At 64.1% G+C, this 57,671-nt stretch carries 52 protein-coding genes and 2 pseudogenes (2 of these 54 cut by a window edge); 28 read left to right on the top strand and 26 right to left on the bottom strand.

The genetic code is table 11. The annotated features are described in order from the left end of the window. Positions 1-196: the 5' portion of a recombinase family protein gene (locus CFB35_RS04245; protein ID WP_059574163.1), read on the bottom strand. The gene continues 389 nt to the left of window position 1, outside the view; 196 of the gene's 585 nt are visible here — the first part of the coding sequence; it begins with the start codon at positions 194-196; its stop codon lies off the left edge, out of view. Between the two features lie 183 nt (positions 197-379). Between CFB35_RS04245 and CFB35_RS35260 the strand changes: the two are divergent. Together CFB35_RS35260 and CFB35_RS34125 are read left to right on the top strand one after the other, a co-directional pair. Further along, positions 380-670, top strand: a pseudogene (locus CFB35_RS35260) (phage late control D family protein); the annotation flags it as partial. A gap of 39 nt (positions 671-709) precedes the next feature. Beyond that, positions 710-1,189, top strand: coding sequence for an MltR family transcriptional regulator (locus CFB35_RS34125; protein ID WP_143328695.1), 480 nt, complete (start codon positions 710-712; stop codon positions 1,187-1,189). A gap of 68 nt (positions 1,190-1,257) precedes the next feature. Here CFB35_RS34125 and CFB35_RS34120 read toward each other — a convergent pair whose 3' ends face one another. The 4 genes from CFB35_RS34120 to CFB35_RS04220 form a co-directional block, all read right to left on the bottom strand. After that, a complete protein-coding gene (locus tag CFB35_RS34120; RefSeq protein WP_143328694.1) occupies positions 1,258-2,001 on the bottom strand; it encodes a hypothetical protein in 744 nt (247 codons plus the stop codon). A 947-nt stretch (positions 2,002-2,948) separates the two neighbouring features. Next, the gene (locus CFB35_RS04230) at positions 2,949-4,310 is read right to left on the bottom strand and encodes a P-loop NTPase fold protein (RefSeq protein ID WP_081066594.1); all 1,362 of its coding nucleotides are present in this window, start codon (positions 4,308-4,310) and stop codon (positions 2,949-2,951) included. Positions 4,311-4,686: 376 nt separating this feature from the next. Then, the gene (locus CFB35_RS04225) at positions 4,687-5,019 is read right to left on the bottom strand and encodes a hypothetical protein (protein WP_059574328.1); all 333 of its coding nucleotides are present in this window, start codon (positions 5,017-5,019) and stop codon (positions 4,687-4,689) included. A gap of 105 nt (positions 5,020-5,124) precedes the next feature. Further along, positions 5,125-5,316: a hypothetical protein gene (locus tag CFB35_RS04220; RefSeq protein WP_059574165.1), complete on the bottom strand. Its 192-nt coding sequence runs from the start codon at positions 5,314-5,316 to the stop codon at positions 5,125-5,127. A 190-nt stretch (positions 5,317-5,506) separates the two neighbouring features. Between CFB35_RS04220 and trmB the strand changes: the two genes are divergently transcribed. Further along, positions 5,507-6,283, top strand: coding sequence for a tRNA (guanosine(46)-N7)-methyltransferase TrmB (gene trmB / locus CFB35_RS04215; protein ID WP_059574166.1), 777 nt, complete (start codon positions 5,507-5,509; stop codon positions 6,281-6,283). A 92-nt stretch (positions 6,284-6,375) separates the two neighbouring features. Here trmB and CFB35_RS04210 read toward each other — a convergent pair whose 3' ends face one another. From CFB35_RS04210 to CFB35_RS04200, 3 genes are all read right to left on the bottom strand, one after another. Next, on the bottom strand, positions 6,376-7,206 hold the full coding sequence (locus tag CFB35_RS04210; protein ID WP_059574167.1) for an undecaprenyl-diphosphate phosphatase: 831 nt from the start codon (positions 7,204-7,206) through the stop codon (positions 6,376-6,378). A 79-nt stretch (positions 7,207-7,285) separates the two neighbouring features. Further along, the gene (locus tag CFB35_RS04205) at positions 7,286-7,867 is read right to left on the bottom strand and encodes a DUF1439 domain-containing protein (RefSeq protein WP_059574168.1); all 582 of its coding nucleotides are present in this window, start codon (positions 7,865-7,867) and stop codon (positions 7,286-7,288) included. Further along, complete coding sequence (locus tag CFB35_RS04200; RefSeq protein WP_059574330.1) at positions 7,864-8,181, bottom strand: YkgJ family cysteine cluster protein; 318 nt, start codon at positions 8,179-8,181, stop codon at positions 7,864-7,866. The genes CFB35_RS04205 and CFB35_RS04200 overlap by 4 nt, the downstream gene beginning before the upstream one ends. Positions 8,182-8,367: 186 nt before the next feature. Here CFB35_RS04200 and hemN point away from each other — a divergent pair, with 186 nt between their 5' ends. The 16 genes from hemN (at position 8,368) to ureG (ending at position 22,915) form a co-directional block, all read left to right on the top strand. Further along, the gene (gene hemN / locus CFB35_RS04195) at positions 8,368-9,759 is read left to right on the top strand and encodes an oxygen-independent coproporphyrinogen III oxidase (RefSeq protein WP_059574329.1); all 1,392 of its coding nucleotides are present in this window, start codon (positions 8,368-8,370) and stop codon (positions 9,757-9,759) included. Between the two features lie 95 nt (positions 9,760-9,854). Continuing rightward, a complete protein-coding gene (locus CFB35_RS04190) occupies positions 9,855-10,112 on the top strand; it encodes a hypothetical protein (RefSeq protein WP_059574169.1) in 258 nt (85 codons plus the stop codon). Between the two features lie 104 nt (positions 10,113-10,216). Next, the gene (locus tag CFB35_RS04185) at positions 10,217-10,873 is read left to right on the top strand and encodes a protein-L-isoaspartate O-methyltransferase (RefSeq protein ID WP_059574170.1); all 657 of its coding nucleotides are present in this window, start codon (positions 10,217-10,219) and stop codon (positions 10,871-10,873) included. A gap of 14 nt (positions 10,874-10,887) precedes the next feature. Beyond that, positions 10,888-11,211 carry a rhodanese-like domain-containing protein gene (locus tag CFB35_RS04180; protein WP_006488544.1) on the top strand — a complete coding sequence of 108 codons (324 nt, stop codon included), beginning with the start codon at positions 10,888-10,890 and terminating at the stop codon, positions 11,209-11,211. 354 nt (positions 11,212-11,565) lie between these two features. Beyond that, positions 11,566-12,873, top strand: a complete 1,308-nt coding sequence (gene urtA, locus CFB35_RS04175) for an urea ABC transporter substrate-binding protein (protein ID WP_059574171.1) — start codon at positions 11,566-11,568, stop codon at positions 12,871-12,873. Between the two features lie 139 nt (positions 12,874-13,012). Further along, positions 13,013-14,632 carry an urea ABC transporter permease subunit UrtB gene (urtB, locus tag CFB35_RS04170; protein ID WP_059574172.1) on the top strand — a complete coding sequence of 540 codons (1,620 nt, stop codon included), beginning with the start codon at positions 13,013-13,015 and terminating at the stop codon, positions 14,630-14,632. A 1-nt stretch (position 14,633) separates the two neighbouring features. Continuing rightward, positions 14,634-15,818 carry an urea ABC transporter permease subunit UrtC gene (urtC, locus tag CFB35_RS04165; RefSeq protein ID WP_059574173.1) on the top strand — a complete coding sequence of 395 codons (1,185 nt, stop codon included), beginning with the start codon at positions 14,634-14,636 and terminating at the stop codon, positions 15,816-15,818. After that, positions 15,815-16,672: an urea ABC transporter ATP-binding protein UrtD gene (gene urtD / locus CFB35_RS04160; protein ID WP_059574174.1), complete on the top strand. Its 858-nt coding sequence runs from the start codon at positions 15,815-15,817 to the stop codon at positions 16,670-16,672. Before urtC ends, urtD begins: the two co-directional genes overlap by 4 nt. A 4-nt stretch (positions 16,673-16,676) precedes the next feature. Beyond that, positions 16,677-17,369 (top strand): urea ABC transporter ATP-binding subunit UrtE, encoded by a 693-nt coding sequence (gene urtE, locus CFB35_RS04155; protein WP_059574175.1) that lies wholly within the window; start codon positions 16,677-16,679, stop codon positions 17,367-17,369. 114 nt (positions 17,370-17,483) lie between these two features. Beyond that, positions 17,484-18,359 carry an urease accessory protein UreD gene (locus CFB35_RS04150; RefSeq protein WP_059574176.1) on the top strand — a complete coding sequence of 292 codons (876 nt, stop codon included), beginning with the start codon at positions 17,484-17,486 and terminating at the stop codon, positions 18,357-18,359. 236 nt (positions 18,360-18,595) lie between these two features. After that, complete coding sequence (gene ureA, locus CFB35_RS04145) at positions 18,596-18,898, top strand: urease subunit gamma (protein ID WP_006406310.1); 303 nt, start codon at positions 18,596-18,598, stop codon at positions 18,896-18,898. A 17-nt stretch (positions 18,899-18,915) separates the two neighbouring features. Further along, a complete protein-coding gene (locus CFB35_RS04140; protein ID WP_059574177.1) occupies positions 18,916-19,221 on the top strand; it encodes an urease subunit beta in 306 nt (101 codons plus the stop codon). A 29-nt stretch (positions 19,222-19,250) separates the two neighbouring features. Then, positions 19,251-20,957: an urease subunit alpha gene (gene ureC, locus CFB35_RS04135; RefSeq protein ID WP_059574178.1), complete on the top strand. Its 1,707-nt coding sequence runs from the start codon at positions 19,251-19,253 to the stop codon at positions 20,955-20,957. Between the two features lie 18 nt (positions 20,958-20,975). Further along, a complete protein-coding gene (gene ureE, locus CFB35_RS04130; protein WP_089464597.1) occupies positions 20,976-21,584 on the top strand; it encodes an urease accessory protein UreE in 609 nt (202 codons plus the stop codon). Beyond that, positions 21,571-22,251, top strand: coding sequence for an urease accessory protein UreF (locus CFB35_RS04125; protein ID WP_059574180.1), 681 nt, complete (start codon positions 21,571-21,573; stop codon positions 22,249-22,251). The genes ureE and CFB35_RS04125 overlap by 14 nt, the downstream gene beginning before the upstream one ends. Before the next feature lie 16 nt (positions 22,252-22,267). Then, entirely contained in the window at positions 22,268-22,915 is a 648-nt protein-coding gene (ureG, locus tag CFB35_RS04120) for an urease accessory protein UreG (protein ID WP_059574181.1), read from the top strand. 63 nt (positions 22,916-22,978) lie between these two features. On the opposite strand, the gene waaA is transcribed toward ureG, so the two are convergent. The 4 genes from waaA to CFB35_RS04100 all read right to left on the bottom strand — a co-directional run bounded on the left by waaA (position 22,979) and on the right by CFB35_RS04100 (position 27,838). Next, complete coding sequence (gene waaA, locus CFB35_RS04115) at positions 22,979-24,331, bottom strand: lipid IV(A) 3-deoxy-D-manno-octulosonic acid transferase (protein WP_059574182.1); 1,353 nt, start codon at positions 24,329-24,331, stop codon at positions 22,979-22,981. A 37-nt stretch (positions 24,332-24,368) separates the two neighbouring features. Next, positions 24,369-25,253 carry a Kdo hydroxylase family protein gene (locus CFB35_RS04110; RefSeq protein ID WP_059574331.1) on the bottom strand — a complete coding sequence of 295 codons (885 nt, stop codon included), beginning with the start codon at positions 25,251-25,253 and terminating at the stop codon, positions 24,369-24,371. Between the two features lie 23 nt (positions 25,254-25,276). Further along, positions 25,277-26,272, bottom strand: coding sequence for a lipopolysaccharide heptosyltransferase I (waaC, locus tag CFB35_RS04105; protein WP_059574183.1), 996 nt, complete (start codon positions 26,270-26,272; stop codon positions 25,277-25,279). A 171-nt stretch (positions 26,273-26,443) separates the two neighbouring features. Then, a complete protein-coding gene (locus CFB35_RS04100) occupies positions 26,444-27,838 on the bottom strand; it encodes a phosphomannomutase/phosphoglucomutase (protein ID WP_059574184.1) in 1,395 nt (464 codons plus the stop codon). 246 nt (positions 27,839-28,084) lie between these two features. Between CFB35_RS04100 and CFB35_RS04090 the strand changes: the two genes are divergently transcribed. The 6 genes from CFB35_RS04090 to CFB35_RS34115 all read left to right on the top strand — a co-directional run bounded on the left by CFB35_RS04090 (position 28,085) and on the right by CFB35_RS34115 (position 35,113). After that, complete coding sequence (locus CFB35_RS04090; RefSeq protein WP_059574185.1) at positions 28,085-29,341, top strand: lipopolysaccharide biosynthesis protein; 1,257 nt, start codon at positions 28,085-28,087, stop codon at positions 29,339-29,341. Beyond that, the gene (locus tag CFB35_RS04085) at positions 29,338-30,162 is read left to right on the top strand and encodes a glycosyltransferase (protein ID WP_059574186.1); all 825 of its coding nucleotides are present in this window, start codon (positions 29,338-29,340) and stop codon (positions 30,160-30,162) included. Before CFB35_RS04090 ends, CFB35_RS04085 begins: the two co-directional genes overlap by 4 nt. A 51-nt stretch (positions 30,163-30,213) precedes the next feature. Further along, entirely contained in the window at positions 30,214-31,350 is a 1,137-nt protein-coding gene (locus CFB35_RS04080) for a glycosyltransferase family 4 protein (RefSeq protein WP_059574187.1), read from the top strand. A 15-nt stretch (positions 31,351-31,365) separates the two neighbouring features. After that, positions 31,366-32,388: a UDP-glucose 4-epimerase GalE gene (gene galE / locus CFB35_RS04075; protein ID WP_059574188.1), complete on the top strand. Its 1,023-nt coding sequence runs from the start codon at positions 31,366-31,368 to the stop codon at positions 32,386-32,388. A 27-nt stretch (positions 32,389-32,415) separates the two neighbouring features. Further along, entirely contained in the window at positions 32,416-33,522 is a 1,107-nt protein-coding gene (locus CFB35_RS04070) for a glycosyltransferase (protein WP_059574189.1), read from the top strand. Positions 33,523-34,210: 688 nt separating this feature from the next. After that, the gene (locus CFB35_RS34115) at positions 34,211-35,113 is read left to right on the top strand and encodes a sulfotransferase family 2 domain-containing protein (protein WP_143328693.1); all 903 of its coding nucleotides are present in this window, start codon (positions 34,211-34,213) and stop codon (positions 35,111-35,113) included. Positions 35,114-35,215: 102 nt separating this feature from the next. Here CFB35_RS34115 and CFB35_RS04055 read toward each other — a convergent pair. From CFB35_RS04055 to rfbB, 14 genes and pseudogenes are all read right to left on the bottom strand, one after another. Then, a pseudogene (locus CFB35_RS04055) lies at positions 35,216-37,109 on the bottom strand (polysaccharide biosynthesis protein). A 12-nt stretch (positions 37,110-37,121) separates the two neighbouring features. Further along, positions 37,122-38,132, bottom strand: coding sequence for a glycosyltransferase family 4 protein (locus tag CFB35_RS04050; protein ID WP_059574192.1), 1,011 nt, complete (start codon positions 38,130-38,132; stop codon positions 37,122-37,124). Between the two features lie 5 nt (positions 38,133-38,137). Continuing rightward, complete coding sequence (locus CFB35_RS04045) at positions 38,138-39,103, bottom strand: SDR family oxidoreductase (RefSeq protein ID WP_059574193.1); 966 nt, start codon at positions 39,101-39,103, stop codon at positions 38,138-38,140. A gap of 525 nt (positions 39,104-39,628) precedes the next feature. Next, positions 39,629-40,765, bottom strand: coding sequence for a glycosyltransferase family 4 protein (locus tag CFB35_RS04040; RefSeq protein ID WP_226093715.1), 1,137 nt, complete (start codon positions 40,763-40,765; stop codon positions 39,629-39,631). 50 nt (positions 40,766-40,815) lie between these two features. Further along, positions 40,816-41,892: a glycosyltransferase family 1 protein gene (locus tag CFB35_RS04035; RefSeq protein WP_059574332.1), complete on the bottom strand. Its 1,077-nt coding sequence runs from the start codon at positions 41,890-41,892 to the stop codon at positions 40,816-40,818. Positions 41,893-42,082: 190 nt separating this feature from the next. Then, positions 42,083-43,000 carry an NAD-dependent epimerase/dehydratase family protein gene (locus CFB35_RS04030; protein ID WP_059574195.1) on the bottom strand — a complete coding sequence of 306 codons (918 nt, stop codon included), beginning with the start codon at positions 42,998-43,000 and terminating at the stop codon, positions 42,083-42,085. Further along, entirely contained in the window at positions 42,978-44,018 is a 1,041-nt protein-coding gene (gmd, locus tag CFB35_RS04025) for a GDP-mannose 4,6-dehydratase (RefSeq protein ID WP_059574196.1), read from the bottom strand. Before gmd ends, CFB35_RS04030 begins: the two co-directional genes overlap by 23 nt. Positions 44,019-44,030: 12 nt before the next feature. After that, a complete protein-coding gene (locus tag CFB35_RS04020; protein ID WP_089464595.1) occupies positions 44,031-47,750 on the bottom strand; it encodes a glycosyltransferase in 3,720 nt (1,239 codons plus the stop codon). Beyond that, positions 47,750-49,258: a methyltransferase domain-containing protein gene (locus tag CFB35_RS04015; protein WP_226093713.1), complete on the bottom strand. Its 1,509-nt coding sequence runs from the start codon at positions 49,256-49,258 to the stop codon at positions 47,750-47,752. The genes CFB35_RS04020 and CFB35_RS04015 overlap by 1 nt, the downstream gene beginning before the upstream one ends. Before the next feature lie 209 nt (positions 49,259-49,467). Beyond that, positions 49,468-50,913 (bottom strand): mannose-1-phosphate guanylyltransferase/mannose-6-phosphate isomerase, encoded by a 1,446-nt coding sequence (locus CFB35_RS04010; RefSeq protein WP_059574198.1) that lies wholly within the window; start codon positions 50,911-50,913, stop codon positions 49,468-49,470. A 241-nt stretch (positions 50,914-51,154) separates the two neighbouring features. Further along, positions 51,155-52,039, bottom strand: coding sequence for a dTDP-4-dehydrorhamnose reductase (gene rfbD, locus CFB35_RS04005; protein ID WP_089464594.1), 885 nt, complete (start codon positions 52,037-52,039; stop codon positions 51,155-51,157). A gap of 8 nt (positions 52,040-52,047) precedes the next feature. Next, on the bottom strand, positions 52,048-52,599 hold the full coding sequence (gene rfbC / locus CFB35_RS04000; protein ID WP_059574200.1) for a dTDP-4-dehydrorhamnose 3,5-epimerase: 552 nt from the start codon (positions 52,597-52,599) through the stop codon (positions 52,048-52,050). Continuing rightward, entirely contained in the window at positions 52,584-53,477 is an 894-nt protein-coding gene (gene rfbA / locus CFB35_RS03995; protein WP_059574201.1) for a glucose-1-phosphate thymidylyltransferase RfbA, read from the bottom strand. Before rfbA ends, rfbC begins: the two co-directional genes overlap by 16 nt. An 11-nt stretch (positions 53,478-53,488) precedes the next feature. Further along, on the bottom strand, positions 53,489-54,550 hold the full coding sequence (gene rfbB / locus CFB35_RS03990; protein WP_089464593.1) for a dTDP-glucose 4,6-dehydratase: 1,062 nt from the start codon (positions 54,548-54,550) through the stop codon (positions 53,489-53,491). A gap of 699 nt (positions 54,551-55,249) precedes the next feature. Here rfbB and CFB35_RS03985 point away from each other — a divergent pair. The 3 genes in view from CFB35_RS03985 to CFB35_RS03975 are tightly spaced (at most 13 nt apart) and all read left to right on the top strand, a layout consistent with a single transcriptional unit that may run on beyond the window. After that, positions 55,250-56,806 (top strand): FkbM family methyltransferase, encoded by a 1,557-nt coding sequence (locus CFB35_RS03985; RefSeq protein ID WP_179231714.1) that lies wholly within the window; start codon positions 55,250-55,252, stop codon positions 56,804-56,806. Further along, positions 56,803-57,426 carry an acetyltransferase gene (locus CFB35_RS03980; RefSeq protein WP_089464591.1) on the top strand — a complete coding sequence of 208 codons (624 nt, stop codon included), beginning with the start codon at positions 56,803-56,805 and terminating at the stop codon, positions 57,424-57,426. Before CFB35_RS03985 ends, CFB35_RS03980 begins: the two co-directional genes overlap by 4 nt. Before the next feature lie 13 nt (positions 57,427-57,439). Then, a protein-coding gene (locus CFB35_RS03975; RefSeq protein WP_089464590.1) for a DegT/DnrJ/EryC1/StrS aminotransferase family protein crosses the window boundary here: on the top strand, positions 57,440-57,671 show its 5' end (the start). 872 nt of this gene lie beyond the right edge of the window; 232 of the gene's 1,104 nt are visible here — the first part of the coding sequence; the start codon lies at positions 57,440-57,442; its stop codon lies beyond the right edge, outside the window.

The following is a 57,671-nucleotide window of genomic DNA, read 5'->3' as shown; positions in this document are numbered from 1 at the left end:
GCGTTTCGCCCCTGCGTATCTGCCCGAGTAGGCGCTTGAACGCGGGACGCTGCTCCGCACAGACTTTCCCGCTGACGCCCTCATCGGCGAACCAAAACTCCGGTTCGATCTCGTAACCCGCCTGCGTGATCTCAACGAACTGGTTATCTGCCGTCTGCTGTCCAGTCGAGACCCTACCGTATCCAAACGTCGCCATCGCTGCTCCCCCAATGACATGCGCCAGAAATTGGTGCCAGAGTAGGACGCCGTGCCTGGAAAGCCAAGGGCTAATTTTCTGGCGGCGCGGAAGCGACGTTCGGATACTGCCGGAATCCGGCCGTTTGCTGGCAAACGAAGTCACAATGTCCGTGACTTGGATCGATTGGCGATTTCATGCTATGGATACGCTACCGAGGCGGAAGCGCGGGCCGCTGCGCACGGAGAATTCACACGCACGCAGCGCAGCTAGGCAACGCTCGATTACTCGCTGGCACGCGGCAAGACTGACTTGTTTCCGGAAGCGCCTGTCAGGGTGAGCGGCCTCAAACCGGAAATCCACGAAACGGCATGGTTGGCGAAGAAGGCAACGCATCGGATCGCGAACGACGGATTCGTGACCGATTTGGAGCTAGAAATGCTCGATGACCCGACGACGGATAGGCATCGGCCGCACTTTCGGAAGGCGAGGTAGAGGTGAGGGTAAGATATCGTAAGTCTAAAGGAGGACTACGTGGGGCTCCCTCAAAATATCGACTTTCACCAAATCAACGACCTGATTGGAGCTTTCAATAAGGAATCAGATCGTGGCGCGGCAATATTCGCTGGTAGCTTTCTGGAACACTATTTGGGCGCTTACCTTCAGTCCAAGACAGTTGATGCAAAGGTTGCAGAAAAATTATTTGGCGCAATGGGGCCGCTTGCAACGTCCTCCCAACGTATCGCTGTGGCCTATGCCTTCGGGTTCATTGACAAGGAGCTATACAGGAATATCGAACTGATTCGGAAGATTCGCAACCACTTCGCTCATCATCCGTTCGAGGGATCGTCCGAATCGGATGAGGTAAAAGGAAAGGTTCTCTCACTATCCACATACGGAGGCTCACCTGCAAACTATAGCGCAGCGCATGCGCGACAGGTTTACGTATTCGCATGCAGCGTAATTTGCGGATATTTTTGGAAACTCATGCAATCTGCACAAGAGAAAATATAGAGACTCGCGACGACGCGCCTCATAGCGCCAACATTGATTAGCGCGAGCACGTATTCAATCCGAGGGTGCTACTTCTTCGAATTCTTCTTCGATGGCTTGACGCTCTCAAGAAACTCCTCGCAAAACGAACCTGTAAACTGTGCATCTTCTAATTTTTTTATCTCTAGCCGAGCATCTGCGTTCGGACTCTGCGATGACGTGTTCGGGGTGTTCGGTTGTGGATCATAGTCAGATCTTTTTCCGAGACGGAATCTGCTTGGAAATAAGCCCGGAGCTTGGTCGGCCACATTAAAGTCGAGCAGGCCGGCTGCTCGATTAACATGCACTTTTGCCTCAGCGAATGTGCGTCGTTCACCGGCTATGCAATCCCAGAAAACAACGTGTCCGACGTTACGAGAAATACTTCCCTCGACGAAAACATCTGTGTGAAGGTTGTATTTGCATACACGCTTGCTTACCGCTGATCCGGAAATCTGACCATCCCGCACGGTGACGTCCAGAAAAACTGCGTCATCGTCACTGACAGCCCATGCCGGGGGTTCAATGTCGCCCTCGCTAGTGTTAGTCGACCGGCCACTCACATTTTGGTCCATGCGATACCACTCAACGAAGTCTTTCCCGTTCTTCAGGAGAGTCGGGCCGTTCACCGCCAGTGTGATTATTAATCCCGTCGCCGAAACGAAGAGGCCACTCAATGAAACGAGAAACGGTCCTTTTTTAAGAACGTTGTCCCAACGAGCTGGCGTTGACGGTGTCTCTGACTTCGCTTGTTGTGCCAATGTTCTTGGCGATCGTGGAATCTTGCGCCGCATGGTTTCCCCGTTTCTGTGGCGTGTTAGAAGGGCGCGAGCGTATCACAACGTCCTGGCCCGGAATCGCCGCCAGCGCTATGCATTGCAACCCGGGACCGATACCGAGCCCGACATCGCGACCTAACGTCTGGCGAACGTGCGTGAAAAAATCACACAACAAAATTCACTCCGAACGAGCGAAAGACAACCATCGCTCACTACTGGTTGACAAAAAAACGAAATGTATTTCACACCCCACTGCCGGTTGTGCTAAATTATCGCTCGCACACCCAAGAGACCGGGTTTGCGCTTCCTTGCTTTTCGGCGATAGAACGGTCGAGCAAGGTCGTAAAGCTGCGAGAGAAATGCAGCGGAGCATAGATGGGATCGTCGTAATGCTCACCGGTAGAGTTGCCTCGAAAGAGGAAGACGCAGCCGGGACGATGGGGAGAGGTTCGATTGGCTCAGCTTTGGATCCAGCCTCTCCTGACATAATGCGTCACGACCAAAGCGAGGGATTACCCATAGGGAAGAATATGGGAGCGTCGATGCCTCCAACTAGGTTTCTCCTTTGCGAGAAGCCTAGGGAGAGTATTGGCTCTCCCACGGGAAGGGTCTAACAACGAATACAAAACGATGGGAATAACTAGGAACAAGTTGCTCCCCAATTGATCCTATCCCCTACTACTTGAATCGCTGACACATAAGCTTGTGTCAATCCCGCGTCCACCTGCAGAACGCAGAGCAACGCACGAGCAGCCGTCATCGGCGGTTGGACCTCCTAGGATTGCCGCGACCGCCCCAAGGTATCGCGTCCTTCAATCCAGCCCCAGATCGTCGATCCTTATACGCGGCGACGAATACGAACCGGCACCCAAGATGCGTGACGCGCGAGGCGGAGCATTTCCCCCCGTATGCTCACGCAAATCGGCGTGGCGGGCCGCAATGATTACGGCACAGTTCGCGGCTCACACCTCAAGCGACAAATCGATACGGGCCAAAACAACCGGAAATGCCCTTTCAACATCAAGCATGGTGTCGCCTAAGATCCAACTCGCGATTTGCCCCGTCAAGTGCTTGCGCTCCGTCCTATCGGGTGCGAGCCAAACGAAGTGCAATTCTCGAAGAGCAGCCAGATACATTCCCTCTGTCGTGTCCGACCCAAATTCGGATCCTGCGACGCACCCGTTAATCCACTCTGTAGCGGCCTTATGCGCGTCGCGATCCCCCCTAAGCACGCCATCGAAAATCGATGGCTCACGCAATTTCAAGGTGATCAGATATGCGAGAAGTCCCGATGGCCCCATTGGCCCAGATAAAGCAAACAGAGCGCATATTTTCTCCATATCGCGCAACGACAACCGAGCGGTATGCACCCAAATCAAAGCAGCAGCGTGAAAGTTCGCCACAGGGCGATTCTGAGAACGATCGAAACCATAACGCAATAGCTCCTGAGTGAGAAAATCGTTAGCTTTAGAGCCATACTGCGTATTCCTTTCTGCAGAAGGCGCTGGCAGACGAAAGAAGAAGCGCACAAACTTCGAAAGATATGCCGCAGCGTCGGTCTCACGTCCGAACATTCCCTTCACGGCCTGCTCAAGCTGCTCGCGGTTCAGCAGCAAGACGAAGACAACGTTCGGAATCTCGAAGAAGTGCTTTATGCGCTCAATCAGTCGAACCGCGAACATAGGATTGCAGCGGTCAAGCTCATCCACAAACACGACAACCGGCTTATCTTGCTTTGCTGCGAACTCGGCCAATGCGCGGCGATATTCGACGAACGACCTTTTCTCTTCCTCGTGCTCTTCAAGCTTTTTCTCAATGGACTTTTCCGCTTGATCCGCTACGCCGTCCTGCGCCGCGTCAACCACATCTTGGATATCTTCCGAAAGGTCAGCGGAACCAAATGCCAGCCGTCCGACGACACCCACAAGCATTCTTGCACTGAGCGGCAAGATGGCCTTCATAACCGCCGCGGCTCTCCCACGTAACAGGCGGCCACTGCCCTCACTATCGTCGAGCAAGGTCGCCAACTCTGCCGCAATGACCATGAACGGGTCTTCGACGTAGTCTTGTTCGAAAGCGTCGATAAAGGCAACTTTATGCCCAGCAGCAAGCAACTGCGCAGCCCAATTCCGTCCAAACCACGTCTTGCCACCACCCCATGGGGCATCGATGGCGATCGCACCGCCCGCAGTCAGGCGGCCGACGAAATCCGTTAGACGCGTGGCGTATCGCTGTCGTTTCAGGCGATCATCATGAAATGGTGGCTGTTCGGGATCGAATTGCCATGCGGAAAAGGCCAGCGGCGGATGGTTTGTGCCTGTCATGGTTATCGTTTCGGCATTGATATGTCCCAAACACTATCATGGGAACAAGAAAGCGAAGTAGCGGCCTCTCTCTCCGGCCCTATCGCGAACCGGCTTCTTCGGTTCTGTACAATGCGCTCCAACAGAAGTATCCGACATGGGGTTGTGCTGCCCGCTCCATGTTCCTTTTAAATCATAGTGTTGCGGATGCGCGTGTAGGAGCCTTCGATTCCCATCGCCCGCTCCAGTCGTTCCCCAACCCTTGCCGCGCAAAGCTTGCAGGGTTCCGGCGGCTCCGCACCTTCCCTCTCAGCGATATCCGATCCCGAATGTGTGCGACGAATCATGTCCGTCACGCGCCCATCGCAAGTTCGTGACGAAAAGCCTGCCGCCTACCTCATGCCGCCCGCAAAATCACAATGAGGATGGGCAAGCACAACAAACCATGAAGCACGATCGCGCAATACGCCGGCACGGCATCCGCACCAGCATCGTCGTTCGCGTTGAGCAACGCGCTGATCGCCCAGACGAGACCGCCGAGAGAAACGACGCCGCACAGAACCACGATAACCAGTACCGCGCCGATCGCACCGAATCCCGACGCGCCGGCAAAGCTGCTCGGATCACTGACGATTGAAATGCCTGCAATGCCGGCGATCACGCACTCGGCAAGGGCGAGCATCGCCGGGCCGCTGCCGACTTTGCGCCGTACAAAAGTTGTTTCACTCATGGCTGTTCTCCCCAAAGGCCATTGGCCGTGGATCATTCCGACGCGTTCTTTCTCACGACCGTTGCGAAAACAACCATTGATCGAACTTGAAGCATCATCCGGCCGTTACCTCTTCTTGTCGTTCTGGCCGCGAGCATTCGGAATGAAGCGCGCACTATTCATTTTCATCACGCTGCGCCCGTGTCCGACACATCCGGTCACGCCGGCCGCGTCAGCGATTCTACTCAATAGCCTGACGGCGGCGAGATGTTGCGCGAACACCCCTGCAACCTTGCCAGCCCGGTCAAACCAGTCCATAATCCGGCTCTTTCCGGTTGGCTGAACGGGAAATCCTTAAGGATCAACGGCTTGACGGCGTATCGCCACGCCCGTCGCCACGTTCCGCAACCGCGCGCCAGCCGCCTCGTCGAAGGCGGCTTTTTTGTACCGCGCCGGCGCGTCCCGCGCGCCCGATGCCCTCGCCCGAACCGAGCCTTTCTCTGTACCGATGATGCACGACGATCCGAACGAAGCCGGCCTGCCGCCGCACGACGACGCCATTCCCGACGAGGCCGACCAAGCCGCCGAAGGCGCCGACGAAGCCAACCCGCTGCATCGCCGCCGCATCCGCAGCTTCGTCACGCGCGCCGGCCGCGTATCGACCGGCCAGCGCCGCGCGATCGACGAGTTCGGCCCGCGCTTCGTCGTCCCGTATGCGCCGGCGCTGCCCGACTGGAACGCGATCTTCGGCCGCACTGCACCGCGCATCCTCGAGATCGGTTTCGGGATGGGCGCATCGACCGCGGAAATCGCCGCGCACCGCCCGGGCGACGATTTCCTCGGCGTCGAGGTGCACGAGCCGGGCGTCGGTGCGCTGCTGAAGCTGATCGGCGAGCAGGATCTGACGAACATCCGCATCATCCAGCACGACGCGGTCGAGGTGCTCGAGCACATGATCGCGCCGGAAAGCCTCGACGGCGTGCACATCTTCTTCCCCGATCCGTGGCACAAGGCGCGTCACCACAAGCGCCGGCTGATCCAGCCGCCGCTCGTCGCGCATCTCGCGTCGCGACTGAAGCCCGGCGCGTACCTGCACTGCGCGACCGACTGGCAGAACTACGCGGAGCAGATGCTGGAAGTGCTCGGCGCGGAACCGACGCTCGAGAACACGGCCGCCGACTACGCGCCGCGCCCTGACTACCGCCCGGTGACGAAGTTCGAACGGCGCGGGCTGCGGCTCGGCCACGGCGTGTGGGACCTGGTGTTCCGCAAGCGCGCAGGTTGAACGCCCCGCCCTGCGCAAAATAAAAAAGCCCGACCGGCGTCTCGCGCCGGTCGGGCTTTTTCATTGGAAACGTCCTGGTCTCCTGGTTCGCCTCACGACCAGTTCAGCCACCCGCTGTAACCGACCAGCAGCACGAACAGCCCGAACGCGATCCGGTACCACGCGAACACCGTGAAATCGTGCGTCGCGACGTAGCGCAGCAGCCAGCGCACGCACACGAACGCGCTGACGAATGCCGACACGAGCCCGAGCGCGAACAGCCCGAGCGAATCGACGGTGAACGCCTGCCAGTCCTTCACGGTTTCATAGAGCGTCGCGCCGAAGATGATCGGAATCGCGAGAAAGAACGAGAATTCGGTGGCCACGCGGCGGTCGAGGCCGAACAGCATCCCGCCGATGATCGTCGAGCCCGAGCGCGACATGCCGGGCACCAGCGCGAAGCACTGCGCGAGTCCGACCTTGAATGCGTCGAGCGGCGTCAGCGCATCGACCGACATCACGCGCGGCGGCTGGCCGCGTTCGCGCTGCCGCGCCTCGGCCCACAGGATGATCGCACCGCCGACGACGAGCGCGAACGCGACGGGCACCGGCGAGAACAGCACCGCCTTGATCTTCTTCTCGAGCAGGAGGCCGAGCGCGATCGCGGGAATCGTCGCGATCACGACGTTCAGCGTGAAGCGCCGCGCGTCGGGCCGGCTCGGCAGCCCGGACACGACGGACACGATCCGCTGCCGGTATTCCCAGCAGACCGCGAGGATCGCGCCGAACTGGATCACGACGTCGAACGTCTTCGCGTGCGAATCGTTGAAATTCAGGAAACTGCCCGCGACGATCAGGTGACCGGTACTCGACACCGGCAGGAATTCCGTCAGCCCCTCGACGACGCCGAGGATCAATGCCTTGCAGATCAGGATCCAGTCCATCCGTGGCCCAACTCCGAAATGGTCGAAAGAAAAGGCCACTCTTGCGCGCGCGGCCCGCCCGGCCGTGCGCGCCCCGTCGTCACTTTTCGACGATCGCCACGCGTATGCCGTTTGTAAGGATCGTAATTGTACCGGGTTCGTAGTTCACCCCGGCAAATTGCAGTTGTTCCGGCTTGAACGTGTAGATCGGGTAGTTGGTCAGCAACTGCGTCGCGAGCAGCCCGGCGGCCGCGCCCACCTGCTGCGCGTACATCTGCGCGTCGCCGTCGAGCACGAGGCTGTCGACGGCCGGCGCCCTCAGCACCACCGAGCGGCTCGGCGCGTCGTACGCGAGCTGGCCCGACACGGTGAACTTGCCGCTGACGGGCGCGCGCAGGAACGGGCTCGCGAAATTCGCGTCGAGTTGCACCGCGACGCGGTTCTGGTCGGGCAGCAGGTTGACGGCCGGGTTCGCGAGCGACACGTCGACGACCTGCGCGACCGTCTTCTGGTAAGGAAACTTGCGCGCGACGGCCTTCTGCACGTCGCCGCGCGAAAACGTGTAGTGATCGGGGATGAACGGGAACGTCGACGCGCACGCGGCAAGCGATACGCACACGCCGACGGCGCCGATGGCGGCAGCGAGAAAACGGCGCCGGCCGGGCGCGCGAGGGACGGTCATGCTGAACTCTCTCCTGGATGCGCCGGCCGCGTCGCGGCCTCGAGGCGCGTAAGCCACGCGAGCGCGTCGTCGCGCGACGCGCCGCACATGTCGGCGGACGGCTGCAGCCCGGAGCAGCACGCGGGGCGCTCGGGCCGGCCGAAGATCATGCAGCGCAGGTCGTCGCCGAGCTGCACGCAGCGCACGCCGGCCGGCTTGCCGTCGGGCATGCCCGGAATCGGGCTCGAAATCGACGGCGCGATGCAGCACGCGCCGCAGCCCTCGCGGCACGCGTGCGGCGGCGGGACTCCGGCGGGCGCCGGGCGGACAGGCATTTCGACGGACACTCGGCTCTCTCGACGAACAACGAAAAACGAACAACGAAAAACGGTGCGGCAACCGGACGCGGTATCCGGCGGCCCCACCCCGCATTGTGCCATCGCCGGCTGCGACGTTATTACACAATGCAGGCCGATCGCGCGTTCATATACTCGAAAGCATCTAAAAAGCGCGAGACCGTCATGCATTCTGGTTCTGCCGACACGATGTTCCGTCCCGATTTGCTCACGAAATACGGCGCGAACGGGCCGCGCTATACGTCGTACCCCACCGCGCTGCAATTCCGCGACGACTTCGATCCGGCCGACTACGTGCGCGCGGCCGGCGACCCCGGCGCGTCGTCGAGCGACCTGTCGCTGTACTTCCACATCCCGTTCTGCAACACCGCGTGCTTCTACTGCGGCTGCAACAAGATCGCAACCAACAACCGCCGCCGCGCGCGCCCGTATCTCGACCAGCTCAAGCGCGAAATGGCGTTGCAGGCCGCGCTGTTCGATCCGTCCCGCCCCGTCACGCAGCTGCACTGGGGCGGCGGTACACCGACCTTCCTGTCCGACGACGAAACGGCCGAGCTGATGGCGGCCACGCGCGAGCATTTCGCGCTCGCGGCGGACGCAGACGCCGAGTTCTCGATCGAGATCGATCCGCGCACGGTCACGCCCGCGACGCTCGTCCACCTGCGCACGATCGGCTTCAACCGGCTGAGCCTCGGCGTGCAGGATTTCGACCCGGCCGTGCAGCAGGCGATCAACCGCGTCCAGCCGCGCGCGATGACGGCCGACCTGCTCGCCGCCGCGCGGGCGACGGGCTTCCATTCGGTGAGCGTCGACCTGATCTACGGGCTGCCGCACCAGACGGTCGCGGTGTTCGCACGCACGCTGGAGACGATCATCGAGCTCGCGCCCGATCGCCTGTCGGTGTTCGGCTACGCGCACATGCCGCACCTGTTCAAGATGCAGCGGCAGATCGACGATGCAACGCTGCCGCCGCCGGAGACGCGCATCGCGCTGCTCGGCCTCGCGATCGACATGCTGACGTCGGCCGGCTACGTGTACATCGGGATGGACCACTTCGCGCGGCCGTCCGACGAACTGGTGCGCGCGCAGCGCAACGGCACGCTGCAGCGCAATTTCCAGGGCTACAGCACGCGCGCGGATACCGACCTGATCGGCTTCGGCGTGTCGTCGATCGGCAAGGTCGGCGACGTCTACGCGCAGAACGCGAAGGATCTGCCCGCGTACGGCGCCGCGCTCGACGCGGGCCGGCTGCCGATCGCGCGCGGCGTACGGCTCACGCCCGACGACCGGCTGCGCCGGGACGTGATCACGCAGCTGATGTGCAATCTCGAACTGCCGTTCTCGCATGTCGAGGCCGCGCACGGCATCCGCTTCGCCGATCATTTCGCGCGCGAGCTCGACGCGCTGCGCCCGTTCGAGCGCGACGGGCTGCTGACGATCGCGCGCGACCGGCTGACGATCCACCCGGCCGGCCGGATGGTCGTGCGCAACATCGCGATGGCGTTCGACGCGTATCTCGGCCAGACGCCGCGGCAGCGCTACTCGCGCACGGTTTAGGGCCGTTCGCGCGGGCCATGGGGCGGGCGCCGGCCGCACGCGAGCGGCCGGTTTGATAGAGTGTGAGGCTTACATCCGCTTCGCCAGCCCCCAAGATGCGCACCACCAAAGCGACCCACGCGGTCGAACGCCTGAAAACCCGCTCCGGCAACCCGCAATTCGCGGCCGTCGCGATGGCGGGCGGCCTGTTCTATCTCGTCGACCGCTCGGGCGGCACCGCCGAAAAGCGCTGCGAGCCGCTGCCGCTCGACGAATTCGTCAAGTTCGTCGACGCATTTGGCCCCCAAAAGCCGCGCAAGGCGAGCAAGCTCGACCTCGCATTCGAGGCGCAGATCAAGAAGAGCAAGGGGTAAAGGTCTGTTGCAGGCCGCCTGAAGGCTTCGCGGCCGCGCCGTTTGGTACAATCACGAAGTTTCTCTATCCCCGCTGATGGCCGACCAGGCTGCGTGACCACACCATGAATATCGAAAACGCGCGTTTCAACATGATCGAACAGCAGATCCGTCCGTGGGACGTGCTGGATCTGGATGTCCTGGGCCTGCTGTCGATCGTCAAGCGTGAGAACTACGTTCCGGCCCAATACCGCGATCTCGCGTTCGCCGATCTCGAACTGCCGCTGCCGGGCGGCGCCAGCAAGATGCTGTTCCCGCGCGTCGAAGCACGCGTGCTGCAGGAGCTGGCGGTCAAGAAGCACGAGAACGTGCTCGTGATCGGCGCGGGCTCGGGTTACCTGGCCGCGCTGTTCGCGCATCGCGCGCAGCACGTGACGGCCGTCGAGATCGATCCGGCGATCGCGAAGTTCGCGGCGGACAACCTGCGCAACGACGGCGTGACCAACGCCGAAGTGGTGCTCGGCGACGGTTCGCGCGGCTGGGCCGCGAAGGCGCCTTACGACGTGATCTGCGTCGCGGGCGGTCTGCCGGTCGTGCCGCAGGACATGCTCGAACAGTTGAAGATCGGCGGCCGCCTGTCGGCGTTCGTCGGCGGCCGTCCGGTGATGAAGGCGCAGATCATCACGCGCATCGACGACAAGCAGTACCGCGTCGCCGACGTGTTCGAAACCTACATCGACCACCTCGTCAACGCGATCGAGCCGTCGCGCTTCAAGTTCTGAGCGGCGGAGCCTCCATGCAGATCCTGACGCCCGCGATGCTCGCGGAATGGCTCGGCGACACGGCGCGCCCCGCGCCGGTCGTGCTCGACGTGCGCGAGCCGTGGGAAATCGCGACCGCGCAGATCGCCGGCAGCGTGTCGATTCCGATGCAGCAGATTCCCGCGCGCAGCGAGGAGCTCGACGACGAAGCGGAAATCGTCTGCGTGTGCCATCACGGAATGCGCAGCGCGCAGGTCGCGATGTTCCTCGAGTCGCGCGGCTTCACGAAGCTGTACAACCTGCAAGGCGGAATCGACGCGTGGTCGCGCGACGTCGACCCGTCCGTGCCGCGCTACTGACCGATCCTTCCGGCCGCGCATCGCGCGCCGCCGCGCCGCCCGGCACCCTGCCGCCGGCCGCACCGATCCGCCGAACGGGCGCGCACCGCGCGCCCGTTTCTCATTCCCCTTCCGTTCCGACATTTCCCCGCGCCGCGACGCCGCGACACCTTCGTGCACCATTTGCGCCCGCGCGCCTGCACCGCAACGGACCGCGCATGCTGCACGACGCGTCATCCGCACCGCGTCGATGCCCGCCGATGGCCCGCACAGGCACGCCGGGCGTGCATCGGCGCGACTGGCACATGCCTTGCGTTACACGATGGCCGGCGCCGCCACGGCGCACGCGCATCCAACACGACAAAGGGGATCTCGATGAAACGTCGCAGTCTGTTGAAGTTCGGTTCGATGGCCGGCGCGCTCGCGCTGGCGGGCAAGAGCCCGTTCGCGCACGCAGCCGACGCGGGCACCGGCCCGATCAAGGTCGGCATCCTGCATTCGCTGTCGGGCACGATGGCGATCTCGGAGACGTCGCTGAAGGACACCGCGCTGATGACGATCGCCGACATCAACAAGAGCGGCGGCGTGCTGGGCCGCAAGCTCGAACCGGTGGTGGTCGATCCCGCGTCGAACTGGCCGCTGTTCGCCGAGAAGGCGCGCCAGCTGCTGACGCAGGACAAGGTCGCGTGCGTGTTCGGCTGCTGGACGTCGGTGTCCCGCAAATCCGTGCTGCCGGTATTCGAAGAGTTGAACGGGCTGCTCTACTACCCGGTGCAGTATGAAGGCGAGGAAATGTCGCGCAACGTGTTCTACACGGGCGCCGCGCCGAACCAGCAGGCCATTCCGGCCGTCGAGTACCTGATGAGCGCGGAAGGCGGCGGCGCGAAGCGCTTCTTCCTGCTCGGCACCGACTACGTGTATCCGCGCACGACCAACAAGATCCTGCGCGCGTTCCTGAAATCGAAAGGCGTGAAGGACGCCGACATTCAGGAGGTCTACACGCCGTTCGGCCACAGCGATTACCAGACCATCGTCGCGAACATCAAGACCTTCTCGCAAGGCGGCAAGACGACCGTGGTCTCGACGATCAACGGCGATTCCAACGTGCCGTTCTACAAGGAACTGGGCAACCAGGGGATCAAGGCGACCGACGTGCCGGTCGTCGCATTCTCGGTGGGCGAGGAGGAGCTGCGCGGGATCGACACGAAGCCGCTCGTCGGCCACCTCGCCGCGTGGAACTACTTCATGTCGGTGAAGAACCCGACCAACACGAAGTTCAAGGACCAGTTCGCCGCGTGGGTGAAGGCGAACAACCTGCCGGGCGGCGCGAAGCGCGTGACCAACGATCCGATGGAAGCGACCTACGTCGGCATCCACATGTGGAAGCAGGCCGTCGAGAAGGCGAAGAGCACCGACGTCGACAAGGTGCGCGTCGCGATGATCGGCCAGACGGTCGCCGCGCCGTCGGGCTTCACGCTCGCGATGGACGGCAACCACCACCTGCACAAGCCGGTGATGATCGGCGAGATCCGCGGCGACGGGCAGTTCAACGTCGTGTGGAAGACGAAGACGGCCGTGCGCGCGCAGCCGTGGAGCCCGTTCATCGCGGGTAACCAGAACAAGCCGGACGTCGTCAGCTCGATTCCGGCGTTCCTGCGCCGGCAGCGCGCGGCGCTGGCGTGACGCCGGGCGGCGCGTCGCGCCTTGCGCGCGCCGCGCCGCTCGCCCGCCCGCCGTCGATGCACCGGCCGCGCTTGCCGTGACGAACCGCGCGCGCCGGCGCAGCGCCGCTCCGATTCCCCTCGCCCGACAGGACTTCCCGATGCCTACACGCTTTCGCCGAGCCGCCCGCGCGATCGCGGCATGCGCCGCCCTCGCGGGCCTGCTGCCGCACGCCGCGTTCGCACTGACGGCGGCCGACACCGCCGCGCTCGCCGGCGACGACTTCGACGCGAAGACGGCCGCGATCGAGCGGCTCGCCACCGATACCGATCCGCGCGCGGTGACAATCCTCAACGCGCTGTCGAGCGGCGATGCGCTCGCGACCGGCGACGGCCGGCTGCTGATCCAGTCCGGCGACACCGCGCACGACGCGCTCACGCAGGCCGCGACGCCGGCGGGCGACGCGCAGCCGGTGATGCTGAACAACCTGCTGCGCACGAAGATCGCCGGCGCGCTGTCGGGCCTCGCGCTCGCGTCGCCCGACGTCGCCGCGCGGCGTGATGCGATCGACGCGCTGCTGAAGTCGCCCGACCCGGCGCTCAAGCCGATGATCGACCGCGCCCGCGCGAAGGAAACCGATCCGGCATTGAAACGTCGCCTCGACGCATTGTGGGCGATCGCCGCGCTGCACGATGCCGATCCGGCGAAGCGCCTCGAAGCCGTGCAGGTGGTGGCCGCGCGCCAGGATCTCGACATGATCGAACAACTGCGCCCGCTCGTCGCGAAGAACGCGGACGGCAGCTACGCGGAACCCGACGCGCGCGTGCGCGAGGCCGCGCAGCAAGGGCTCGATACGTTGCACGCGCTGCAGCGCCGCGGCGAAATTGTCGGCACGCTGTTCGCCGGCCTGTCGCTCGGCAGCGTGCTGCTGCTCGCCGCGCTCGGCCTCGCGATCACGTACGGGCTGATCGGCGTGATCAACATGGCGCACGGCGAATTCCTGATGATCGGTGCGTATGCAACCTATGTCGTGCAGACGCTGATCCAGCGCTACGCGCCCGGCGCATTCGACTGGTATCCGCTCGTCGCGGTGCCGGTATCGTTCGCGGCGGCCGCGCTCGTCGGCATCGTGCTCGAACGGCTCGTGCTGCGGCATCTGTACGGCCGCCCGCTCGAGACGCTGCTCGCGACGTTCGGCGTGAGCCTGATCCTGATCCAGGCGACGCGCATGCTGTTCGGCGCGCAGAACGTCCAGGTCGTGAACCCGTCGTGGATGAGCGGCGGCGTGACCGTGATGCAGAACCTGATCCTGCCGTTCAACCGGCTCGCGATCCTCGCGTTCGCGCTCGCGGTGGTGTTCGTCGCGTGGGCCGTGCTGACGAAGACGCGGCTCGGCCTGTTCGTGCGCGCGGTCACGCAGAACCGGCGGATGGCCGCCTGCGTCGGCGTGAAGACCGCACGCGTCGACGCGTATGCGTTCGCGTTCGGCGCGGGCATCGCGGGCCTCGGCGGCTGCGCGCTGTCGCAGATCGGCAACGTGGGCCCCGATCTCGGCCAGAACTACATCATCGATTCGTTCATGGCGGTCGTGCTCGGCGGCGTCGGCCAGATCGCCGGCACCGTGCTCGGCGGCTTCGGGCTCGGCCTCGTCAGCAAGGCCATCGAGCCGTTCTGGGGCGCCGTGCTCGCGAAGATCGCGGTGCTCGTGATGATCGTGCTGTTCATCCAGAAACGCCCGCAGGGCATGTTCGCCCCGAAGGGCCGCAGCGCGGAGGCTTGACGTGACTTCATTCACCGATTCGATATCGAACCCGGTCGCCGATACGCCGAAGCCCGCCGCCGGCACGCGCGCGGACGGCTTCGCGCTCGGCCTGCCGCCCCGCCCCGCGCTGCTGTCGCGCCGCGCATGGCTCGCGCTCGTCGCGCTGTGCGTGGCGATCGGCATCGGCGTGCCGCTCGCCGCGCTCGTCGCGCCGGAAGCCAGCGCGTTCCATCTGTCCGCGTACGCGATGACGCTCGCCGGCAAGCTGATGTGCTACGCGATCGCCGCGCTCGCGCTCGATCTCGTATGGGGCTACTGCGGGATCCTGAGCCTCGGCCATGGATTGTTCTTCGCGCTGGGCGGCTATGCGATCGGCATGTACCTGATGCGCGAGATCGGCCGCGACGGCAAGTACGGCAGCGACCTGCCCGACTTCATGGTGTTTCTCGACTGGCATCAGTTGCCGTGGTACTGGAGCGGCACGCAGCATCTGGCGTGGGCGCTCGCGCTGGTCGTGCTCGTGCCGGCCGTGCTCGCATGGGTGTTCGGCTTCTTCACGTTCCGCTCGCGCGTGAAAGGCGTGTACCTGTCGATCATCACGCAGGCGCTGACGTTCGCCGCGATGCTGCTGTTCTTTCGCAACGAGACGGGCTTCGGCGGCAACAACGGCTTCACCGACTTCAAGCGCATCGCCGGCTTCGCGATCACGTCGCCGGGCACGCGCACCGTGCTGTTGCTGCTGACCTTCGCGACGCTCGTGCTCGCGTTCATCGTCGCGCGTGCGGTCGTCACGAGCAAGCTCGGGCGCGTGGTGACCGCGGTGCGCGACGGCGAGACGCGGCTGATGTTCCTCGGCTACAGCCCACTCGCGTACAAACTGTTCGTGTGGACGCTATCGGCCGTGCTGTGCGGCATCGCAGGCGCCTTGTACGTGCCGCAGGTCGGCATCATCAATCCCGGCGAGATGTCGCCCGGCAACTCGATCGAAATGGCGATCTGGGTCGCGGTCGGTGGGCGCGGCACGCTGATCGGGCCGATCGTCGGCGCGTTCGCGGTGAACGGCGCGAAGAGTTTCTTCACCGCGTACTTCGCCGAATACTGGCTGTTCTTTCTCGGCCTGATCTTCGTGCTCGTGCCGCTCTTGCTGCCGCGCGGGATCATGGGCCTCGTCGACACGCTGCTCGCGAAGGGGAAACGCGCATGAACGGCACGGCTCTCTATCAGTTCACGCCGCCGCCCGAAGACGAGCTGCTCGCCGTCAGCGGCAGCGCGTCGATGGGGCGCGTCGTGCCGCCCGGCATCGACACGTCGCACGGCACGATCCTCTATCTCGAGGATATCGAGGTGAGCTTCGACGGTTTTCGCGCGCTGAAGAAGCTGTCGCTCGCGATCGACGCGGGCGAGCTGCGCTGCGTGATCGGCCCGAATGGCGCGGGCAAGACGACGATGATGGACGTGATCACCGGCAAGACGCGGCCCGACGCAGGCAAGGTGTTTCTCGGCCAGACGATCGACCTCGCGCGGTTGAACGAACCCGAGATCGCGCGCGCGGGGATCGGCCGCAAGTTCCAGAAGCCGACCGTGTTCGAACAGCACCCGGTGTGGGAAAACCTCGAACTCGCGATGCAGACCGACAAGGGCTGGCTCGCGTCGCTGCGCGCGCGGCTCGACCGCACCGCGCAGGCGAAGATCGAGGAGACGCTCGCGCTGATCGGCCTCGAAAGCGATGCGTATCGCGCGGCCGGCGAACTGTCGCACGGGCAGAAGCAGCGGCTCGAAATTGGCATGCTGCTGATGCAGCGTCCCGCGCTGCTGCTGCTCGACGAGCCGGCGGCCGGGATGACCGACCACGAGACGATGGAGCTCGCCGAGCTGCTGAACACGCTGCGCGGCACCTGCTCGATGATGGTCGTCGAGCACGACATGGAATTCGTCGCGGCGCTCGCGGGCGACACGGGGCGCGTGACGGTGATGGCCGAAGGCGCGGTGCTCGCGCACGGCACGCTCGACCAGGTCAAGCGCGACGAAGCGGTGATCGAGTCTTACCTCGGACGATGATGCGATGCTGAAAATCGAAGCGCTGAACCAGTACTACGGCGGCAGCCATATCCTGCGCAACGTGAACCTCGTCGCCGACGACGGCAAGCTCACCGTGCTGCTTGGCCGCAACGGCGTCGGCAAGAGCACGCTGCTGCGCTGCCTGATGGGCGTCGTCGCCGCGAAAAGCGGCAGCGTGTCGTGGCGCGGCGCCGCGCTCGGCGCGTTGCCGCCGTATGCGCGTGTGGCGGCCGGGCTCGCTTACGTGCCGCAGGGCCGCGACATCTTTCCGCGGCTCACCGTCGAGGAAAACCTGCTCGTCGGCGCGGCGAGCCGCAAGGCGCCGTCGAAAGTGCCCGATCGTATCTACGAACTGTTTCCGGTGCTGAAGGACATGCGCGCACGGCGCGGCGGCGACCTGTCGGGCGGCCAGCAGCAGCAGCTCGCGATCGGCCGCGCGCTGATGAGCGAGCCGCAATTGCTGATCCTCGACGAGCCGACCGAAGGCATCCAGCCGTCGATCATCCAGGACATCGGGCGCACGCTGCGCCAGCTCGTCGACGAATCGAGGATGACCGTGCTGCTCGTCGAACAGTATTACGATTTCGCGCGCTCGATCGCGGACCATTACTGGGTGATGAGCCGCGGCGAGATCGTCGCGGGTGGTGACGCGCGGGATATGGAGACGAATGGGGTGCGGGAATTGATCGCGGTGTAGTGACGGCTTGGACGAATGCCGAGAGGCGACAAGAATTTCATTAAAATGGTCTTCTTCAACGCTCGCTGAAACCGAGCATTTCAGTGAAAGTCTTAGCCTCTCCACGTCCAATAGATGTCCGCCCCCGACTCCCACGCCCCGCTGTCCCGCCCCGCCGTCGCCAAGTCGTGGCGCGGCCGTCTCGAACTCGGCTTCGAGCGGCACGGTGCGCGCACGACGCTCGCGCACCGGCTGCACGACGGCCCGCTGCGCGTGCAGCGGCCGCTGTACCCGGAAGGCGACGCGATCTGCCATGCGGTGATCGTGCACCCACCAGGCGGCGTCGCGGGCGGCGACCGGCTCGACATCGACATCGCGCTCGGCGACGGCACGCACGCGGTGCTGACGACGCCCGGCGCGACCAAGTGGTACAAGTCCAACGGCCTCGATGCGACGCAGCGCATCGGCATCGCGGTCGGCGCCCACGCGAAGCTCGACTGGCTGCCGCAGAACAACCTGTTCTTTGACGCGGCGCACGCCGCGCTCGACTTCACGGTGACGCTCGGCGCAGGCGCGAGCGCGATCGGCTGGGACGCGACGCAGCTCGGCCGGCAGGCGGCCGGCGAAACCTGGTCGGCAGGACGCATCGCGTCGACGTCGGCGCTCGTCGATGCCGACGGCCGGCCGCTGTGGACCGAGCGCGCGCTGCTCGATGCACGCGACCCGCTGCGCGGCGCGCCGCAGGGCCTCGCCGGCTTTCCCGCCTACGGCACGCTGTGGGCGGCCGGCGCCGCGTGCGACGCCGCGCTCGCCGAAACGCTCGCCGCCGGGATGCCGTTCGACGATACGCTGCGCGCGGGCGCCACTTGCGTAACGCCCGGCGTCGTGCTGGTGCGCGCGCTGGCGACGTCGATGGAAGCGCTGCAGCGCCACTTCACCGACTGCTGGCTGCAGTTGCGGCCGATCGTGCACGGCATCGACGCGCGGCCGCTGCGTCTCTGGCAAACCTGAACGCGCGCGCATCGCGCACCGTTTCGGCGCAATGCCGCGACACACGGCGCACACTCTTCAAGCATCGCGCACCACGAAAGAGCATGACGGCGCGCCCGATGCACATGGCACGCCCCTTGCTGCTTACATAAGCGATACACGACGCACGCCAAACAGCGCGGTGCTACGATGGTCCGCGCGCCTGCCCGATCGCGCGCGCACCGATAAAAATTACGTTTTCCTGAACGCCTGCCTTCATGAAACTGACTCCCCGCGAAAAGGACAAGCTGCTGATCTTCACGGCGGCGCTGCTCGCCGAACGCCGCCGTGCGCGCGGCCTGAAGCTCAACTATCCGGAGGCGGTCGCCTTCATCACCGCGGCGCTGATGGAAGCCGCGCGCGATGGCAAGACGGTGGCCGAAGTGATGCACTACGGCACGACGCTGCTCACGCGCGACGACGTGATGGACGGCGTGCCGGAAATGATTCCCGACATCCAGGTCGAAGCGACCTTCCCCGACGGCACGAAGCTCGTGACCGTCCATCATCCGATTCCGTGACCAAGGTGGTACCGCGCATGATCCCCGGCGAAATTCTCACCGACGACGGCGAACACGAACTGAACGCGGGCCGTGCGACGCTGACGCTCGCTGTCGCGAACACCGGCGACCGCCCGGTGCAGGTCGGCTCGCACTACCACTTCTTCGAAGTCAACGATGCACTGTCGTTCGACCGCACGGCCGCGCGCGGCTTCCGGCTCAACATCGCGGCCGGCACGGCCGTGCGCTTCGAGCCGGGCCAGACGCGCACCGTCGAGCTCGTCGCCCTCGCGGGCGAGCGCGCCGTCTACGGTTTTCAGGGCAAGGTGATGGGGCCGCTGTAAGCCGCGCCCCGCTCTTCAGGAACAGCAACATGACACTACGCTTGAGCCGCCGCGCGTACGCGGAAATGTTCGGGCCGACGACGGGCGACCGCGTCCGGCTCGCCGATACCGAACTGCTGATCGAGATCGAACGCGACTTCACGACCTACGGCGAGGAAGTGAAATTCGGCGGCGGGAAAGTGATCCGCGACGGGATGGGCCAGTCGCAGCGCGTGGCCGCCGACGTGCCCGATACCGTCATCACGAACGCGGTGATCCTCGATCACTGGGGCATCGTGAAGGCCGACATCGCGATCAAGCACGGCCGCATCGCCGCGATCGGCAAGGCCGGCAACCCCGACATCCAGCCGGGCGTGACGATCGCGATCGGCGCGGCCACCGAAGTGATCGCCGGCGAAGGGCTGATCGTGACGGCGGGCGGCATCGACACGCACATCCACTTCATCAGCCCGCAGCAGATCGACGAAGCGCTCGCGTCGGGCGTCACGACGATGCTCGGCGGCGGCACGGGGCCGGCCACCGGCACCAACGCGACGACCTGCACGCCGGGCCCGTGGCACATGGAGCGGATGCTGCAGGCGGCCGACGGCTGGCCGATCAACCTCGGCTTTCTCGGCAAGGGCAATGCGAGCCTGCCGCAGCCACTCGTCGAGCAGATCGCGGCCGGCGCGATCGGCCTGAAGCTGCACGAGGACTGGGGCACGACGCCCGCCGCGATCGACAACTGCCTGTCGGTGGCCGACGACACCGACACACAGGTCGCGATCCACACCGACACGCTGAACGAAGCCGGCTTCGTCGAATCGACGGTCGCCGCGTTCAAGGGCCGCACGATCCACACGTACCACACCGAAGGCGCGGGCGGCGGCCATGCGCCCGACATCCTGAAGGTGTGCGGCGAGATGAACGTGCTGCCGTCGTCGACCAATCCGACGCGCCCGTACACGATCAACACGCTCGACGAGCATCTCGACATGCTGATGGTGTGCCATCACCTCGATCCGTCGATCGCCGAGGATCTCGCGTTCGCCGAATCGCGCATTCGCCGCGAGACGATCGCGGCCGAGGACATCCTGCACGATCTCGGCGCGCTGTCGATGCTGTCGTCCGATTCGCAGGCGATGGGTCGCGTCGGCGAAGTGATCATCCGCACCTGGCAGACCGCGCACAAGATGAAGGTGCAGCGCGGCGCGCTGCCGGAGGACACCGCGCGCAACGACAACTTCCGCGCGAAGCGCTACGTCGCGAAGTACACGATCAACCCCGCGCTCACGCACGGGATCGCACATGAAGTCGGCTCGATCGAGCCCGGCAAGTGGGCCGACCTCGTGCTGTGGGAACCGGCGTTCTTCGGGATCAAGCCGTCGATGATCCTGAAGGGCGGGATGATCGCGCTCGCGCAGATGGGCGACCCGAACGCGTCGATCCCGACGCCGCAGCCGGTTCATTATCGCGAGATGTTCGCGACGCGCGGCGGCGCGCTCGCGCGCACGTCGCTGACCTTCGTGTCGCAGATGGCGGCCGACGCGGGCATCGCGGAGCGCTACGGCCTCGCGAAGCGGATCGTGCCGGTGCACAACTGCCGCAACGTGACGAAAGCCGACATGATCCACAACGCATGGCGCCCGTCGATCAGCGTCGATCCGGAAACCTACGACGTGATCGCCGACGGCCAGTTGCTCACCTGCGAACCGGCGACGGTGCTGCCGATGGCGCAGCGCTATTTCCTGTTCTGATTCGGAATCCCCAGTTTCATGCGCACCCTCGACAAACGCATTGCCCCGAACGTGAAACTCGCCGCGTCGCTCGTCGCGCGCGCGCCGACGCTCACGCTCGCCTATGACGCCCGCTGCAAGAGCCGCCTCGCGGCGACGCTCGACACCGGCGAGGACGTCGCGGTCCTGCTGCCGCGCGGCACCGTGCTGCGCGACGGCGACGTGCTCGTCGCCGACGACGGCGCGCTCGTTCGTATCACTGCGGCGCCTGAAACGGTGCTGCTCGTGCGCGCAACCGATCCACTTACGCTGATGCGCGCCGCCTACCATCTCGGCAACCGTCACACACCGGTCGAGATCGGCGACGGCTACCTGAAGCTCGAGGCCGATCCGGTGCTCGCGGACATGCTGCGCCGGCTCGGCACGCAGGTCGAGGAAACGCACGCACCATTCCAGCCGGAAGCCGGCGCGTACGGCGGCGGCCACAAGCACGGACACGACGCGACGTTCGCCGAGGATTACGCGCTCGCGCAGCAGGTGTTCGGCGAACACCACGGGCATTCGCATTCGCACGATCACGATCACGATCACGGCCATCAGCATGGTCCCGGCTGCACGCACGGCCACCACGGTCATGACCACCACTGAACTCGTCGCGCTGCTGCACCTCGCGTCGCCCGCACTACCGATCGGCGCGTACAGCTATTCGCAGGGCCTCGAAGCCGCGCTCGACGCGAACCTGATCCGCGACGCCGATTCCGCGCGCGACTGGATCGCGAGCGGCCTGACCGACGTGCTCGCGCACGGCGAATTGCCGTTCCTCGCGCACCAGCTCGCCCGCTGGCAGGCGCACGACACGCACGCGCTCGCCGCCGAAAACGCATGGTTCGTCGCGAGCCGGGAATCGGCCGAACTGCGCCGCGAAACCGAACAGATGGGCTGGTCGCTCGCGCAGCTGTGCGCATCGCTCGAATGGGGCGACGCCGCACGCCGCGCGGCGCTCGCATCGATCGCGCCGATCGCGCTGCCGACCGCGTTCGCGTACGCGGCCGCCACACACGACGCGAGCGCCGACGCGACGCTCGCCGCGTATGCATTCGGCTGGGTCGAGAACCAGACGTCCGCCGCGCTGAAGGCCGTGCCGCTCGGCCAGCTCGCCGGGCAACGCATCATCGTCGCGCTGCGCGGCGCGATCGACGCGGCCGTGCGCCGCGCGCTCGCGACGCCGCCCGACGCCGTCAACACGTTCGCGCCGCAGCTCGGCATCCTGTCCGCGCGGCACGAAACCCAGTACTCGCGGTTGTTCCGCTCCTGAACCTCTTCGCCCGACCATGAACGCACCTGCTCCCTCCTCCGCCCGCCGCACGAAGAAACTGCCGCCGCTGCGCGTCGGCATCGGCGGCCCCGTCGGCTCCGGCAAGACCACGCTGCTCGAAATGCTGTGCAAGGCGATGCGCGACAAGTACGACCTCGTCGCGATCACGAACGACATCTATACGAAGGAAGACCAGCGGCTGCTGACGGTCGCCGGCGCGCTGCCCGAGGAACGCATCATGGGTGTCGAGACGGGCGGCTGCCCGCACACGGCGATCCGCGAGGATGCGTCGATCAACCTCGAGGCGGTCGACCGGATGCTCGCGCGCTTTCCCGATGCCGACATCGTGTTCATCGAGTCCGGCGGCGACAATCTCGCGGCGACCTTCAGCCCCGAGCTGTCGGACCTGACGATCTACGTGATCGACGTGGCCGGCGGCGAGAAGATTCCGCGCAAGGGCGGCCCCGGCATCACGAAGTCCGACCTGCTCGTGATCAACAAGACCGACCTCGCGCCGCTGGTCGGCGCGAACCTCGACGTGATGGCGTCCGACACGAAGAAAATGCGCGGCGAGCGGCCTTACGTGATGACGAACCTGAAGGCGCTCGACGGCGTCGCGGACGTGATCGCGTTCATCGAGAAGAAGGGCTTGCTGACGGTTTGAGCGGCGTGGCGGCGGCTCATGTCGCCGCCATGCGTTCGGGGGCGGCCTTGCGCCGCCCGTCGTCTATTCGTCTTCGGAAGCGGCGCCCGGCAGCGCACGCGTCTCGGCTTCGACAGGCGGCAGCAGCGCGGCGAGCACGTCGACCGTGCGCGCGGTCGCGCCGCGGTGACGCGCCGCGAACGCCGCGCCGGCCGCGCCCATCGCGATGCGCCGCGCCTTGTCGGCGAACAGCGCGTCGAGCACGTGCGCGAGGTCGAGCGGATCCGCGACCTGCATCGCCGCACCGGCCGCGACCGCATCGGCGGTCGCCTGCGTGAAGTTGAACACGTGCGGCCCGATCAGCACCGGCACGCCGACCGCGCACGCCTCGATCAGGTTCTGCCCGCCGAGCGGCAGCAAGCTGCCGCCGATGAACGCGATGTCGGCCGCCGCGTAGTACGCGCCGAGCTCGCCCATCGAATCGCCAAGCAGCACCGTCACATCGTCCGGCAGCGGTTCGGCGGCCGGCCGGCCGGCCGCGAGCGCGGCCGCATCGGCCGCCCAGACGGAGCGCCGCACGCACTTGAGCCCGCTGCGCACGACGAGCGCCTCGACTTCGGCGAAGCGCTGCGGATGACGCGGCACGAGCACCAGCAACGCGCCGGGCGTGCGCATTTCCGCGAACGCCTGCAGCACCAGCGCTTCCTCGTTCTCGCGCGTGCTGGCCGCGACCCACACCGGCCGCGCGCCGATCGCGTCGCGCCACGCATGGCCGCGTGCCGCGAGCTCCGGCGGCGTCGTCATGTCGAACTTCAGGTTGCCGAGCACGGTCACGTTGCGGGCGCCGAGCGACGTCAGCCGCTCCGCATCGGCCGGGCTCTGCGCGAGCACGCGCGAGAAGCCGCCGAACACGTCGCGCGTGGCCGCGCCGAACTTCGCCGCGCGCCGGAACGAGCGCGCGGACATCCGCGCATTGGTCAGCACGAGCGGCACGTCCGCGCGGCGGCACTCGTCGATCAGCGTCGGCCACACCTCGGTTTCCATCACGAGGCCGAGCGTCGGCCGCCATGCGCGCAGGAAGCGCCGCACCGCGCCCGGCATGTCGTACGGCAGGTAGCAGCGCAGCACGCGATCGCCGAAGATCTGTTCGCCCGTCGCGCGGCCGCTCGGCGTCATGTGCGTGAGCAGGATGCGCGCATCGGGGCGCGCGCGCATCAGCGCATCGATCAGCGGCTGCGCGGCGCGCGTTTCGCCGACCGACACCGCATGCACCCAGATCAGCGGCGCGCGGTCGTCCGGCGAGCGGCCCGCGACCTGGCCGAAGCGCTCGCCGATATGCTCGCGATAACCGCGCTCCTTGCGCGAACGCACATAAAGCCGGATGACCGCGGCCGGCGCGACGAGCCACCACAGCGCACGATAGATCGCCCTCAGCATGCGGCCGCCCGGGCGTTGCGTCGAAACAGGGGCGCGCTCAAACCAGCGCCCTGCCCGTCAGGCGTTCGAGAATGCCGAGCGGCGCGCACTCGCGGCGCACCATCGCATCGACCGGCAGGAAGAAGGTCTGCTCGAGCATGAACTGGCCGGACATCACAGCGTGCGAAGTCTGATCGGAGAAACATATCCACACGCTGCCCGGCGGAAACGGCATCGTTTGCTGTGGGCACGTCTTCTGGTAGTCGAGATCGGCCTTCATCCCGTCGTGCAGGTTCAGCATCAGGTGGTCGTATGCGCTGCGCGGCGATTTCGTCACGTGCAGCAGGTTCAGCAGCCACGCCGAGCCCGGCAACTGCGGCCGGATCTTCGGCAGGAAACGCTTCGCGACGTCCTCGAACGGCTCGCCGACGCGCCACACGCGCGGCGTGCCGGCCGGGTTCACGTTCGTGAACACGCGCAGGATGCGCTCGCCGTAGTTCGGCCGCGACGGGAACGCATCGACGTGCAGCCGGCTGTCGTCCTTGCGCCACGACGTCTGGCGCGTTTCGACCTGCATCAGCCGCAGGCTCGTCGGCGCGACGCGCAGCTTGCCGCGATATTCGGGAAAGAGGCCGTCGACGAGCGTGCCGGCCTGCTGCTGGAAGCGCGCGACCAGCGCGCGCACGGCCGACTGCGTGACGCTGTCGCCGAGCACGCCGGCGAGCGCGCCGCCATTCGGCGCGAGGCTGATGTTCTTGCGTTTCGGATCGGCGAGCGCCGGATCGAGCAGCGCTTCCTCGCCGCCTTCGATCGCGAAGCGCAGGTGCGGGAAATACAGCACCTTGCCTTCCTCGACCGCGGCGAGCAACTGCTCGCGCGGCGCCGACAGGTTGTGTCCGCTCCAGTCGGCGGACGGGACTTCGATGATCTGGGATTCGCTCATGATCGGTTCGCGTGTGGACAGCATTACAGGAGACCGAAGCCCGCGAGCGCCGACTTCACCTGCGCGATCGACGGGGGCTGCCCCGCCGTGCCGAGATTGACGACGTTCGGCGACCAGTAGCCGCCGGTCCGCCAGGCCGTCGCGAAATTGTACAGTTCGACCGTCGGACGCTTCAGCGCGGCCGCGATGTGAACCAGACCTGTATCAACCCCGACCGTCGCGGCCGCGCCGTCGATCAGCCCGACCACGGCCGGCAGCGACAGCTTCGGCGGCACGATCGCCGCCGCGCCGAATTCCTTCGCGAGCCGCTCGCTGGTCGCGCGTTCCGCGTCGTTGCCCCACGGCAGCACGAGCGACGCGCCGCGCCGCACCAGCGCCTGGCCGAGCTCGATCCATGCGGCGTCCGGCCACTGCTTGTCGGCGCGCGACGTCGCGTGGACGAACACGACGTACGGCACCGGCAGGTTCAGGCCGAGCGCGGCCACCGCGAGCGCCGCCGCGCGCGTGTCGAGGCCGAATTCGACCGGATCGGCCGGCGTCGGCGCCGGATCGTCCAGCGCGGCCGCGACGAGCTGCCGCGAGCGCTCGACCACGTGCGTGCGCGGCGCGATCGGCACGCGCTTGCGGTAAAAGAAGCGCACCGGCCATTCGTAGCCGGCGCCGTCGGTGCGGTTGCCGAGCCCGACGAGCGGGCCGCGCGCCCAGCTCGCGACCCATGCCGTCTTGATGAGGCCCTGGCAGTCGATCACGAGGTCGTACTGCTCGGCCGCGAGGCGCCGGCGGAACGCACGGATCTCGCGCCACGTCGCGCCCGAGAACGGCCTCTTGCGCCAGCGGCGCAGCGAGAACGGCAGCACGTTGCGCACGCCGTCGACGAGCCGCACGAGGTCGACGAAGCTTTCCTCGACGAGCCAGTCGATCTGCGCATCGGGGTGGCGGCGCCGGATATCGGCGATCACCGGCATGTTGTGCACGACGTCGCCCAGCGACGACACGCGCACGATCAGGATCTTTTGCACGCTGAAAAAACGCCGGCTGGCAGCCGGCGACGGACATAAAGGGGGGATTTTATCGCGGCCGGACGACCGGACAGGCAAAAAGCGGCCGCGCGCCCGGGGCGCGCGCCGCTTTTCGGGATGAACACGGCCGATGAACGGCCGTCGTACGGGCGGCCCGCCGGCCGCCGGCGCTCAGAACGGCAGCTTGACGTCCGGCTTCGCGGCCGTCAGCACGCGGCGGAAGTCTTCCTGGATACGCTTGAGCCCTTCCTGCGTCTCGGCTTCGAAACGCATCACGACGACCGGCGTCGTGTTCGACGAACGCGCGAGGCCGAAGCCGTCCGGGTATTCGACACGCAGGCCGTCGATCGTCACGACTTCCTCGGCGCCCTCGAACTTCGCCTCTTTCTGCAGCTTGTCGATCAGGCGGAAATTCTCGCCTTCGTCGAGCCAGAGCTGCAGTTCGGGCGTGCTCATCGCGTCCGGCAGGCTGTTGAGCAGCGCGCTCGGATCGGCCGTCTTCGCGAGAATCTCGAGCAGGCGCGCGCCGGTGTACAGACCGTCGTCGAAGCCGTACCAGCGATCCTTGAAGAACACGTGGCCGCTCATTTCGCCGGCGAGCGGCGCGCCCGTCTCGCGCAGCTTCGCCTTGACCAGCGAGTGGCCCGTCTTCCACATCAGCGGCTCGCCGCCCTTCGACTTCACCCACTGCGCGAGGTGGCGCGTGCACTTCACGTCGTAGATGATCTGGGCGCCCGGGTTGCGCGACAGCACTTCTTCCGCGAACAGCATCAGCTGGCGGTCCGGATAGATGATCTGGCCGTCCTTCGTGACGACGCCCAGGCGGTCGCCGTCGCCGTCGAACGCGAAGCCGAGCTCGGCGTCGGTGTCCTTCAGCGCCTGGATCACGTCCTGCAGGTTTTCCGGATGGGCGGGATCGGGATGGTGGTTCGGGAACGTGCCGTCGATGTCGGTGAAGCGCTCGACGAGTTCGCAGCCGAGCGCCTTGAACAGGCGCGTCGCGAGCGGGCCCGCGACGCCGTTGCCGGCGTCGACGACCAGCTTCAGCGGCCGCGCGAGCTTCACGTCGCCGACGATGCGCGCGATGTATTGATCGGCGACGTCGATTTCCTCATACGTGCCGCTGCCCGTCTCGAACCGCTCGTCGACGATGCGGCGGTACAGCGCCTGGATCTGCTCGCCGTAGATCGCGGCGCCGCGCAGCACCATCTTGAAACCGTTGTAGTCGGGCGGGTTGTGGCTGCCCGTGACGACGATGCACGAATCGACGCGGCGCTCGCCGCCCTTCAGCGCGAGCGGCACGTTCGCCGCGAAATAGCCGACCGGCGTGGGCACCATGCCGACGTCGACGACGTCGACACCCGCAGCACGCAGGCCGTCGGCCAGCGCGCCGACGAGTTCCGGCCCGGACAGGCGGCCGTCGCGCGCGACGACGACCGCATCGCCGCCCTGCGCACGCACTTCGCTGCCGAATGCGCGGCCGATCCCGCGCGCCGTGTCGACGTCGAGCGTCTTGCCGACCACGCCACGGATGTCATATGCCTTGAAGATGGATTGGGAGATCATCGATTCTCTTCTCTCTCAGTTGCGTGCATGGAAAATTGTCTGGCTTGGCTGGCCGCCTCTCGCCGGTGCCGCGCATGATACATGCGGCCCCGCAAAACAAGGAATGGAACGGCTGGCGCGGTCGCGATCCCACTTATAATCGCGGGTTTCGATGACGCGCATATCGCCCATTTTAATGCCTGGCCGTCCCGCCGCCGCCCACCCGCCGCTTCCGGCCGCCCTGCCCGCGCGCCGCCGCTGCCGCGCATGCTGAAGCGCTTCGGCAACCCGGACGTCGCGAAAGCCGTCGCGAACCTCGTCTGGCTGGGGCTCGAACGGCTTACACAGATCGGCGTCGCGATCGCGATCAGCGGCCTGCTGGCCCGTTATTTCGGGCCAGATGTGTTCGGCAAATGGCAGTATGCGAATACGCTGCTCCTGGTACTGGCGCCGCTCACCTGGGTGTGCGGCGCGGAAATCCTCGTCCCGACCATCGTCCAGCGCCCGCCCGCCCAGCTCGGCGCGGTGCTCGGCAGCGCGTTCGTGCTGCGCATCGCCGTGTCGGTCGCCGCGCTCGCCGCGACCTGGATCGCGATCGCCGCGGGCGCCTTCGACCCGCTGGTCGGCGCGATGCTCGCGGGCCTCGCGGTCACGATGGTGTTCCGCGAGCCGTTCGTCGGCGTGATCAACGCGTGGCTGCAGAGCATGACCTACAGCAAGCCGCAGCTCGTCGCCAGCATGGTCACCGCGCTCGCCAAGGCTCTGCTCGTGTGGCTGCTGGTGCGCGCGGCCGCCGGCCCCGCCCGCTTCGCGTGGCTGTGGGCGCTGGAAGCCGCCGCGATCGGCCTCGCGCTGCTGCTGTACTACCGGCATCGTAACGGCGGCGCGCTCGGCTGGACGTTCGACAGGCCGCTGTTCCGGCACTTTGCGACGGCCGGCACCGTGTTCTGGCTCGGCCTCATCTGCATGTATCTGTTCCTGAAGCTCGACCGCCTGATGCTCGAGCGCCATGTGTCGTTCGCCGATCTCGGCCGCTACTCGGCCGCGCAGCAGCTCAACGAGAACTGGATCACGCTCGCGCTGATGCTCGCGCAGACCATCGCGCCCGCCTTCGTCTACCGCGTGCAGGACGTCGCGCGGCTGCGCCGCAACATCGTCCGGCTGATCGCGATGACGGCCGGCCTGATGACGGCCGGCGCGCTCGTGCTCGACGCCGCCGCCCCGCTGATCGTCGGCAAGGTGTTCGGCCGCGGCTACGAGGCGTCGGTCGACATCTTTCGCTGGGCCGTGTGGCTGTCCGTGCCGGCCGGCATCGAGGCGATAGGCAATCTTATCGTTCTCAAATATCAAGCAAAATTCGTGTTGCTCACGAAATGGCTGCTCGCGCTGGCGATCGCCGCGCTCGTGAACCTGTTCGCGATCCCGCGGCTCGGCCTGTACGGCGCGCTCGTCGGGCTGGCGGCCGGCTACCTGGCTGCTGCCGCCGTCAACTTTTATTACATCCGTTTCAAGCTGCGAACATGACGCCCCCTGATCGCCCGCCCCCGCTCGACGACGTGGCCGTGCTGATGCCGGCCTACAACGGGCACGACGACGTCGTCCGGACCCTCGCGTCGTTTCGCGAGGATGCGCGCGTGCACGTGCTGATCGTCGACGACGGCAGCACGCCGCCGATCGTCGCGCCCGACCTGCCGGGCCTCGCGATCGACGTGCTGCGCATGCCGCAAAACGGCGGCATCGAACGCGCGCTGGCGGCCGGCATCGACGCGCTCGCCGCGCGCGGCTTCCGCTACGCGGCCCGCATCGACGCGGGCGATCTCGCCGCGCCGCGGCGCCTCGCGAAAGAGCGCGCGTATCTCGGCGCCCACCCGCGCGTCGCCTGCGTCGGCATGTGGACGCAGGTCGTGTCGCGCGCGGGCGAGCCGCGCTTCATGCTCACGCCGCCCACCGATCCGCGCACGCTGCGCCGCACGCGCTTCCTGCGCTCGCCGCTCGTGCATCCGTCGGTCATGTTGCGCATCAACGCCGTGCGCGAAGTGGGCAACTATCGGGCCAAGTACCGCGCGGCCGAGGATCTCGATCTTTTTTTACGGTTAATGCAACGCTACGATTGCGCGAACCTGCCGGAACTCGGCCTGTACTACGAGCTCAACGAGGGCGGGATCAGCGCGACCAAGCGCCGGCGCCAACTGGTGTCGACGCTCACGCTGCTGCTGCGCCACTTCAACGCGCTGAACCCGTACGACTGGGCCGGCCTCGCCAAGAACCTGCTGCACTTCGTGACGCCGTACCGTACGCTGCAGCGCATCAAGCAGACGCTGTTCGCCGCGCGGCCGTCCGCCTGACGCGCATCCGGCCCGTTCGGCAATTTCGACGCTTTATTTTTTCTTTTTTTCATGTCCGCCACCTCTCCGCTGCGCATCGCGCTCGTCTGCAACACGGCCTGGGCGATCCATACGTATCGCCACGGGCTGATCCGTGCGCTCGTCGCGCGCGGCGCCGAGGTCATCGTGATCGCGCCGCACGACCGCACGGTGCCGTTGCTCGAACAGATGGGCTGCCGTTACGTCGCGCTCGCGGTCGCATCGAAAGGCACGAGCCCGCGCGAGGATCTCGGCACGCTCGCCGCGCTCGCGCGCCACTACCGCGCGCTGCGGCCCGACCTCGTGTTCCATTACACGATCAAGCCGAACATCTACGGCTCGGTGGCCGCGTGGCTCGCGCGCGTGCCGTCGATCGCGGTGACGACGGGCCTCGGCTACGTGTTCATCCAGAAGAGCCGCGCGGCGAGCATCGCGAAGCGCCTGTACCGGTTCGCGTTCCGCTTTCCGCGCGAGGTGTGGTTCCTGAACCGCGACGATCTCGCGACTTTCACCGACGAGCGCTTGCTCGCGCATCCCGAGCGCGCGCGGCTGCTGCACGGCGAAGGCGTCGATCTCGACCAGTTCTCGCCCGTGCCGCTGCCGGGCGGCGACGCGCCCGTCTTCATCCTGATCGGCCGGCTGCTGTGGGACAAGGGCGTGCGTGAATACGTGGAAGCCGCGCGTGTCGTGCGCGAGCGCTTTCCGAACGTGCGCTTCCAGTTGCTCGGGCCGCTCGGCGTCGACAATCCAAGCGCGATCGGTCGCGCGGACGTCGACGCGTGGGTCGGCGAAGGCATCGTCGAGTATCTCGGCGAAGCGCACGACGTGCGTCCGCACATCGCGGCGGCCGACTGCGTCGTGCTGCCGTCGTACCGCGAAGGCGTGCCGCGCACCTTGATGGAGGCATCGGCGATGGGTCGACCGATCGTCGCGACCGACGTGCCGGGCTGCCGCGACGTCGTCGCCGACGGCGAAACGGGGTTCCTGTGCCGCGTGCGCGACAGCGGAAGCCTCGCGGAACAATTGATTCGCATGATCGCGCTCGGGCCGCAAGGCCGCGCGGCGATGGGCGCACGCGGCCGACACAAGGTCGCGGCGGAATTCGACGAACAGCAGGTCGTCGAACGCTACAGGCGTACCATCCATTCGTTAACCGGTATCACCCTCTGAAGGAGCGCAACAGCAATGACCGCTAAAGGCACCATCCTCGTCACTGGCGGCGCGGGCTATATCGGCTCGCATACGACCGTCGAGCTGCTCGACAACGGCTACGACGTCGTGATCGTCGACAACCTCGTGAACAGCAAGGCTGAATCGGTGCGGCGCATCGAGCGGATCACGGGCAAGACGCCCGCGTTCCACCAGGTCGACGTATGCGACGAAGCCGCGCTCGCGAAGGTGTTCGACGCGCACCCGATCACCGGCACGATTCATTTCGCGGCGCTCAAGGCCGTCGGCGAATCGGTCGCGAAGCCGCTCGAGTACTACCAGAACAACATCGGCGGCCTGCTCGCCGTGCTCAAGGTCATGCGCGAGCGCAACGTCCGGCAGTTCGTGTTCAGCTCGTCGGCGACCGTGTACGGCGTGCCCGAGCGCTCGCCGATCGACGAATCGTTCCCGCTGTCCGCGACGAACCCGTACGGCCAGTCGAAGCTGATCGCCGAGCAGATCCTGCGCGATCTCGAAGTCTCGGACCCGTCGTGGCGGATCGCCACGCTGCGCTACTTCAACCCGGTCGGCGCGCACGCGAGCGGGCTAATCGGCGAGGATCCGGCCGGCATCCCGAACAACCTGATGCCGTACGTCGCGCAGGTCGCGGTCGGCAAGCTGGAAAAGCTGCGCGTGTTCGGCTCCGACTACCCGACGCCGGACGGCACCGGTGTGCGCGACTACATCCACGTCGTCGATCTCGCGAAGGGGCACATCGCCGCGCTCGATGCGCTGGCCACGCGCGACGCGAGCTTCGTCGTGAACCTCGGCACCGGCCAGGGCTACAGCGTGCTGGAAGTCGTACGTGCGTTCGAGAAGGCGTCGGGCCGCCCGGTGCCGTACGAACTCGTCGCGCGCCGCCCGGGCGACATCGCCGAGTGCTATGCGAACCCGCAGGCCGCGGCCGACATCATCGGCTGGCGTGCGACGCTCGGCATCGAGGAAATGTGCGCCGACCACTGGCGATGGCAGGAGGGGAACCCGCGCGGTTTTGTATAATCCGCTGTCCATTTTTCGAGCGATCCCATGCTCAGCTTCGCGTCCGGCTTCATCGTCTCCTTGCTCGTCACGCTGTTCATCGTGCGCTACGCGCACCTTCACGAGAAATTCTCGATCGACAGCGACCTGGCCGGCGTGCAGAAATTCCACGTGCGGCCCGTGCCGCGAGTGGGGGGCATCGGGATCCTCGCCGGGGTCGTGATTGCCGCGCTTGTCGTGTCGCGACGCTACCCGACGATCGCCGGCAGCATTCTCGGGATCGTCGCCTGCGGGCTGCCGGCGTTCCTGTCCGGCCTCGTCGAGGACCTGACCAAGCGCGTGTCGCCCCGCGCGCGGCTGCTGTGCACGATGGGCGCGGCCGCGCTGGCGTTCTGGCTGCTCGGTATCGCGGTCAAGCGCATCAGCGTGCCGCCGCTCGATTTCCTGCTCGGCTACGTGGCCATCTCGGCGTTCATCACCGTGCTGGCGGTCGCGGCGCTCGCGAACGCGATCAACATCATCGACGGCTTCAACGGGCTCGCGTCGATGGTCAGCTTCATGATGTTCGCGTCGCTCGCGTATGTCGCGTTCCACGTCAACGACCCGGTCGTGATGTCCGCGTCGATCATCATGATGGGCGCCGTGCTCGGCTTCTTCCTGTGGAATTTCCCGGCCGGGCTGATCTTTCTCGGCGACGGCGGCGCGTATTTCATCGGCTTCATGCTCGCGGAGCTCGCGATCATGCTCGTGATGCGCAACCGCGAGGTGTCCGCGTGGTATCCGGTGCTGCTGTTCATGTATCCGATCTTCGAGACCTGCTTCTCGATCTACCGGAAGAAGTTCATCCGCGGGATGTCGCCGGGGATTCCGGACGGCGTGCATCTGCATATGCTCGTGTACAAGCGGCTGATGCGGTGGGCCGTGGGGACGAAGCATGCGCACGATCTGACGCGGCGGAATTCGCTGACTTCACCTTATCTGTGGCTGCTGTGCCTCGTCGCGGTGATTCCGGCGACGCTGTTCTGGCGGCATACCGTGCATCTGTTCGTTTTTGTTGTGGTGTTCGCGCTGACTTATGTGTGGCTTTATCTCAGCATCGTCAGGTTCAGGGCGCCGCGGTGGATGGTGGTGAGGAAGGGGAAGGGGGGGTATTGAGGGGTGCGGGTAGCCGGCGCGTTGTCGGCTCGCATGGCGCGTCGATGCCGACGGACCGTATCACTAGTGGCTTTAGCGTCGTCCCTTCGTTGATTCCTGCGCTATAGACGGCACGGGCCGAATTGCATACCGACGAATACAGCATGCTGACGTTCGGTGTGCCCCAGCCGGTCACGAAGTCCCATCCCGAATCTGCCCTGTACGCGCCGTTCGCCCCGTACGTGATATCGCGAAAGACCGATGGCGTCGTGACCTGAGCGTGGGCGCCGCAAAATCGAGATTCGTCGCGCAGGCACTGGACAACACGCGCGCCCAGGTCGCAGCAAATAGCGGTGCGGACAGACTCGTCCCGCCCACTATCTCGAGTTGTCCGCCCACGGCGACTGCTTCGCCGCTGTTCGGATCGGAGTCGAACGCGACGTCCGGCATGCCCCGAAAAGCCCGTCCCTTGAGCGGCGGAACAGGCAAACGACCGTGCAACGTAGAAATTGAGCTGCTTGAGGCCGCCGGACATCCCGACGATGGGCCGCCTTCGACGCCGGTATTGTGGCAGCCGCCTTTTTTTACCGATAAACTGACATCCCGACATAGCCGCACGCATTCCCCGCCGGCCTTCTACTTGTCGCAAGTCATCGTGAAGAAATCGTCTGCCCAAGGCGATTATTGATAGATCATCTCCAATTAGATCGTGTTCGACTATTTCATTACTCCCAGATTTAAAAACGAACCGCGTAACCACGAAAAGCCGCTTGCGATCATGCACGTCCCGAAAACGGCGGGCACATCAGTCATCACCGGCATATCGCAATCCTTGAAAATCAACGACGAAGTTCGAGGAATCGATCGACTACTGCTCGGCACATTTGATCGACTCTCGGAGTTCGATGATGAGGTTGCGCAGACAATCCATCTTGATGAAAGCAAGATGCCCGAATCGAAGCTGATCATGGGTCATTTCTCTTACAGCACTTTGAGGAATCGATACCCGCGCGCCCAACTACTGACTTTCCTTCGCGAGCCGTTATCCCGCCTCTTGTCTCATTGGGTGTACTGGCGATGTATGTCGGACGAATATCTTGTGCGTTGGGGAAGTTGGCAAGATTGCATCAAACTCTCGCGCGGCACCCTGAAAGAATTCCTGACGGATCCACGCATTGCGTGTCAAACCGATAATCTGGCCACTCGCATGCTATTGTGGCCGGACGAACGTATCGGGAATGATTCGTTCATCTCCCCGGATCAGGACTCCAGATTACTGAGAAACGCACTGAGTCGACTCGACTCAATTGCTTACAGCGATATTATCGAGAACCCATATTTTCATCAAAATTTGAGTCATTGGTTCAAGACCGAGCTGCCAATGATGCATCTTAATTCGACTGCACGTGTGCCGGAAAATCTGCGCATCCGGCTCGACAAGGAACTCGATCAGGAGACGTTGTCATTGCTGGATGACCGATGCAGGCTCGATGTGAAGCTCTGGTCCCTGCTGGCGATACGGCGATTTCCCAAGGGCGCGAAGATACCGTCGCTCCAGCGACAAATCACCATGAGGGCAATTGCCCGTTACGGGGCACTACTCGCACCGTAACGGCGGATTGCATCGCGTGCTCGATGCATTGCGCCCTTTTATCCAAGAATGGTTTCAAAAATGGCTACGGTCGGCGGGCACGCTTGGTAGTACCCGCGTCCGCTATCCTCGCGCCGCGGACTTCGGCGGGAACAACGCCGATACGGCTTGAAGGGCAGGACTTGCGGCCGTCTGATATTCCGGCACCCAGCGCCGCAGATCGCGCCGCACCTCGTCGTCGCTCAGCACGCGGTTCTGCATCAGCCACGGCAGCAATTCATCGAGCAGATGATCCGGCACTTCCCGTGCGCGCGCTATCCGCAGCTTCGGATGCGGCGTGCGCGTCGTCGTTTCGTCATCCGCGAGCAGCTCCTCGTAAAGCTTCTCGCCCGGCCGCAGACCCGTGAATTCGATCCGGATCTGGCCTTCCGAAAACCCGTACAGGCGGATCAGATCACGTGCGAGATCGACGATCTTGACCGGCTCGCCCATGTCGAGAATGAAGATTTCGCCGCCGTGTCCCATACTCGATGCCTGCAGCACGAGTTGCGATGCTTCCGGGATCGTCATGAAAAATCGCGTGATCTCGGGATGCGTGACCGTCACCGGCCCCCCCCTTCGCGATCTGTTGCTGGAACTTCGGAATCACGCTGCCTGCGCTGCCGAGCACGTTGCCGAAGCGCACGGTCTCGAACTGCGTGCCGCCGCTCGTTTGCTGCAGCGCTTGACAGGCCATCTCGGCAAGACGTTTGCTCGCGCCCATCACATTGGTCGGATTGACTGCCTTGTCGGTCGAGATCAGCACGAAATGACGCACCCCGTGACGAATCGCCGCGCGCCCGACGCGATACGTACCGAGCACGTTATTGCGCAGCGCCTGCCACGCGTTGTGCTCCTCCATCAGCGGCACATGCTTGTACGCTGCCGCATGGAACACGATGTGTGGAGCATGGCGCGACATCACCTGGTCGAGCAACAGCGAATCCTTCGCGTCGCCGATGATCGGCACCACCGGCTGGTCGGGGAAACGCTCGCGCAACTCTTCAGCAAGCCTGTACATCGCGTATTCGGACAGGTCGAACGCGACGAGTTGCGCCGGCGCAAAACGAAGAATCTGCCGGCATAGTTCCGATCCGATCGAGCCGCCCGCGCCCGTCACCATCACGACGCGACCGCGCAGCAGCGCCTCGACGTGCGGCGTATCGATTGTCACCGCGTCACGACCGAGCAGATCCTCGAGGTCGATATTGCGGACCTGCGACAGGAACCCCTGCCCCGGCATCAATGCGGTCAGCGACGGCAGCACCATCGCTTTCACACCGGCGCGCACGCACAGCGTCGCCACCCTGCGCTGCGTTTCGACCGATGCCGACGGAATCGCGATGATCGCGTATTCGACCTTCAGCGCGTCTGTCCAGTGCTTCAGGTCGTTGAACGAGCCGAGCACCTTGTAGCCGTAGATCTCGCGCCCCTGCTTGGTGACGTCGTCGTCGAGCAAGCCGACCAGACGCCATTCGCCCGAACGCGACAGCTCGCGCGCGAGGCTCGCGCCGGCCGTGCCGGCGCCGAGCACCAACACGGGCTTGCCCTGCCCGACCAGCCCGCCGTACAGGTAGAACTCCTTCGTCGCGCGATACAGCGCGCGCGCCCCGCCCATCGCAAGAAACAGCATCAGCGGCGACACGAGCAGCACCGAGCGCGGGATGATCGGCGATGGCTGGAACATCACGGCACCGATCATCACGATCACGCCACCGCCGACGACTGCCTTCGAAATGCGCATCAGGTCGGGCAGGCTCGCAAATACCCACAGCCCGCGGTACAGGCCGAACAGGTGGAACATCAGCGCGTAGACCGGCAGCACCCAGACGAGGGCCATCAGCGCGCCGCTCAGGAAATCAGACGGAACGCTGCCGTTGAAACGGATGAGATAAGCGAACAACCACGACGCGACAACGGCCGTCAGGTCGAACAGGAAAGCACTCAGTGACAGCCACGATGCTTTGGATCGCAACATCGGCGGGAAACCTCACGAATTGTTTTCGGCGGCCGCCTGAAACCGGCGCCAGCGCATGTCGATCGACCATCCCATGCATGCCAGGATGGCGTACCACGCGAAGAATGACAGCCATTGCTGCCATTCCGGGCGGCCCTTTGCCCACACGGCGACGATTATGCCTGCGAGCATGATGAGGTACCAATAAAGAGCGGTCCGTCCGTGACCTACGCCCGATCGGACCATCCTTTGATAATAGTGCTCCCGGTGCGCTTGCCAGAACTTTTCGCCGCGTAACAGACGTCTCAAAAGTGTTACAGACGCGTCCGCAATAAAGGGCGCGAACACCAGGGCCGGAAACCAGATCGGCCAGACGTCCGTACGCCAGCCCCAATAGCCGAGCGCCCCGGCCAGGAAACCGAGCGGAATTGAACCTGCATCGCCGAGAAACAGCCTGGCCGGATGGAAGTTGAGTAGCAGGAAGCCGAACGCCGCGCCGGCCACCGCCGCCCCGGTCAAGGCGAGATCGGGGGACGGATGCGCGCCCGTCAACGCCGCGACCGCGTACGCGCCAAAGCCGAACAGCGCCATACCTCCCGCGAGGCCATCTGCGCCGTCCATGAAGTTGTACAGGTTCGTGAGCCAAACCATCACGAAGCCGACGCCGACGAGCAGCCACCACGGCGCATCGGCCGGGTAGACAGCGATCAGCGCGACGACGGACGCCAGGTGCACCGAGAACCGCACGCGGGCCGGTAGCCCGCGCCGATCGTCGATCTGCGACATCGCGGCAAGCGCGGCGGCGGCGACCGCGATCAGCCACAGGTGCGGCGCCAGCGCCAGCAGCGCGACGATGCAAACCGGCACGATGCCCCACCCGCCGACGCGCGGAGTCGGCAGCGTATGGAGTGAACGATCGTTCGGGATGTCGGTGGCAAGACGCCACGCGAGGCCGGTCGCGAGCAGCACGCGCAAGATGGCCGTCGATGCGATGGCGGCGGCCAGCGCCACCGCAACGGGCCACGTGAATATCGGGAAAGGCATGTCGACTATCGTTGTGTATCGCGCGAACGATACCATGCGGCGGTCGCTTCGAGGCCCTGCCGGGTCGTATAAGGCGGTTGCCAACCGAGCACGCGCTTGATCCGGCCCGTATCGAGTTGCAGGCTGCCGGTCAGGCGGTCGATCGCCGCGCTACGGCCGGTCACCTTGCCGAGCGCACGGAGCAACGCGGCCGGAACCGGCAGAAGCCGCGCCGGCTTGCCAAGGGCGTCGCCGACCAGACGCAGCAGGCCCGTGACGGACGGTGCGTCGTCATCGGCAACGTGGAAGCATTCACCGGCCGCGTGCGGGTTCGTCGCGCATTGCAGCATTGCATCGGCGAGATTGTCGACGTAGACGATGCTGCGGCGCGAGGAGACGGAACCGAGCGGCAGCGGCATCCCGCGCGCCACCGCATCCATCATTCGCAGAAAATTGGCACGGACGGACGGGCCGTAGACGAGCGGCGGCCGCACGACGACGACATCGAGCCCGGCCGATGCGCCGAACCGCGCGAGTTGCTGCTCCGCACGCAGCTTCGAGCGACCATATGCGTCCTGTGGGTTGGGGCGCACGCTTTCAGACAGCGGTGCGCCGCCGTCGCTTTCGCCCACCGCCTTGATGCTGCTCGCGTACACGATCCGACGCACGCCATGCTTGCGCGCGGCCTCGGCGAGACGCAGCGTGCCCGTGACGTTGGTCGCGTCGAATGCGGCGTCGGGATCGGGCGACTCGTCGCGCATGACGTGCACGCGCGCGGCGAGGTGGATCACGCAATCGGCGGTCAGGTCGGCCGGCCATTCTTCGGCGAGGCCATCGAAATCGGCGCCGCCATGCACCCACTCGCGTACGCCGTCGACGCATCCGCCCGGCCGCCGCACGAGTGCCGTGACAGCGTGCCCGGCGTCCAGCGCGAGACGGCAAACTGCGCGGCCGACGAAGCCGTTCGCGCCGGTGACAACGAGATGCGTCATGATCGCCTCCGACTCAGCCGGCGGACATCGCTACATAACCGCCTGATGCCACTGCCGATGACCACGCACGAAATCGGAGCGTCAAGCGCGCGCGTCACTACGCCACGCGCTACATCGCAGGTGGGGCCGCTTGTGCCCAGCGGGCGCACGCATACGGGAAGGGGGCCAAAGAAGAACACGGATGGCTCTCGAAAACGAGGAGGATATCGATCGTGGACACCGTCATCGATTCGCACCACCGCGCACCCGCCCGCGGCAGGGCCGATACGAATCGATGCGCGGCCTCTGAATCGGACATAAATGCTGCACCGCTGATGTGACCGGGGTCGCCCCGCCCCGGACACGGCCTCATGAAAGAAGACCGCCGTCGCCGGCATCGGGGGTTCAATCGGACGCGCGCCAAATTGTAACCGTGCCGGCTCGCGGCCTCCAAGCCGGGCGCCTCGAATAGCCGGGCCGACGGCGCTCGAACCGCTACTTGCAACCGAGCCGTACGCGTATGGGCCGCGACGGGCACGACAGCGATCAAGCCAGCAACGCATTCACCTTTTCGACGAGCGGCGCAATCATTCGCTCCCACCCATGCTCACGTTCGACGAAGGTGCGCGCTCGCGCCGCCATCTCTACCGACGCGGCCTCGTCGGCGACGAGTTGTTCGATGCAATCGACAAATTCCTCCGGCGTATCGGCGATCAACAGTTCCCGCCCCCCTTCAGCACCCAAGCCCTCATGGCCCAGCGACGTGGTAACGACGGGTAGCCCGAGCGCCATGTACTCGAGAATCTTGTTCTGCACTCCCGCGCCGATGCGCATCGGACATACGCCGATTGCGCCGTCTGACGCAGCTTGCGCAACCGACTCGACCCGGCCGGTCACTTCGACGCCGTCGTACGCGCGAAATCGTTCGGCGAGTGCAGGTACGATCGACCCCACGATCCGAAAACGATAGTCGGCACGCTGGCGCAGCAACGGCAACACGGCCCCGGCGAAAAAGTGACACATATCCTGGTTCTGGACCGTGCGCATGTCGCCGATGAAAATCACGACGCGGCTCGCCATGCTGCGCGGCGTGTACGGCAGGCCCGACAGGTCAACACCGTTCGAGCACACCATCACGTTCTTGCCCGACGCGCCGGGAAACAGGTAGTCGCGATCGGTTCTGGAAACCAGCACCGAGAGATCGAAGTCGTCGACGATCGTTCGCTCGTAGTCGAGCAGGCGCTTTGCCTCGATACCGAACACGCGCGACTTCAACCCTCGTGCGTTCTTCAACTGCTTCACACGACTGTAGTTGAGCGAGATCGCGTCGGTCATTTCGAGGATGCGCGGCTTGTCCGACTTGCGTACATATTCGGCACAGCGCACGAGATGCACGAATACGCCATCATGCGACGGCAGCAATCTCGCCACCGCCGCCGCAAATGCACGGCTGCGGTAGTACGCGACCTGCAACGGCGTGCGGGTCGGCAACGCGAGCAGCGTATTGAGGTACGACAGCCGGCGAGGCAGGAAGACCCGTTCGACGCGGTCGAACACGCCGTCGTCCGGCAACACGGCATGCATTTCTTCGTCGGTCTCGCACATGCTCAGCAGCGTCAGCGAGTAATGGCGGGACAGCACGCGACAGAGATGGTAGATCCGCAGCTTGTCGCCGCCGATCACCGGATACGGAAACCGCGGCGTCAGCACCAGCAGTTTCTTCTTGTTCTGACTCATGACAGGCGGGCCCAGAAATCCTGAATCGATGGACGAACGGCAGACGCCGAATAGGTGCGTGCGCGGTCCATGCCGGCACCGACCGCCACGTCGAATCGCGTACTGTCGCCCCATACGTGGCGGATCTGTTCGGCCATGTCCTCGACCGAATAAGGATCGAACTGCAGGCCGCACTCGCCGACGATCTCGGGCATCGACGTCGTGTTGCTGCATGCGACCGGTGTACCGGACGCCATCGCTTCCAGCAATGGAATCCCGAACCCTTCGAACAACGACGCAAAGACGAACGCGCGGGCGTGGCGGTACTGCTGCCGCAGATCCTCTCGCGACACGTAGCCCAGCAGTTCGACGACGCCCCCCAGCCCAAGCGCATTCGCTCGCCCGAGAAAGTGCGCGTGATGGTCGGATTTGATCCCCGCGATCCTGAGCCGTGCGTCATCGCCCAGTGCGGGCCTCGCCATCGCGAAAGCCTGCAGCAAACGGTCAACGTTCTTGCTGGGCACTTCTCCCGCTACCGTGAACAGATACGGCTGGCGGGCAGGCCGACTGACCGGCGGCGCGAACCAGTCGTCCGAAATCGTGCACGGAATGACAGGGACGTCCGCCTCGCGCAACCCGAACCGCTCCATCAACTCTCGCTGTGTGAAGCGTGAGATGGTGAGCACGGCGTCGGCCCGGCGAACGAGCCGAGGCACCACTTGACGACGGTAAACCCGCCCAACGGTCTGATACAACGATCGCGCCGGCGGCAGCACATGCCACGGCTTCATGTAGATCAGGTCATGGACGACCGCGATCACCCGCGTGCTGCCCGTGGACCGCAGCGGCCCCGTGTTATACGGGCATAGCAGATAGTCGAGCTTCTGCTCACGGCACAAGCGCGGCAACTCGACCTGCTCCCACCACGGGAAGAAACCGTGACCGTCACTGACGAACGGCCACTCGTCGGCACTCACGCCGCTCGGCGCCAGACCCAGCACCGACGCGCTGACCGGTTCCACCAGTTGCCGGGCGAATCGCCCCATGCCGCGGTAGTTGCCCACCATCCAGGTGATATCCACCCCCAACTTCACGTGCTGCTCCTCATCCGGGCCGACTCGCAAGCGACGCGAACGCGGCCGCCGAACGCGGGGAATCGTACAATCCGGCCGACCGACATCGATACCTCGTTGCACCCCGCCCGTTCGACAAACTGCCGACGTGCACCTGCCGAGACGGCGTACGCACCACGCGAAACCGACGCGACCATACCGAAACCGACGCTCACCCACGCCCCGCTTCGAACATCCAGCGCAACGTACTCTCCAGCGGAATGTCGTCGAGCTGCCCGATAGCGGCCTGCAACCGCGCACCGTTGCCCTGCAATCGGCGCACTTCGTTCGCACGTACGAACGCGGGGTTGACCTGGACGTCGATCGTGTAGCCGGCGATCTGCTCCATCATCGCGATCACCGCCTTCAGCGACACCGCCCGGCCCGAACAAACGTTGAACACGCCGCCAGCCGGCGCTTGTTCCAGAAGACGCCGATAGGCATCCACCACGCGCCGCACGTCGGAAAAATCTCGCTCGACATCGATATTGCCGAGTTCGATCACACGCTCGCCGCGCTGGAAATGGCCGACTATCTTCGGCAGCAGAAACTGCGGCGACTGCCCGACGCCCGTGTAGTTGAACGGACGCGCAACGACGATCGGCAGCTTGTCCTGCCACAGGCGCGCCAGGTATTCCATCGCCAGTTTGCTGACCGCGTAATCGTTCGCGGGATTCGGCTCGACGGATTCGTCAATGACCTCGACCGCCGCGTTGCCATAGATATTGGCGCTGCTCGCCAGCAGAATTGCTCGCGGACGATTTGCCAGACTCGCGAGCGCCTCCAGCAAATTCCGCGAGCCGACCACATTGGTGCGATATATCGCGTCCGCATCACCGTGCGCGACGAATGACACCGCAGCGAGATGCGCGACCACGTCCGGCTGCACGTCCGCGACGACCTTTGCCAGCGCCGCCCGGTCGCACAGATCGACCCGGTACATGCCGGCTCCGGTCGCCTCGGAGCCGTGCGTCGTGCCGAACACGCGATAGCCGGCCGCCTGCAACGACTTCGCGAGATAGTCGCCGGTGAAGCCGCCGAGCCCCGTCACCAGGGCGCGCGGCGTATCAGAACGAGAAGCCGCGTTCATTTCGGCGCAAATCTGCTTGAACCATCATCGCACACAGCTCCTCGAGCGTCGTCTTCGGCTCCCAGCCCAAGTTCTGCTTCGCCTTCTCGGGATTCCCGATCAACAGATCGACTTCGGCCGGCCGATGGAACTTCGGATTCACGCGAACCAGCGTCTTGCCGGTGGCGACATCAATACCGACTTCCTGCTCGTCACTGCCCTTGAATTCGAGGTCGACACCCGTCGCCTTGAACGCCATGCTCACGAAATCGCGCACGGTCTCGGTACGGTTCGTGGCCAGCACGTACGTGTCCGGTTCGTCGGCCTGCAGCATGCGCCACATACCCTCGACATACTCCTTCGCGAAGCCCCAGTCGCGCTTCGCATCCATGTTGCCCAGTTCGAGTACGTCGAGCTGGCCGAGCTTGATCTTCGCGACGGAGTCGGTGATCTTGCGCGTGACGAATTCGCGGCCGCGCAGCGGCGACTCGTGGTTGAACAGGATCCCGCTGCAACCGAAGATGTCGTAGCTCTCGCGATAGTTCACCGTGATCCAGTGCGCGTACAGCTTCGCCACGCCATACGGGCTGCGCGGATAGAACGGCGTCGATTCGATCTGCGGAATCGCCTGCACCTTGCCGAACATCTCGGACGTACTCGCTTGGTAGAAGCGGATCTTCGGATTGACGATGCGAATCGCCTCGAGCAGGTTCAGCGGCCCGATGCCAGTAATCTCCGCAGTCGTGACCGGCTGGTCGAAGGACACGCCGACGAAGCTCTGCGCGGCGAGGTTGTACACCTCCGTTGCCCCGGTCGTCTGAAGCAGGCGAATGCTCGCCGACAGATCAGTCAGGTCGTATTCGACCAGATGCAGGTTCGGATGCTTGGCAATGCCGAGCTCCTCGATGCGCCAGAAGTTCACCGAGCTGGTGCGGCGGTAGGTGCCGTAGACCGTGTAGCCCTTATCAAGCAGCAACTCGGCCAGATAAGCACCGTCTTGTCCCGTGATGCCAGTGATGATGGAAGTTTTCTTAGACATAATGATCCTACTTTAAGAATACGCTTCATCGCGCATGAGAATTTTTGCCAATTGGCGAGCACTCTGCGCCCAGGTCAGGAACGGCATACCGCGAGATGAAGGCTCCTGCTGCTGCGCTCGGAGCTCCAGCCATGCCTCGATCTCGGTCGCCAGCTCGCGCCCGTCTTGCGCGGAAAAATAGAATGCGTGCTCGCCAGCCACTTCGCGAAACACCGGCAGATCGCGCGCGATGATCGCCAATCCATGTTGCGCGGCTTCGATCAGCGGCAAACCAAAGCCTTCACCATAGGACGCCGCAATCAGACACGAACTTGCCCCATAGATTTTCTCCAAATAGACGTCCGAGGCATTTTCCAGCCAGAACAAGTGGCGCCCCTGCTCCGTGTGCGCCCGCAGGCGGGCGACCAGGTCCTCCACCATCCAGCCCTGTCGCCCCACGACGACCAGATTGACGTTCTGATTGTCGCGCCACAGCTGCTCGAACGCATCAAGTACCTGAGCATGCCCCTTGCGGGGTTCCAGCGTCCCCACCATCAGGAACGTCGGGGCATTACGCAGGTGTTGAAGCATCTTGCTTCCGTCCCGCGGGATTTCCGAAGACGTCGCGAAATTTTCGATATCCGCCCCGAGATGGAACCAGTCGATTTCGAACGAGCGTGCGCGGTCCGGAGCGTGCGTTGCGAGCCATGACGACAAATCCGCCGCCACAGCCTGCGAAATGCACAACGCGCCATCGTTCTCCGCCACGACATCGAGCCATCCCGTAAACCCATCGGCCGCGCCAGGAACGAAGTACTGAGGGAGCAGCACGCAGAGCAGATCGTAGACGACAAACTTGACCTGCACACCCTGCAATCGCATGGTTTGATAAAACGCCCGCTGCGCTGGGACGACCCGCGGTTGCAGATCCAGACCGACGAATACGTCTCCTGCCGCATAGTCGATCGGCTCGTCCTGCAGCCAGCCGTCGTCGAACCCCATCAACCTCATCGTGAACTCACGCGCATAGCGATAGGAGTCCTTGGTCGTGGCGTACACCGGTTCCACCCGGAAGCCGTCGGGCGGAGAATCCAGCCATTCCTTCAGCAGATTGCGCACCACACGCTGGATCCCGCTCCTGGCGTCCACCTGCACGAGCTCGGAGATGTCGACCAACAACTGCCGCTTGTTGTTGCGCGGAACAAAGCTCCTCGCCGCGCTCAGCGCCCACGTGCGCAACTGGTCGTCGCTGGCTTGACCGGCGCGAACCGCGATTGCGCGAGACAATACGACCGGATTCGCGTTCGCGTGAAGATAGAACCGCTCGACGGCATCGCGATACTGTTGTGCACAAACGTCGGGCGCATGGGCGTTGACGATGATGTCCCGCGCGCGCGCGCCTATCCGTTGCCGGCGTGCCGGATCCGACCGTAGCGTTTCCAGCGCCTCGACCAGTTGCTCGTCGGAAAACTCGTCGGGCAACATCCATACCGCCTCGCGATCCAGGTCTGCCATGCTTCCGTTGGCATTGACGATCGTCGCCTTGCCGTAATTCATGCAGTCCAGCACCGTCCCGGACGTCTCGCCGCGAGACAGCGTACGCAACTGCACGCCGACATCGACTGCCGCCAGATACCGCCGGAACATCTGCGCATCGGCCCAACCGGTGATGCGGACCCGATCTCCCATTTGCCGAATCGTGCGCGCGAGTTTCTCGCCATACTCGGTCGGCTGATTTTCCCCGACGAATATCAGATGACAGGCCCGATCGCGCGCGAGGGTCGATCGGCCCCACGCATCAAGCAGCCGGTGATTCAACTTGGACGGCCCGAGGCCGCCGAACGCGCACACCACGAAATCGTCCTTGCCGATCCCCAGCGCGTCGCGGGCATCCTCGCCATGCGACGCGATACGCGCATCGCGCATGTGAGGAATGACGGTCCAGTCTGCCACGTCCCCGCCGTACCAGCGACGGGCGAGCCGCAGTGAATTGGGAGAATGGACGATCACGCCGAGGCTCTTCTGGACCACGCCCAAGCTGCACGGGTACTCCCAGACAGCGTCCGCAATATCCGCGCTCAGATGTCGTGCCCGCAGGCCGACGTACCCGTGCGCGTCATACAGTGCCTTGGACCAAGCGTCGGAACGGTTCCCGTGAATGGCCATGTGCGCAAGCACGCCCGAGAGAAAGAAATCGTGCAGAACAACGACTCCCGGCACGGCTTCCAGCAGCGAAAACATGTACTCGTGGAATGACGAGTTGCCGAAATGATAGAGCACCCGATCGTACGAAGCCGCATGTTTGCGCAGCCACGCCGGCGTTTTGACCGAGACGGGCGCGAACTGGTCGAGCCGTATTTCCCGCGCTGCCTGCGCATCGACGATGACGTCGATATCGTAAAAGCGCGCCAGTTCCGGCAGCAATTCGGCGCTGTAGTCGGCGATCCCGGTGCGGGCCGGCGGCATCGGCGACACGTAGGCCAGTTTGGGCCGTTTCGACTGGACTTCCGGCTCGCGCGTTTCGGCGAGCCAAGCCCGACGCCGCCGCTCGATTGCATCGAGCGCACACCGCCCGCTGCGATCCCACGAGAACTTGCCCGCCTGACGCATCCCGTGTTCGATCAGTGCCTGACGATAACCCTCGTCCGTCAGGCCACGCTGCATGTGCTGCGCAATCGCGTCGTCGGATTTGGGATCGAACAGCGCCTCCTCCCAGCCAATCACCTCGGGAACGCTCGACGTATTCGCGCCGATGACGGGCGCGCCGCAACGCATCGCCTCCAGCACCGGCAAACCGAAACCTTCATGCCACGAAGGAAAGACGAACAAGCGGCACAGATTGTAGAGCGACAGCAAATCCTCGTCCGGCACAAAGCCCGTGCATACGACATCAGCCGCGTCCAGGCCGACTTGCCGGGCCAGGCGCGTCAATGCATCACGGCTAGCCGGTTGAATCGAACAAACGATCGCCAACTGGTGCGACTTCCTCAACTCGGACGGCAGCAATGCGAACGCGCGGATCATGCCTTCGACGTTCTTGCGGTGATCGATACCCCCCGTATAGAGCACGAACGGTTTCGTCAGCCCGTATTTGCTTCGCAACGCAGTTTCGCGCTCGGCAGAAATCTGCTCGGGACGGAACCATGCGTCGACATCGGCGGACATGTTGACCGACCACTCGGGCGAGAAATTCAGATGTTCGATCCCTTCCGAGCGAGACGATTCGGAAATGGCCAACCACAAATCCGCGCGTCGAAGATGTTCGATTTTCTCGAGGTACCAATCCTTGAAAAGAGGATTCTCCAGATAAGGCTTGGCATAGAGGTATGGAATCAGGTCGTACAGCGTGACGGCGACCGGGACGTTGGTCTGAAGCGCGTGAATGCTGGTGATCGAATCATCGCCGAAGCCTTCGAAAAAGCTGGCGATATAAATGAAGTCAGGCTTCAGGCTCGTCAGAAAGGCTTCATAGGTCAATTCGCTGGCGTGGCGACGCCAGCCATTGGCTTTATCCGCATGCGCGACGGGCGCTGCTGCATACCAGACGTGAATGTTCTCCGCCGGGAGCAATGCCTCGAACTGCTCGCGCAGGACCCGCGCGGACTCCTCGAACGCGCCATTCAGTGCAAGTACGATTTCGTGGTCGCCGCGATTCCGGATCATCGCCTTGACGATGGACTCGGTGTAACGACCCACGCCGCGATTGCGCGAATTGAGGCTTTGCGCCCCTTGCATGTCAACAACGATACGCATTATTCAGTATCCCCATGGTCCGGCGCGAACGCTGACTTGAGCGCCATGTACGCTTCGCGCGCGCGGGGTGTCAAACCGTCATCATCGATCGGCTTTCTCTGCATCGATTGCGCAGGCGCCCCCACGATGATCCGAACGAGCCTCTGCTTCACACCAGGCATCGCGCCCAGCGCTCGCACCGCCAATCGTCGCAGACGAGGGTTGCGATTGACGTACGCGACGCTTCGGAACAGCACACGCCTCACGCCGGATTTGCACGTCGCTTTCGCTCCGCGAGCGAACGTGACGGCGCTTCGCATGGGCGCTGTGACACGCCAAGACGTGCTGCCATAGACCGCCTGCAATCGCTCCGCGGCGTGCTGCGCGTCGTCCTGGACCCGCCTCAGTTCGCCGGTCACTTGCGCCAGATCGCCCCGGACACGGCCCAGGTCGCTGCGGATCTGCGCAAGCTCATCAACGGCCCGCATCAGTTCACGGCGGGTGCCGCCCACTTCTTCGCGAGTCAAGCCCAGTTCGCCATGAAGGCGCTCGATTTCGCCCTGGGTCTGTTGATGAAGGCGCCCGATTTCGCGCCGCGTCTGCTCGATCTGTTCAGCGGCATGCTCGTGCGCCCGGGCGGCCCCTGCCTCGAAACGCGCAGCAAGCTCGGCCAGCGACAGCCCGTAATCGGCATCGAATGCTGCGTCGAAAAATGCCGCGTCGGCTTCACCGCAGGATTTCTGGGCAACAATGGCGTAATCCGGACTGACACCGCCGAGCACATCCATAAGATGGGCCCGCGCCCCCTCTTCCTGCAACGCAGGGGACTCCTGCAGTCGAATTCGCTTGACCCTGGCAAATCCGGCATACTCGCCCACGAAACTCAGGAGTTCCGAAGGAATCGGACGAACGTGACTCGGATCCAGATAGAAATTGCAGCCCGCGACGACGATATTTTCGGGGTTCGGCGTCTCGAGGATCAAGAGACCGCCCGGCTTCAGTACGCGCAACGCTTCGCTGACGATTCGTCGAACTTGCTCAAACGACACATGCTCGACAACGTGAAACGCTGAAACGAGCGCGTGACTATTGGCGTCGAGCGCAGCAAGATACTCGATGGCATCGCCCTGAAATACCGACAGGCCGCGCTCCCGACATGCTTCCAGCATGTCGCCATCGAGGTCCACGCCGATCGCGGCGAACCCCGACTCGCCCATCAACTCCAGCCATTCACCGCGACCGCAACCCAGATCGAACGCTTTTCCGCCCGGATAGAGCGTCGCAAGGGGTGCAATAAACGGCCGGTATTTCGCCAGCCGACTTTTGATCAGTTCCCTTGAGCCTCGATGCTGATCTTCAAACGCGCGATAAAAGCTATCCACTAAGACAAACTCCTCACCATCGTCCAGCAGCCAGGCCACATCGACGAAATTATCCACCACCGGCAAGTAGCACCGCGAGAAGCGCGGCTCCTGGATCAGGTTGACGTCACGGGTGAACGCGTTCCGGGCGCAGCCCAGCGCTTTCACGCATGTGCTCCACGGCAACTTGCCCGCACAACAGTGCGGCGATATGTCGACATCAGACCCGCGGCACGCCTGCGCCGCGAGCAGGCCATCGCTGGTCAAGAACGGCACAGCCGCGCCAAGCCGGAATTCCGAACCTGGACTGGAATTCCCGCTTGGCGCTTCACGCCATGAGCCCCGCTAGATCCGAAGGACTGGCGTCATTCCCGGCATCAAGCCCGGCCGTATACGTCTTCGAAGCGAACGATGTCGTCTTCGCCGAGATACTCGCCGCTCTGCACTTCGATCATCACGAGGTCCAGCACACCGGGATTCTCGAGGCGGTGCTTGTGACCGGCGGGAATGTAGGTGGATTCGTTGGTCCGAACGAAAATTTCCTGATCGCCGTTGACGACCTTGGCCATCCCGCACACGACGATCCAGTGCTCGCTGCGATGATGATGCATCTGCAAACTGAGGCTCGCGCCCGGCTTGACTTCAATGCGCTTGATCTTGAAGCGCGGGCCTTCCTCCAGCACCGTGTACGTGCCCCACGGGCGACTCACCGTGCGATGCAGTTTGTAGGCATCGTGATTCTGCTTCTTCAGGCGGGCTACCACCTGCTTCACGTCCTGCGCGCGATCCGGACTCGCGACCAGCAATGCGTCCGGCGTATCGATGATCATCAGATCGGTGACGCCAACCGCCGCGACGACACGATCCTGGCTCTGCACATAGGTGTTCCGGCTATCGACGAAGATCGCTTCGCCGACGGCCCGGTTGCTGTCCTGGTCCGGCACGGTCAGGTCGCGCACAGCGCCCCACGAGCCGATATCGCTCCAGCCGAAACTGGACGGCACGACCACAACCTTCGACGAACGCTCCATCACCGCATAATCGATCGAGATGTCGGGCATTTTCTGGAACGATTCGGCGGGAATCTCGAGCATCTGCGCCGAACCCTTGTCCGACTGCAGCGACGCCCAACATTCATCGGCGGCCGTCGCGACGTCCGGGGCATGACGAGCCATCTCGTCGAGAATCACACCGGCCTTGAAACAGAACATGCCCGAGTTCCACAGGTAGTTGCCGGCTGCGACATATTCGGCAGCCTTCACTGCGTCGGGTTTCTCGACGAAGCGCAGCGCCACGCGGCCGTCCCCGACGCGATCCCCCGCCTCGATATAGCCAAAGCCCGTGTCCGGCCCCGTCGGCACGATGCCGAACGTGACCAGTTTGTCCTGCTTCGCAAGTTCGATCGCGCTCGCGACCGCAGCCGAGAAACCCTGCTGATCCTGCACCAGATGATCGGCTGCGAGCACCAACATCAGCGCGTCGCGCCCGTACTTGTCCGCAACGTGATGCGCCGCCATCGCCACCGCAGGCGCAGTGTTGCGACCGGTCGGCTCGAGCATGAATACACCGGACTGCTGATTGCCGAGCGCGGCATAGCCGAACTCGTCCTTGCTCATGAAGTAGTAGTCGCGGTTCGTGACCGTCAACAGTTCTCCACGCTCGGATTCCCCATCATTGCCGATCGCCGCTGCCGCCCGGCGGTAGGTTTTCAGGAGCAAGCTTTCACCATCCGCAAGCTTCATGAACGGTTTGGGATGCCCTTCGCGGGAAACTGGCCACAGTCGGGTGCCAGCACCACCGGACAGGATGACGGGGATTAACATCGCATTCACTCCAGAAATTTAGTATCCGTTGGCAAGGTCGAGGCCTTCGCCATTTGCATCAGTACACCGCCGGCATCGGTGTCAGCCGGGTCGCATCGGACCGGGCCGAAAGGAGAATTATAGCCGGCGAACCACCTTCCCCGGAAACGGCCGGGGCGCCCGGAACAACCGCCGGGGAGGGCCGAGGCATTCCCGGGCGCCCGCAACCCGTCTCGCCCGGCGCGGACGGCGCCGCGGCGCGTCATTCGCTCAAGCACAGTTGCAATGCATCGCGCCAATCCGGCATCTGCAAGCCAAATGCCGCCGTCAGCTTCCCCAGTGCCATTCGCGAATTGGCCGGCCGCGTTGCGGCCGTCGGATAGTCATCCGAGGAAATCGGCACCACCCTCGGCGCGCGCGAAGCCATCGCGATAGCGAATATCGCTTCGGCAAAGCCGCACCAGGAGGTCGCGCCGGCAGACGTAAAGTGGTAGATACCCGACTGGCGCACCCACCAGTCGGCGTCAACCGATGCAACGCCCTGGGCGACGATGTGCGACGTCGCGGCAGCGATTGTCCTGGCCCAGGTCGGCGCGCCGACCTGATCCGCAACGACCCGCAACTCGGAGCGCTCAGCGCCCAGCCTTAGCATCGTCAGCAGGAAGTTGCTGCCACGCCGGCCATATACCCAGCTCGTGCGCAAGATCAAATGCGCACATCCGGTCGCCGCGATCGCGTGTTCGCCCTCGAGCTTCGTCGCTCCGTATGCATTCAAGGGATTCGTCGCGTCTGTCTCTACATACGCGCCCGCTTTCGCACCGTCGAACACATAATCGGTCGAGTAGTGGATCAGCGCGCCGCCGCTACGCGCCGCCTCCTCGGCAAATACGCGCGGCACGTCGACATTCAGGCGTCGCGCAAGCTCGATGTCGTTCTCTGCCTTGTCCACCGCCGTATAAGCGGCCGGATTCACGATCAGGGACGGCTTCAGATCCCTGACGAAAGCGCGCACACGATCGAGATCGGAAAGATCGAGCGTCGACCGGTCACACGGCACCACTCGGCCGAGCCCCTGGAGCGATCGCAACAATTCGAAACCAACCTGGCCGTTTACCCCGGTCACGAGAATCGTCGGCTGCTGCCTCATATCCGGCCTCAAACGTACACCTCGGCTTCGCTGAGTCGTGCGCCCGCGGCATCCTTGGGCGCCAGCAATGGCGCCACATCGAGTGGCCATTCGATCCCGATCTCAGGATCGTTCCACACGATACAGCGCTCGTGCTCCGGGTACCAGTAATCGGTCGTCTTGTACAGGAACTGCGCAGCGTCGGACAGCACGACGAAGCCGTGCGCAAAACCGGGCGGAATCCATACCTGCCGATGGTTCTCGGCCGACAGCACGACGCCGACCCACTTGCCGAAATTCGGCGAGTGCTTGCGGATATCGACCGCGACGTCGAATACCTCGCCTTCCACGACGCGCACAAGTTTTCCCTGCGCGTGCCGAATCTGGTAGTGGAGGCCGCGCAGCACCCCCTTTGTCGAGCGCGAATGATTGTCCTGAAGGAATTCGACGCCCGCCGCCACGTGTTCCGCGAAGTCGCGCGCGTTGAAGCTTTCATAGAAATGGCCACGCGCATCGCCGAACACCTTCGGTTCGATGATCTTGACTTCCGGCAGCGCCGTTGCCGTTACTTGAATTGCCATGCGACCTGATCCAAAAGAACGTGTTCGAGATAGCGCCCGTAGCCGTTCTTCGCCAGCGGCACGGCAAGCTTGCGCAACTGATCCGCGTCGATCCACTGTCTGCGATAGGCGATCTCTTCGGGACAGGCAACAACGAGCCCCTGACGCTTCTGCAACGTCGCGATGAACGTTGCCGCATCGATCAACGAATCGTGCGTGCCGGTATCGAGCCAGGCATAGCCGCGCCCCATGATCTCGACGTCGAGCTTGCCATCGGCGAGATAGCGTGAATTCACGTCGGTGATCTCGAGTTCGCCACGCGCGGATGGCTTGATATCGGCGGCGATGTCGCACACCTGATTGTCGTAGAAGTACAAGCCTGTCACCGCATAATTCGAGCGCGGCACGGCTGGCTTTTCCTCGATGGACAGCGCGCGAAATTGCGTGTCGAATTCGACGACGCCGTAACGCTCCGGATCCTGCACGTGATATGCGAACACAGTCGCGCCCGACTCCTTCGCGTCCGCCCGCTCCAGTTTTTTCGCCAGATCGTGCCCGTAGAAAATGTTGTCACCGAGAATCAGCGCCGACGGATCGTTGCCGATGAATTCCCTGCCAATGATGAATGCCTGCGCGAGCCCGTCCGGTGACGGCTGCACCGCGTAGCGGATATTCATCCCCCATTGACTGCCATCGCCAAGCATCGCCTCGAAGCGCGGCGTATCCTGCGGCGTCGAAATGATGAGTACGTCGCGAATCCCGGCCACCATCAGCGTGGACAGCGGATAGTAGATCATCGGTTTGTCGTAGACCGGCAGGAGCTGCTTCGATACGACATGCGTGATCGGATACAGTCGCGTGCCGGAACCGCCCGCGAGAATGATGCCTTTACGTGCCATCGGCCATGCCCTCAAGTGCGTTGCGCGTAATTCGTCTCGACCCACTTGCGATATTCGCCCGATACGACATCGTCAACCCAAGCCTGATTGTCGAGATACCAGCGTACCGTCTTCGCCAGCCCCGTCTCGAACGTCTCCACCGGCTTCCACCCCAGTTCGCGTTCGAGCTTGTGCGCGTCGATCGCATAGCGGCGATCGTGGCCTGGACGATCCGTCACGTAGGTGATCTGGTCACGATAGGAACCCGTCGCCTTCGGACGCGCGCTGTCGAGCAGGTCGCACAGCGTATGCACGACGTCGAGATTCTTCTTCTCGTTCCAGCCCCCGACGTTGTACGTCTCGCCCGGGACGCCACGCGCAAGTATCTCGCGGATGGCACTGCAATGATCGCCGACGTACAGCCAGTCGCGCACGTTCTGGCCGTCGCCGTAGATCGGCAGCGGCTTGCCCGCAAGCGCGTTCGCAATCATCAGCGGAATCAGCTTCTCGGGAAACTGATATGGGCCATAGTTGTTCGAGCAGTTCGTCGTCAGCGTCGGGAGGCCGTACGTATGGTGATAGGCACGCACCAGATGATCGGAGCCGGCCTTTGTCGCCGAGTACGGGCTGTTCGGCGCGTATGGTGTCGTTTCGGAGAATTGCGGATCGGTCGGGGATAGCGAGCCGAATACCTCGTCGGTCGACACGTGCAGGAAGCGAAATCCGGCCTTGTCGGCATCACTCAGCCCGCTCCAGTGCGCGCGCGCCGCATCGAGCAACGTAAACGTGCCGACGACATTGGTCTGCACGAAATCGGCGGGGCCATGGATCGAACGATCGACGTGGCTTTCGGCGGCGAAGTGCACGACTGCACGCGGCTTGTGTTCGGCAAACAGTGCGTCGAGCGCGGCGCGATCGCAAATATCGACACGCGCAAATACGTGCTTCGGATTATCAATCAGCGACTGCAGCGTGCGCAGATTGCCCGCATAGGTCAGCTTGTCGACATTGAGCACGGGTTCGTCGTGGTGGTGTAGCCAGTCGAGAACGAAGTTGGCACCGATAAAACCCGCACCGCCCGTCACCAGAATCATGGGACTCCCTCTAGAAATGTGCGGCACGCCCGGTCGGGGCGCTCGTCGCATGACATATCACGGGTGGCAACGCCCGAGCCTCGTCAGGCCCGGATTTTAACCGGTCACCGTAGGTATCAAAGTCAAGAAATGCGAATTTTGCGACGGACCGGCGATTATAAGAAGTACCCCGCCGCAAGGGCCATGCCATTAACAACTCGAAACAACGCTCCGGCCCCACCGAAACGCCAAAAAAATCCTGCATAATCATGCGGTTAAGGCGAATATATCGTGCTCCAACGGGGCCGATCCAGCCGGACGCACAATCACGAAATGATACGTGCCATGCCTTCGGAGTCGTACTGCCGCAGGCCCCACGCGGCCCCGTGCGCACTCCGACGCGTCCCAATGTTCTCGTGTTTTTTCGGGGAAGCGGATCCCTACTGCCGCGCACTATCGAGACAAGCACGGCGATGTGAACCGGCGATGACGCGTGCATGCAGCCGAGCACGTTTGGAGTTCCCCGGAACATAATGAGATAATTATCGTTTCAAGGATGGCCTGCAACGCATCATGCGGATCAGACATCCTCGTCGCATTTCTGACGCAGGCATGCCACCGAACTGGTCGTCGGACACGCCAACCCGGAACATCGGATGCATTCCCGCACGACTCACTTTGAAGTTTGAAGTTCTAGACACGCCGGATCGGGATTCCCCAATGAAAAAAAATCTGAGGCTTGGCGCTGATGTCGGCGTTGCCTTTGCATCGACAACGAAACGAGACGCGCGCGCCCATCAGCACGAGGCGACGGCGACAGGAAACGCGCCCCCGGCCTCCGCTCATCCGGGCGAAAGCGACGCCATCGCGTCGACGCATCCAACGCATACCAGCATCCGGCAACAGGTGAAGAAACTGCTGCGCCCGCTGGCGCAAATCACGTACAGGCTTCTCAAACCCGCTATCCGCCCTATCGCGCTTAGGGCGCGCCGGTATCTGATGGCTGAATTGCAGCAGGACTTCCGCCAGGAAATTCAGAACTCCCTGTCGGCAAATCTGACCAAGCTGCAGGAGATTCGCCACCAGCTCTTGCAGGATGCATTCGCCTCCCAGTCGGCGATCCATCACGCTCAATCTGCAATTCATCAGGAATTGCAGAAAGCGACCGCTCATATGGTGCAGGAGCTTCAGAAGGCGCAAGCGTCGATTCAAGGGGATGTACTGACGACCCGGCAGGCGGTCACCCACGAAATTCGACAGGCAACGTCGACGACCGCACAGGAATTCCGGGACACGCAGGTCCCCCTTCGCCAGGAAATGGTTGCTGCGCATCAGAAGGCGCTCGAGTCCCATAGTCTGACCCATCTCGAAACCCAACAAGCGGTGTCCGAAACGACACAACAGCTTGACGAGTGGTTTGCAAACATCAATCCCAAGCTGGACCGTATCGAGATTTACAGCCACGCAACGGCTCGCCGAGTCGCCGTCAACTGCGGCAATGGTGCCGTGCTTGTCAGAACCGAAGCCGGCTTCGCGCTTTGCGCCGAGAACGATCACGCGCTTCTTGCCTCCCTGCTCGAGACCGGCGAATTGGAACGCGGTACGCGACTGCTCATCGAAAAGCTTGTCGAGCCAGGAAACTGTTTCATCGACGTGGGCGCAAATATCGGACTCCATACGCTTGCCGCAGCGCGATCGATGCAAGGTCAAGGAAAGATTATTGCATTCGAGCCGTTCGGGCCGACCAAAGCACTACTCGAACGGTCCGTGTGGATGAACGGGTTTGCGTCGCTGGTGGAGATTCATCAAGCCGCCGTCTCAAACGAAACCGGACATCACAAACTGTTTCTCGGTGCGACGAGCGGCCACCATTCCCTTTTCCCGCTTGACGAACGCACGAGCACGGATACCGAGCCGGTCGAAGTCTCCGTGGTCAAGATAGACGACATCGTTCCGGCCACACAAAAGGTCGATCTTCTGAAAATCGACGCGGAAGGCGCCGAACTCCAGGTCATCGAATCCGCAGCCGGACTCATCGAGCGCAATACGGAACTCGCGATCATCGTCGAATTCGGCCCGGCGCACCTCAAGCGAACAGGCATCGCGCCCGGCGACTGGTTGAATGCCTTTGCGGCGCACGGCTTGCAATATCGAGCAATCAATAGTGTTTCCGGCGTGCTGGAGCACTGGACCATCGAAAATCTGCTTGCCTGTGATTCGATCAATTTGCTTTTCAGCCGAAAGAATTCGGGCGTTTGGGAAAGGTTGGACGCATGACGCAGGAAATTGTTGTCGTTGGGGCCGGAGGGCATGCGAAAGTCTGCATCGAACTGCTGCAGGCGGCTGGCGAACGCGTGGCTTACTGCATTGGCGGAGCCGACAGTCCGGAACAATGCGTCGGTGTTCCTGTGCTGAAGGGCGACGAGAATCTAGAGACGCTGAGGCACGAAGGTTACGCGCGCGTATTCATCGCCATTGGCGCCAACAGGCTCCGAGACCGCCTGGCGACACTGGCGCTGCGCCACGGTTACACGCTCGTCAATGCGATCAGCCCGTCGGCGACGATTTCGCCGAGCGCGACGATCGGTTCGGGTATAGCAATCATGGCCGGCGCCGTGATCAACGCAGAGGCAAGCATCGGTGACCTGTCGATCGTGAATACGGGTGCCACGATCGATCACGATTGCCGGATCGGACGCGCGGTGCATGTCGCGCCTCAAAGCGCGCTGGCCGGCAACGTCGTAGTCGGCGATTACACATTTCTCGGCATCGGTACCAAGGTCATTCCGGAAATCGTCATTGGCGAGCGAGCTGTCATCGGCGCTGGCGGCGTTGTGGTTAGCAATATTTCCGAGGGTTGCACGGCCGTTGGCGTGCCCGCCAAACAAATAAAGTAACAGGAATATTCATATGCAGCGAATCATGGTAGCTCAGCCGAAGATGGCCGGAAACGAGCGCAAGTACGTTCTCGATTGCCTCGATACGAACTGGATTTCCTCGAACGGAAAATACATTCCGGCGTTCGAAGAGGCATTTGCGAAATTTTGCGGCGTCAAGCACGCGATTGCGGCAAACAACGGTACGACTGCCCTTCACCTCGCGCTGGTCGCTCTCGGCCTGCAGCCCGGTGACGAAGTGATCA

Origin of the sequence: Burkholderia sp. AU16482, assembly GCF_002223285.1 — a bacterium.
GTDB lineage: Bacteria > Pseudomonadota > Gammaproteobacteria > Burkholderiales > Burkholderiaceae > Burkholderia > Burkholderia semiarida.
This window is presented reverse-complemented; position numbering and strand designations above follow the sequence as displayed.

What these genes read in the sequence shown, in the direction of transcription:
- CFB35_RS34120 (WP_143328694.1), bottom strand. Translation starts at nt 2,001, where the DNA reads ATGCGGCGCAAGATTCCACGATCGCCAAGAACATTGGCACAACAAGCG.
- CFB35_RS04230 (WP_081066594.1), bottom strand. Translation starts at nt 4,310, where the DNA reads ATGACAGGCACAAACCATCCGCCGCTGGCCTTTTCCGCATGGCAATTC.
- CFB35_RS04225 (WP_059574328.1), bottom strand. Translation starts at nt 5,019, where the DNA reads ATGAGTGAAACAACTTTTGTACGGCGCAAAGTCGGCAGCGGCCCGGCG.
- CFB35_RS04220 (WP_059574165.1), bottom strand. Translation starts at nt 5,316, where the DNA reads ATGGACTGGTTTGACCGGGCTGGCAAGGTTGCAGGGGTGTTCGCGCAA.
- trmB (WP_059574166.1), top strand. Translation starts at nt 5,507, where the DNA reads ATGATGCACGACGATCCGAACGAAGCCGGCCTGCCGCCGCACGACGAC.
- CFB35_RS04210 (WP_059574167.1), bottom strand. Translation starts at nt 7,206, where the DNA reads ATGGACTGGATCCTGATCTGCAAGGCATTGATCCTCGGCGTCGTCGAG.
- CFB35_RS04205 (WP_059574168.1), bottom strand. Translation starts at nt 7,867, where the DNA reads ATGACCGTCCCTCGCGCGCCCGGCCGGCGCCGTTTTCTCGCTGCCGCC.
- CFB35_RS04200 (WP_059574330.1), bottom strand. Translation starts at nt 8,181, where the DNA reads ATGCCTGTCCGCCCGGCGCCCGCCGGAGTCCCGCCGCCGCACGCGTGC.
- hemN (WP_059574329.1), top strand. Translation starts at nt 8,368, where the DNA reads ATGCATTCTGGTTCTGCCGACACGATGTTCCGTCCCGATTTGCTCACG.
- CFB35_RS04190 (WP_059574169.1), top strand. Translation starts at nt 9,855, where the DNA reads ATGCGCACCACCAAAGCGACCCACGCGGTCGAACGCCTGAAAACCCGC.
- CFB35_RS04185 (WP_059574170.1), top strand. Translation starts at nt 10,217, where the DNA reads ATGAATATCGAAAACGCGCGTTTCAACATGATCGAACAGCAGATCCGT.
- CFB35_RS04180 (WP_006488544.1), top strand. Translation starts at nt 10,888, where the DNA reads ATGCAGATCCTGACGCCCGCGATGCTCGCGGAATGGCTCGGCGACACG.
- urtA (WP_059574171.1), top strand. Translation starts at nt 11,566, where the DNA reads ATGAAACGTCGCAGTCTGTTGAAGTTCGGTTCGATGGCCGGCGCGCTC.
- urtB (WP_059574172.1), top strand. Translation starts at nt 13,013, where the DNA reads ATGCCTACACGCTTTCGCCGAGCCGCCCGCGCGATCGCGGCATGCGCC.
- urtD (WP_059574174.1), top strand. Translation starts at nt 15,815, where the DNA reads ATGAACGGCACGGCTCTCTATCAGTTCACGCCGCCGCCCGAAGACGAG.
- urtE (WP_059574175.1), top strand. Translation starts at nt 16,677, where the DNA reads ATGCTGAAAATCGAAGCGCTGAACCAGTACTACGGCGGCAGCCATATC.
- CFB35_RS04150 (WP_059574176.1), top strand. Translation starts at nt 17,484, where the DNA reads ATGTCCGCCCCCGACTCCCACGCCCCGCTGTCCCGCCCCGCCGTCGCC.
- ureA (WP_006406310.1), top strand. Translation starts at nt 18,596, where the DNA reads ATGAAACTGACTCCCCGCGAAAAGGACAAGCTGCTGATCTTCACGGCG.
- CFB35_RS04140 (WP_059574177.1), top strand. Translation starts at nt 18,916, where the DNA reads ATGATCCCCGGCGAAATTCTCACCGACGACGGCGAACACGAACTGAAC.
- ureC (WP_059574178.1), top strand. Translation starts at nt 19,251, where the DNA reads ATGACACTACGCTTGAGCCGCCGCGCGTACGCGGAAATGTTCGGGCCG.
- ureE (WP_089464597.1), top strand. Translation starts at nt 20,976, where the DNA reads ATGCGCACCCTCGACAAACGCATTGCCCCGAACGTGAAACTCGCCGCG.
- CFB35_RS04125 (WP_059574180.1), top strand. Translation starts at nt 21,571, where the DNA reads ATGACCACCACTGAACTCGTCGCGCTGCTGCACCTCGCGTCGCCCGCA.
- ureG (WP_059574181.1), top strand. Translation starts at nt 22,268, where the DNA reads ATGAACGCACCTGCTCCCTCCTCCGCCCGCCGCACGAAGAAACTGCCG.
- waaA (WP_059574182.1), bottom strand. Translation starts at nt 24,331, where the DNA reads ATGCTGAGGGCGATCTATCGTGCGCTGTGGTGGCTCGTCGCGCCGGCC.
- CFB35_RS04110 (WP_059574331.1), bottom strand. Translation starts at nt 25,253, where the DNA reads ATGAGCGAATCCCAGATCATCGAAGTCCCGTCCGCCGACTGGAGCGGA.
- CFB35_RS04100 (WP_059574184.1), bottom strand. Translation starts at nt 27,838, where the DNA reads ATGATCTCCCAATCCATCTTCAAGGCATATGACATCCGTGGCGTGGTC.
- CFB35_RS04090 (WP_059574185.1), top strand. Translation starts at nt 28,085, where the DNA reads ATGCTGAAGCGCTTCGGCAACCCGGACGTCGCGAAAGCCGTCGCGAAC.
- CFB35_RS04085 (WP_059574186.1), top strand. Translation starts at nt 29,338, where the DNA reads ATGACGCCCCCTGATCGCCCGCCCCCGCTCGACGACGTGGCCGTGCTG.
- CFB35_RS04080 (WP_059574187.1), top strand. Translation starts at nt 30,214, where the DNA reads ATGTCCGCCACCTCTCCGCTGCGCATCGCGCTCGTCTGCAACACGGCC.
- galE (WP_059574188.1), top strand. Translation starts at nt 31,366, where the DNA reads ATGACCGCTAAAGGCACCATCCTCGTCACTGGCGGCGCGGGCTATATC.
- CFB35_RS04070 (WP_059574189.1), top strand. Translation starts at nt 32,416, where the DNA reads ATGCTCAGCTTCGCGTCCGGCTTCATCGTCTCCTTGCTCGTCACGCTG.
- CFB35_RS04050 (WP_059574192.1), bottom strand. Translation starts at nt 38,132, where the DNA reads ATGCCTTTCCCGATATTCACGTGGCCCGTTGCGGTGGCGCTGGCCGCC.
- CFB35_RS04045 (WP_059574193.1), bottom strand. Translation starts at nt 39,103, where the DNA reads ATGACGCATCTCGTTGTCACCGGCGCGAACGGCTTCGTCGGCCGCGCA.
- CFB35_RS04030 (WP_059574195.1), bottom strand. Translation starts at nt 43,000, where the DNA reads ATGAACGCGGCTTCTCGTTCTGATACGCCGCGCGCCCTGGTGACGGGG.
- gmd (WP_059574196.1), bottom strand. Translation starts at nt 44,018, where the DNA reads ATGTCTAAGAAAACTTCCATCATCACTGGCATCACGGGACAAGACGGT.
- CFB35_RS04020 (WP_089464595.1), bottom strand. Translation starts at nt 47,750, where the DNA reads ATGCGTATCGTTGTTGACATGCAAGGGGCGCAAAGCCTCAATTCGCGC.
- CFB35_RS04010 (WP_059574198.1), bottom strand. Translation starts at nt 50,913, where the DNA reads ATGTTAATCCCCGTCATCCTGTCCGGTGGTGCTGGCACCCGACTGTGG.
- rfbD (WP_089464594.1), bottom strand. Translation starts at nt 52,039, where the DNA reads ATGAGGCAGCAGCCGACGATTCTCGTGACCGGGGTAAACGGCCAGGTT.
- rfbC (WP_059574200.1), bottom strand. Translation starts at nt 52,599, where the DNA reads ATGGCAATTCAAGTAACGGCAACGGCGCTGCCGGAAGTCAAGATCATC.
- rfbA (WP_059574201.1), bottom strand. Translation starts at nt 53,477, where the DNA reads ATGGCACGTAAAGGCATCATTCTCGCGGGCGGTTCCGGCACGCGACTG.
- rfbB (WP_089464593.1), bottom strand. Translation starts at nt 54,550, where the DNA reads ATGATTCTGGTGACGGGCGGTGCGGGTTTTATCGGTGCCAACTTCGTT.
- CFB35_RS03985 (WP_179231714.1), top strand. Translation starts at nt 55,250, where the DNA reads ATGAAAAAAAATCTGAGGCTTGGCGCTGATGTCGGCGTTGCCTTTGCA.
- CFB35_RS03980 (WP_089464591.1), top strand. Translation starts at nt 56,803, where the DNA reads ATGACGCAGGAAATTGTTGTCGTTGGGGCCGGAGGGCATGCGAAAGTC.